This window comes from Streptosporangium sp. NPDC049078 (assembly GCF_040648855.1).
GTDB lineage: Bacteria > Actinomycetota > Actinomycetes > Streptosporangiales > Streptosporangiaceae > Streptosporangium.
Genome location: NZ_JBEZEL010000017.1, coordinates 1 through 57,671, shown reverse-complemented (window position 1 = coordinate 57,671; position 57,671 = coordinate 1). Strand labels below are relative to the sequence as shown.

General features: G+C 70.6%; 38 protein-coding genes. 25 read left to right on the top strand and 13 right to left on the bottom strand.

What is annotated here, in order from left to right:
• Positions 1 to 46: 46 nt before the first annotated feature.
• Positions 47 to 3,721, top strand: a complete 3,675-nt coding sequence (locus tag AB0B90_RS27810) for an amino acid adenylation domain-containing protein (RefSeq protein ID WP_362925619.1) — start codon at positions 47 to 49, stop codon at positions 3,719 to 3,721.
• A 130-nt stretch (positions 3,722 to 3,851) separates the two neighbouring features.
• On the opposite strand, the gene AB0B90_RS27805 is transcribed toward AB0B90_RS27810, so the two are convergent.
• Both AB0B90_RS27805 and entS read right to left on the bottom strand, forming a co-directional pair.
• Positions 3,852 to 4,280: a hypothetical protein gene (locus AB0B90_RS27805; protein ID WP_350947277.1), complete on the bottom strand. Its 429-nt coding sequence runs from the start codon at positions 4,278 to 4,280 to the stop codon at positions 3,852 to 3,854.
• A gap of 181 nt (positions 4,281 to 4,461) precedes the next feature.
• Positions 4,462 to 5,751 carry an enterobactin transporter EntS gene (gene entS, locus AB0B90_RS27800; protein WP_362925617.1) on the bottom strand — a complete coding sequence of 430 codons (1,290 nt, stop codon included), beginning with the start codon at positions 5,749 to 5,751 and terminating at the stop codon, positions 4,462 to 4,464.
• Positions 5,752 to 5,829: 78 nt separating this feature from the next.
• On the opposite strand from entS, the gene panD reads away from it, so the two are divergent.
• The gene (panD, locus tag AB0B90_RS27795; RefSeq protein ID WP_350947279.1) at positions 5,830 to 6,237 is read left to right on the top strand and encodes an aspartate 1-decarboxylase; all 408 of its coding nucleotides are present in this window, start codon (positions 5,830 to 5,832) and stop codon (positions 6,235 to 6,237) included.
• A 3-nt stretch (positions 6,238 to 6,240) separates the two neighbouring features.
• Positions 6,241 to 7,884, top strand: coding sequence for an AMP-binding protein (locus AB0B90_RS27790; RefSeq protein ID WP_350947280.1), 1,644 nt, complete (start codon positions 6,241 to 6,243; stop codon positions 7,882 to 7,884).
• A 13-nt stretch (positions 7,885 to 7,897) separates the two neighbouring features.
• On the opposite strand, the gene AB0B90_RS27785 is transcribed toward AB0B90_RS27790, so the two are convergent.
• Positions 7,898 to 9,301, bottom strand: coding sequence for a salicylate synthase (locus AB0B90_RS27785; protein ID WP_362925614.1), 1,404 nt, complete (start codon positions 9,299 to 9,301; stop codon positions 7,898 to 7,900).
• A gap of 139 nt (positions 9,302 to 9,440) precedes the next feature.
• Here AB0B90_RS27785 and AB0B90_RS27780 point away from each other — a divergent pair, with 139 nt between their 5' ends.
• The 4 genes from AB0B90_RS27780 to AB0B90_RS27765 all read left to right on the top strand — a co-directional run bounded on the left by AB0B90_RS27780 (position 9,441) and on the right by AB0B90_RS27765 (position 24,976).
• Entirely contained in the window at positions 9,441 to 22,073 is a 12,633-nt protein-coding gene (locus AB0B90_RS27780; protein ID WP_362925612.1) for an amino acid adenylation domain-containing protein, read from the top strand.
• A 92-nt stretch (positions 22,074 to 22,165) separates the two neighbouring features.
• The gene (locus AB0B90_RS27775) at positions 22,166 to 23,197 is read left to right on the top strand and encodes an iron-siderophore ABC transporter substrate-binding protein (RefSeq protein WP_350947283.1); all 1,032 of its coding nucleotides are present in this window, start codon (positions 22,166 to 22,168) and stop codon (positions 23,195 to 23,197) included.
• 76 nt (positions 23,198 to 23,273) lie between these two features.
• Positions 23,274 to 24,548 (top strand): lysine N(6)-hydroxylase/L-ornithine N(5)-oxygenase family protein, encoded by a 1,275-nt coding sequence (locus AB0B90_RS27770; protein WP_350947284.1) that lies wholly within the window; start codon positions 23,274 to 23,276, stop codon positions 24,546 to 24,548.
• Between the two features lie 122 nt (positions 24,549 to 24,670).
• Entirely contained in the window at positions 24,671 to 24,976 is a 306-nt protein-coding gene (locus AB0B90_RS27765; protein WP_362925609.1) for a hypothetical protein, read from the top strand.
• A gap of 95 nt (positions 24,977 to 25,071) precedes the next feature.
• Here the strand turns inward: AB0B90_RS27765 and AB0B90_RS27760 are convergent, their stop codons facing one another.
• Positions 25,072 to 25,482 carry a DUF2000 domain-containing protein gene (locus AB0B90_RS27760; RefSeq protein WP_350947286.1) on the bottom strand — a complete coding sequence of 137 codons (411 nt, stop codon included), beginning with the start codon at positions 25,480 to 25,482 and terminating at the stop codon, positions 25,072 to 25,074.
• A 66-nt stretch (positions 25,483 to 25,548) separates the two neighbouring features.
• On the opposite strand from AB0B90_RS27760, the gene AB0B90_RS27755 reads away from it, so the two are divergent.
• The 5 genes from AB0B90_RS27755 to efeB all read left to right on the top strand — a co-directional run bounded on the left by AB0B90_RS27755 (position 25,549) and on the right by efeB (position 30,946).
• Positions 25,549 to 26,379: an AraC family transcriptional regulator gene (locus AB0B90_RS27755; protein WP_362925607.1), complete on the top strand. Its 831-nt coding sequence runs from the start codon at positions 25,549 to 25,551 to the stop codon at positions 26,377 to 26,379.
• Between the two features lie 198 nt (positions 26,380 to 26,577).
• Positions 26,578 to 27,444, top strand: coding sequence for a sulfotransferase (locus tag AB0B90_RS27750; RefSeq protein ID WP_362901465.1), 867 nt, complete (start codon positions 26,578 to 26,580; stop codon positions 27,442 to 27,444).
• Positions 27,445 to 27,644: 200 nt separating this feature from the next.
• Positions 27,645 to 28,496, top strand: coding sequence for an iron uptake transporter permease EfeU (gene efeU, locus AB0B90_RS27745; protein WP_350947289.1), 852 nt, complete (start codon positions 27,645 to 27,647; stop codon positions 28,494 to 28,496).
• 21 nt (positions 28,497 to 28,517) lie between these two features.
• Positions 28,518 to 29,663 (top strand): iron uptake system protein EfeO, encoded by a 1,146-nt coding sequence (gene efeO / locus AB0B90_RS27740; protein WP_350947290.1) that lies wholly within the window; start codon positions 28,518 to 28,520, stop codon positions 29,661 to 29,663.
• Between the two features lie 29 nt (positions 29,664 to 29,692).
• Positions 29,693 to 30,946, top strand: coding sequence for an iron uptake transporter deferrochelatase/peroxidase subunit (efeB, locus tag AB0B90_RS27735; RefSeq protein WP_350947291.1), 1,254 nt, complete (start codon positions 29,693 to 29,695; stop codon positions 30,944 to 30,946).
• 42 nt (positions 30,947 to 30,988) lie between these two features.
• Here the strand turns inward: efeB and AB0B90_RS27730 are convergent, their stop codons facing one another.
• On the bottom strand, positions 30,989 to 31,600 hold the full coding sequence (locus AB0B90_RS27730; RefSeq protein WP_350947292.1) for a helix-turn-helix domain-containing protein: 612 nt from the start codon (positions 31,598 to 31,600) through the stop codon (positions 30,989 to 30,991).
• Positions 31,601 to 33,253: an MFS transporter gene (locus AB0B90_RS27725; protein ID WP_350947293.1), complete on the bottom strand. Its 1,653-nt coding sequence runs from the start codon at positions 33,251 to 33,253 to the stop codon at positions 31,601 to 31,603.
• 110 nt (positions 33,254 to 33,363) lie between these two features.
• Here AB0B90_RS27725 and AB0B90_RS27720 point away from each other — a divergent pair, with 110 nt between their 5' ends.
• The 4 genes from AB0B90_RS27720 to AB0B90_RS27705 all read left to right on the top strand — a co-directional run bounded on the left by AB0B90_RS27720 (position 33,364) and on the right by AB0B90_RS27705 (position 38,546).
• Positions 33,364 to 34,005: a TetR/AcrR family transcriptional regulator gene (locus AB0B90_RS27720; RefSeq protein ID WP_350947294.1), complete on the top strand. Its 642-nt coding sequence runs from the start codon at positions 33,364 to 33,366 to the stop codon at positions 34,003 to 34,005.
• Complete coding sequence (locus AB0B90_RS27715; protein ID WP_362925603.1) at positions 34,002 to 35,159, top strand: acyltransferase; 1,158 nt, start codon at positions 34,002 to 34,004, stop codon at positions 35,157 to 35,159. The genes AB0B90_RS27720 and AB0B90_RS27715 overlap by 4 nt, the downstream gene beginning before the upstream one ends.
• 333 nt (positions 35,160 to 35,492) lie before the next feature.
• Positions 35,493 to 36,797 (top strand): aspartate--tRNA(Asn) ligase, encoded by a 1,305-nt coding sequence (gene aspS / locus AB0B90_RS27710; protein ID WP_362925601.1) that lies wholly within the window; start codon positions 35,493 to 35,495, stop codon positions 36,795 to 36,797.
• Between the two features lie 267 nt (positions 36,798 to 37,064).
• Complete coding sequence (locus AB0B90_RS27705; protein ID WP_362925599.1) at positions 37,065 to 38,546, top strand: family 16 glycosylhydrolase; 1,482 nt, start codon at positions 37,065 to 37,067, stop codon at positions 38,544 to 38,546.
• 216 nt (positions 38,547 to 38,762) lie between these two features.
• Here AB0B90_RS27705 and AB0B90_RS27700 read toward each other — a convergent pair whose 3' ends face one another.
• Complete coding sequence (locus AB0B90_RS27700) at positions 38,763 to 39,524, bottom strand: Mut7-C RNAse domain-containing protein (RefSeq protein WP_362925597.1); 762 nt, start codon at positions 39,522 to 39,524, stop codon at positions 38,763 to 38,765.
• A 362-nt stretch (positions 39,525 to 39,886) separates the two neighbouring features.
• Positions 39,887 to 41,644 carry a ricin-type beta-trefoil lectin domain protein gene (locus AB0B90_RS27695; protein ID WP_350947299.1) on the bottom strand — a complete coding sequence of 586 codons (1,758 nt, stop codon included), beginning with the start codon at positions 41,642 to 41,644 and terminating at the stop codon, positions 39,887 to 39,889.
• Between the two features lie 1,090 nt (positions 41,645 to 42,734).
• Between AB0B90_RS27695 and AB0B90_RS27690 the strand changes: the two genes are divergently transcribed.
• Entirely contained in the window at positions 42,735 to 44,105 is a 1,371-nt protein-coding gene (locus tag AB0B90_RS27690; RefSeq protein WP_362925766.1) for a PHB depolymerase family esterase, read from the top strand.
• A 122-nt stretch (positions 44,106 to 44,227) separates the two neighbouring features.
• Here AB0B90_RS27690 and AB0B90_RS27685 read toward each other — a convergent pair whose 3' ends face one another.
• Positions 44,228 to 44,758: an ATP-binding protein gene (locus AB0B90_RS27685; protein WP_362925594.1), complete on the bottom strand. Its 531-nt coding sequence runs from the start codon at positions 44,756 to 44,758 to the stop codon at positions 44,228 to 44,230.
• A 218-nt stretch (positions 44,759 to 44,976) separates the two neighbouring features.
• Between AB0B90_RS27685 and AB0B90_RS27680 the strand changes: the two genes are divergently transcribed.
• The gene (locus tag AB0B90_RS27680) at positions 44,977 to 45,816 is read left to right on the top strand and encodes a helix-turn-helix transcriptional regulator (protein WP_362925592.1); all 840 of its coding nucleotides are present in this window, start codon (positions 44,977 to 44,979) and stop codon (positions 45,814 to 45,816) included.
• Positions 45,816 to 46,247 (top strand): DUF397 domain-containing protein, encoded by a 432-nt coding sequence (locus AB0B90_RS27675; RefSeq protein ID WP_362925588.1) that lies wholly within the window; start codon positions 45,816 to 45,818, stop codon positions 46,245 to 46,247. Before AB0B90_RS27680 ends, AB0B90_RS27675 begins: the two co-directional genes overlap by 1 nt.
• A gap of 276 nt (positions 46,248 to 46,523) precedes the next feature.
• Here the strand turns inward: AB0B90_RS27675 and AB0B90_RS27670 are convergent, their stop codons facing one another.
• Both AB0B90_RS27670 and AB0B90_RS27665 read right to left on the bottom strand, forming a co-directional pair.
• Positions 46,524 to 47,753 carry a cytochrome P450 gene (locus AB0B90_RS27670; RefSeq protein ID WP_362925586.1) on the bottom strand — a complete coding sequence of 410 codons (1,230 nt, stop codon included), beginning with the start codon at positions 47,751 to 47,753 and terminating at the stop codon, positions 46,524 to 46,526.
• A gap of 154 nt (positions 47,754 to 47,907) precedes the next feature.
• Positions 47,908 to 50,277, bottom strand: a complete 2,370-nt coding sequence (locus AB0B90_RS27665; RefSeq protein ID WP_362925764.1) for an excinuclease ABC subunit UvrA — start codon at positions 50,275 to 50,277, stop codon at positions 47,908 to 47,910.
• A gap of 76 nt (positions 50,278 to 50,353) precedes the next feature.
• Between AB0B90_RS27665 and AB0B90_RS27660 the strand changes: the two genes are divergently transcribed.
• The 3 genes from AB0B90_RS27660 (at position 50,354) to AB0B90_RS27650 (ending at position 52,711) form a co-directional block, all read left to right on the top strand.
• A complete protein-coding gene (locus AB0B90_RS27660) occupies positions 50,354 to 51,145 on the top strand; it encodes a TetR/AcrR family transcriptional regulator (protein WP_362925584.1) in 792 nt (263 codons plus the stop codon).
• 79 nt (positions 51,146 to 51,224) lie between these two features.
• The gene (locus AB0B90_RS27655; protein ID WP_362925582.1) at positions 51,225 to 51,824 is read left to right on the top strand and encodes a redoxin domain-containing protein; all 600 of its coding nucleotides are present in this window, start codon (positions 51,225 to 51,227) and stop codon (positions 51,822 to 51,824) included.
• Positions 51,825 to 51,862: 38 nt separating this feature from the next.
• Positions 51,863 to 52,711, top strand: coding sequence for a cytochrome c biogenesis CcdA family protein (locus tag AB0B90_RS27650; RefSeq protein WP_362925580.1), 849 nt, complete (start codon positions 51,863 to 51,865; stop codon positions 52,709 to 52,711).
• Positions 52,712 to 52,788: 77 nt separating this feature from the next.
• Here AB0B90_RS27650 and AB0B90_RS27645 read toward each other — a convergent pair whose 3' ends face one another.
• Positions 52,789 to 53,142, bottom strand: coding sequence for a metalloregulator ArsR/SmtB family transcription factor (locus AB0B90_RS27645; protein WP_350947308.1), 354 nt, complete (start codon positions 53,140 to 53,142; stop codon positions 52,789 to 52,791).
• Positions 53,143 to 53,212: 70 nt separating this feature from the next.
• On the opposite strand from AB0B90_RS27645, the gene AB0B90_RS27640 reads away from it, so the two are divergent.
• Together AB0B90_RS27640 and AB0B90_RS27635 are read left to right on the top strand one after the other, a co-directional pair.
• Positions 53,213 to 53,977, top strand: a complete 765-nt coding sequence (locus tag AB0B90_RS27640) for an SDR family oxidoreductase (RefSeq protein ID WP_350947309.1) — start codon at positions 53,213 to 53,215, stop codon at positions 53,975 to 53,977.
• Between the two features lie 141 nt (positions 53,978 to 54,118).
• The gene (locus tag AB0B90_RS27635; RefSeq protein WP_350947310.1) at positions 54,119 to 54,304 is read left to right on the top strand and encodes a DUF6203 family protein; all 186 of its coding nucleotides are present in this window, start codon (positions 54,119 to 54,121) and stop codon (positions 54,302 to 54,304) included.
• 296 nt (positions 54,305 to 54,600) lie between these two features.
• Here the strand turns inward: AB0B90_RS27635 and AB0B90_RS27630 are convergent, their stop codons facing one another.
• Positions 54,601 to 55,368 carry a hypothetical protein gene (locus tag AB0B90_RS27630; protein WP_362925576.1) on the bottom strand — a complete coding sequence of 256 codons (768 nt, stop codon included), beginning with the start codon at positions 55,366 to 55,368 and terminating at the stop codon, positions 54,601 to 54,603.
• Between the two features lie 174 nt (positions 55,369 to 55,542).
• Here AB0B90_RS27630 and AB0B90_RS27625 point away from each other — a divergent pair, with 174 nt between their 5' ends.
• Positions 55,543 to 57,480: a cobalamin-dependent protein gene (locus tag AB0B90_RS27625; RefSeq protein WP_362925574.1), complete on the top strand. Its 1,938-nt coding sequence runs from the start codon at positions 55,543 to 55,545 to the stop codon at positions 57,478 to 57,480.
• Positions 57,481 to 57,671: the final 191 nt, after the last annotated feature.

Below are 57,671 nucleotides of genomic sequence, written 5' to 3'. Positions count from 1 at the left end.
AACGCTCCTAAATTAGGTTAGCCTTACCTGACTTAAGGGGAGCTTCGTGCTGACCAGGGAAGAACTGCACCGTTCGCTGACGGACCTGCTCGGAGAGCGGGTGGAGGCACACGACAATCTCATCGAGCTGGGCATGGACTCGATCCAGCTGATGGGATTGACCGGCCGCCTGCGCCGCCTCGGTGTCGAGGTCGGCTTCGCCGAACTCGCGCGGCGGCCCACGCTGGCCGAGTGGTGGGAACTGCTCGCCGAGCGCGGCGCCATCGCGCCGCACCCGCTTCCGTCCCCGAACTCCGCTTCCGAGTCTGTTTCCGGGTCCGCTCCCGGGACCAAGGCCGGTTCCGCTTCGGATTCCGGGATCGAGTCCGGCTCCGGCTCCAGATTCGGTTCCGGTGCCGCCCTCGACGGCGTTCCCGCCCCTGCCGCGGAACGGGGGGACGCGGAACCGGACGGGTCGTTCCCTCTCGCGCTCATGCAGCACGCCTACTGGATCGGCCGGGACTCCGGCCAGTCGCTCGGCTCCGTCGCCGCGCACCTCTACGTGGAACTCGACGGCCGCGAGATCGACCCCGCCCGGTTGGAGGCGGCCGTCGTGGCACTCGCCGAGCGGCATCCGATGCTGAGGGTCGCGATCTCCGACGAGGGAACCCAGCGCATCCTGCCGGAGCGGCCGGGCCCCGCCGTCACGGTGCACGACCTGCGCGCCGTGCCGGACCCCGCCGGGGAGCTGGAACGGCTGCGCGCCGAGATGTCCACCCAGCGGCTCCCCATCGAGACGGGCCGGGTCTTCGACGTGCGGTTGAGCCTGCTGCCTTCCGGCGCGACGCGGCTGCATCTGGACGTCGACATGGTCGCCGCCGACGCGATGAGCTACCGCACGCTGCTGGCCGACCTCGCGGCGCTGTACGAGGGCGAGAACCTGCCGCCGATCGGCTACGGCTACGCGCGCTATCTCGCCGCCGACCCGCGCGCCGAGGCACGCGACCGCGACCGGCGCTGGTGGGGTGAGCGGCTCGGCGAGATGTCGGGGCCACCCGAGCTGCCGGTCGTGCCGCAACCGGGCGACCGCGTCGTCCGCAAGCACCACTGGCTGCCTCCCGAGGACAGGCGGCGGCTCATCGCCCGCGCCCACCGCGAGGGTGTCACCCCCGCGATGGCGCTCGCCGCCGTCTTCGCCGAGGTGATGGGCGCCTGGTCGGCGACCCCGCGCTTCCTGCTGAACCTGCCGCTGTTCCACCGCGAGCCGATCCACCCCGACGTGGACGCCGTGGTCGGCGACTTCACCGGTTCCATCCTGCTTGAGGCCGACCTGTCGAGGGAGTTGCCGTTCACCGAGCGCGCCCGCGAGGTTCAGACGCTGATGCACACGGCCGGTGAGCACAGCGACTACTCCGGCCTGGAGGTGCTGCGGGATCTGTCGAGGTCGCGGGGCGAGCAGGTGCTCGCCCCGATCGTCTACACCAGCGCGCTCAACCTCGGCGAGCTGTTCGGCGACCGGGCGCGGCGCAGCTTCGGAGAACCGGGATGGATCATCTCCCAGGGGCCGCAGGTGCTCCTGGACGCCCAGGTCACCGAGGTCTCCGGCGGACTGCTGCTGAACTGGGACGTGCGCGACCCCGCCTTCCCCGAAGGCGTCGCCGACGCGATGTTCGCCGCCTACACGGGGGCGATCACCCGTCTGGGCGCGCCGGACGCCGACTGGAGCGAGCCGCTGCGGATCGGCGCCTCGCCGGACCGGCTACGCCTGCGGCACGAGCTCAACGCCCAGCCACCGCCGCCCGCGCGGACGCTGCACGAGGAGTTCTTCGCGCGGGCGCGCCGCACCCCCGGCCTCCCCGCGCTGCACTGGGGCGGCGATGGCACGGGCGGCACTCGTGGCGCCGACGACGTCGATGGCGATGGCGATGGCGGCACGCTCACGTACGGTGAGCTGGCCGACCGCGCCCTGCGCGTCGCCGCCCATCTCGTGGAACGGGGGGTGCGGCCGGGTGACCGGGTCTCGGTCGAGCTGCCCAAGGGGCCGGACCAGGCCGTGGCGGTGCTCGGCGTGCTGGCGGCCGGGGCCGCGTACGTGCCCGTCGGAACGGGGCAGCCCGCCGTCCGGCGGGAGAGGATCCTCAGGACGGCCGGGGTCGCGGTCTCGCTCACCTCGGCCGTGACGCACCCCGCGCCGCTGGACGAGCCGGTGCCCGTCCCGCCCGGCCAGGTCGGCTACGTGCTGTACACCTCCGGCTCCACCGGGGAGCCCAAGGGCGTCGAGGTCTCGCACCGGGCCGCGATGAACACGATCGGCGATCTGGTCGAGCGGTTCTCGATCGGCGAGGCGGACGTGTCACTCGCCGTGTCGGCCCTCGACTTCGACCTGTCGGTGTTCGACCTGTTCGCTCTCTGGTCGGCCGGCGGCGCCGTGGCGATCCCGCTGGAGGACGACCGTCGCGACGCCACCCGCTGGGCCGGACTGGTCGAGCGGTGGTCGGTGACCGTGCTGAACTGCGTGCCGTCGGTGCTGGAGATGCTGCTGCGCACCGGCCCCGCGCCCAGCCTGCGCCTGGTCCTGCTCGGCGGCGACCGGGTCGGCACGCACCTGCCCGCGCTGCTGCGGGAACGCTCGCCGGGAGCACGGTTCGTCGCGCTCGGCGGTACGACGGAGACCGCCATCCACTCGACCGTGATCGAGGTCGACGGCGAGGTGCCCGCGGACTGGACGGCGGTCCCGTACGGCGTCCCGTTGCGCGGGGTGGCCTGCCGGGTCGTCGACGAGGCCGGGCGCGACCGCCCCGACTGGGCGCAGGGCGAGCTGTGGATCGGCGGCGCGGGGGTCGCGGACGGCTACAGCGGCGACGCCGAGCGCACCGCCGACCGGTTCGTCGTCCACGAGGGCATCCGCTGGTACCGGACCGGGGACATGGCCCGCTACCGGCCCGACGGCACGCTGGAGTTCCTGGGACGGCGCGACCACCAGGTGAAGGTGCGCGGGTTCCGGATCGAACTCGGCGAGGTCGAGACGGCGCTGGAGAGCCACCCCCGGGTGCGCCGCGCCGTCGCGCTCCTCGCCGACTCGCGCCTGGCCGCCGCGGTCGTGCTCGCCGGGGAGGCTGACCAGGAGGCGGAGCCGCACAAGACGGCGCAGGAGAAGACCGGGACGGAGGAGACGGGACGGGAAAGGGCGGGCCTGGAGAAGACCGGGCGGGGAAAGACGGGGCCCGAGGAGAGCGCGACACGAGAACTGCTCGCCCACGTGCGAAAACTGCTGCCCCCGCACATGGTTCCCGACCTCCTGGTGCCCCTGGCGGCGCTCCCGCTCACCGCGAACAACAAGGTGGACCGCAAGGCGCTCGCCGCCCTCGTCGCAGCGGCGGCAGGGGAGACGGGCACGCCCTACACGGCGCCGGGCACGGCGCTGGAGCGGGTGCTCGCCCGGGTCGTCGGCGAGGTGCTCGGCGTGCCGAGGGTCGGCGCGCACGACGACATCTTCGCGCTCGGCGGTGACTCGGTGCTGGCCACCACCGTCATCGCGCGGCTGCGCGAGGCACTCGACGCCTCCTCGCTCCCGCTGCGGGCGCTGTTCACCGAGCGGACCGTGTCGCGCGTCGCCCGCCGGTTCGTCGAGGTGGAGGAGGTCCCCGGCAGGCTGGAGGCGGTCGCCGAGATCTGGCTCATGGTCGAGGACATGTCGGAGGACGAGCTCACCGAGCGCCTGGGCGCGGGGGAGTCCGGCTGACGCTCCGCGACCACCCCCGGCGGGACGTGACCGCCGGGGGTGGGCGCGGTAACCGGTGCCGGTCGCCCGGGACCGCGCCTCCGGTGCGACCATCCCCTCCGCTCACGAGCGGAGGGAATGGTCGTCGCGGTCAGCGGACGGGGGAGAGCCTCAGCACCGCCTTGCCCCGGGAGAGCGAGACCACCCGTACGCCGATGCCGTTGACCGACCCCGTCGAACGGAGGCCGAGCACCGCCTGCGAGGTGACACCGGGGCCGGTGGCCCGTACCCGCACGAAATCCCGGCCGAAGGAGACGGACAGCCGGGTGACGCCGAATCGAGGGCTGACCCGGAACCGCACCGCCTTCGAGATGGTGAGCTTGCACCTTCCGTCGTAACACGCTCGGAGGTTCGGGCCGGTGGCCTTCCCTCGCGCGACGGCGCCCGTCGCCGGGGCGGCGGCCGAAACCGGTGCGAGGGCGACCGTTGGCGTTTCCGCCGGGGTCAGGCCGGACTGCGCCGGTGCGGTGCCGCCGGTCAGGGCGACGAGCAGCAGGAGGGCGGCGGTCGTCTGAGGCATGTTCTTCCTCTCGTCGTTCCTGCGGTTTCCCCCAGAGGCCGGGCCGTGGTTCGTCGGGTGGGCGTCACCGGCGGTCCTGCGCCGGCACGGGACATGAGGGGTTTGCTGTCGCTTCTCACGATCTGGCAAGAGCGGTCGTTTTTCCAGTCGTTTCTTCGCGGTGCCTTTGCCTAGACGGTTCTCAACCCGGCCGGCGCGGCTCGGCGTCCCCGGACCGGGCCTTTCCCGGTTCGGTGTCCTGCGGGTCGGTCCTCAGGGTCGCGCCGCGCAGGCCGGTGAGCGTGAGGGCGAGGCCGAGGGCGAGGGCGGCGCTGGCCGCGCCGTACACGACGATCGCGGTGCCGGGTGCGAGGTAGCGGCCGAGGACGCCCGCGCCGAGCGCGCCGACGGCCTCGCCGCCGGTCTCCTGGGCGGCCCACAGGGCGTTCACCCGTCCGAGGTAACCGTCGGGGGTGTGCGCCTGGATGAGGCCGTAGCGGAGGATCTCCTCGACGGACGCGACGAGGCCGTACCCGAAGAGGATCGCGACGGCGAGCGCCGGGTGGGTCGCCAGCCCGAGGCAGGCGAGCAGTGCGAAGCCGCAGACCGAGGCGACGAGCAGCGCCTTGCCCGGCGCGCGTGACCGTCCGGTCCAACCGCTGGTGACCGAGCCGAGCACCGCGCCGCAGGCGGGCGCGGCGTAGAGCAGGCCGATCGTGGCCGGGCCGCCGCCCAGCCGCAGGGTGGCGAACGCGGGCATGAGCACCGGGATACCGCCCGCCACCATGAACAGCAGGCCGAGCAGCATGAGCGAGCCGACCACGCGGTGCGAGGCCACGAACCGCAGCCCCGAGCCGATCGCTCTGAGCGGGTTCTCCGTGACCTCGACGGCCGGTCTGAGCGCGGGCAACCTCGTCAGCAGGCCGAGGGTGGCGAGCGTTCCCACGGCCGCTGCCGCGTAGTTCCACCCGACGCCGAACGCCGACACGGTCAGGCCGCCGAGCGCGGGGGAGAGCATCGAACCGAGCCGTACGGTCAGCGCGTTGAGCGCGCCCGCCGCGACCAGCTTGTCGGGAGGAACGAGGGCGGGGGTCGCGGCGAGCAGCGCGGTCACGCTGACGCCGGTCGCGAGCCCGTCCCAGGCGGCGAGCACGTAGATCGCCGCGAGCGAGGGGGAGGGCAGGAAGGCGTTCAGCGTCAGCAGCGCGAAGCCGATACCGGCGGCGGTGCGTGCGACGAGCATCAACCGGCGCCGGTCGTGCCGGTCGGCGAGCACACCGCCCCACAGGAATCCCGCGAGCAGCGCGAAGCCCTCGGCCGAGGAGACCGCGCCGACGTGCACGGTCGATCCGGTCATCGCGTAGACCTGTACGGGCACCCCGACCATCAGCATGCCGATCCCGAAGACCGACACGGTGCGCGCCACGAACACGTCGCGGAAGGCTCTGCTGCTCCGGAGCGGGCTGATGTCCATGGCCAGACGGCGCAGCATCTTCGGGGTTCTCCTCACCGAACACAGTGGATAAGGTGAGGCTAACCTTAGTTGACCTTAGGGAAAGAGGACAGACCAGTGCAGCGGGTCCTTATGAACGGAAAAATCCACCGTGCCACCGTGACCCAGGCGGATTTGCACTACGTGGGTTCCCTGACGATCGACGCCGACCTGATGGCCGCCGCCGACATCGTCGAAGGTGAGCAGGTCCATGTCGTCGACATCGACAACGGCGCCCGCCTGGTCACCTACGCGATCACCGGCGAGGCGGGCAGCGGGGTGATCGGCGTCAACGGCGCGGCGGCCCACCTGGTCCACCCCGGACACCTGGTCATCGTCATCTCGTACGGGAACTTCGACGACGCGGAGGCGCGGGCGCACCGGCCCAAGGTCGTGCACGTGGACGGAGCCAACCGCGTCGTCGCGCTCGGCGGCGACCCGGCCGAGCCGGTCGCGGGCGCGGTGGCCCAGATCGCGGGGAGGTGACCCGTGGAGGGATTCACCCCCTGGCCACAGGAGGTCGCGGCGCGCTACCTGGCGGAGGGCTACTGGAGCGACCGGCCGCTCGGCGACGTGCTGAACGGGGGCGACCCCGAGCGGACCGCGCTCGTGGCCGGGGACGAGCGACTCACCTACGCCGAGCTGGACCGCCGGGCCGAGCGCACCGCCGCGGGTTTCGCGCGGCTGGGCATCCGGCGCGGTGACCGCGTCGTGGTGCAACTGCCCAACACCACCTCATTCGTCGTCGTCTTCCTCGCCCTCGTCCGGATCGGTGCCGCCCCGGTGCTCGCCCTGCCCGCGCACCGCAGCAGCGAGATCGGTTACCTGTGCGAGCTGAGCGAGGCGAGGGCGTACGTCATCCCGGACGCGCACGGCGGATTCGACTACCGCGACCTGGCCCGCTCGCTGGCCGTGGAGCACGTCGTGGTGGACGGGGACGCCCAGGAGTTCCTCGCCCTCGCCGACCTCGACACCGACCTCGACCGTGGCTCCGCCCTTGACTCCGACCGAACTCCCGGTCGCGACACCGCCCCCGATCACGGCCTCGTCTCCGGACCCGTGTCGTACGAGCGGCCGGATCCGGCCGACGTGGGGGTGTTCCTGCTCTCCGGCGGCACCACCGGACTTCCGAAGCTGATCCCGCGCACCCACCGCGACTACGTCTACAACCTGGAGGCGAGCGCCGAGGTCTGCGGCTTCACCCGCGAGACCGTCTACCTCGTGGTGCTCCCGGTCGCGCACAACTTCGCGCTCGCCTGCCCCGGGGTGCTGGGGGTGTTTGCCAAGGGCGGCACCGTCGTCCTCGCCCCCTCCGGGTCACCCGACGAGGCGTTCCCCCTCATCGAGCGGGAGCGGGTGACGGTGTGCGCGGTGGTGCCGCCCATCGCGCTGCTCTGGCTTGAGGCGGCATCCTGGTCGCGGGAGGACCTGTCGTCGCTCCGGCTGCTGCAGGTGGGCGGGGCCAAGTTCGCCGCCGAGCGGGCCGAGCGGGTTCCCGGCGTGCTGGGTTGCGCGGTGCAGCAGGTGTTCGGAATGGCCGAGGGGTTGCTCAACTACACCCGGCTGGACGATCCCCGCGAGCTGGTCGACACCACGCAGGGCAGGCCGCTGTCCCCGGCCGACGAGATCCTCGTGGTCGACTCCGACGGCGCGGAGGTCGCCCCCGGCGAGGTCGGGGAGCTGCTCACCCGCGGTCCGTACACCCTGCGCGGCTACTACCGCGCACCGGAGCACAACGCGCGCTCCTTCACCACCGACGGCTTCTACCGGACCGGAGACCTGGTGCGGGTGCTCCCCTCGGGACACCTCGTCGTGGAGGGCCGCGACAAGGACCAGATCAACCGGGGCGGTGACAAGATCTCGGCAGAGGAACTGGAGAACCACCTGCTCGCCCATCCGGCGGTGCACGACGTCGCGGTGGTCGGCATCCCGGACCCGGTGATGGGGGAGCGGACCTGCGCCTTCCTGATCGTGCGGGACCAGGCGCCGACCCTCAGGGAGATCAAGCGGTTCCTCAGGGAGCGCGGTGTGGCCGGATACAAGTGGCCCGACCGCGTCGAGCCGGTCGAGGCGTTCCCCCGCACTCCGGTCGGCAAGATCAGCAAGAAGGAGCTCGCCGCGAGCCTGCGCTGAGCTCCTCCGCTTCTCAGGTGCGCGGGACCACGTACGGGGCGATGCTGGAGAGCTTCTCGCAGGTCTCCTCGTACTCCCGTTCCGGCGTCGAACCCGACACGATGCCGGCGCCGGCCCGCAGCCAGGCCCGGCCGTTCTCGCTGTAGACGGCGCGCAGCACCAGGGCGGCGTCCATCGCCCCGTCGTGTGAGACAGCGAGGACGGCTCCGGCGTAGAGCCCTCGGGGCTCCTCAAGTCTGGCGATCGCGTCGACGGCCGCCGGCTTGGGGATGCCAGAGGCGGTCACGCCGGGAAACAGCGCGTCGAGCGCGTCCCAGCCGGTGCGGCCGGGCGCCAGCTCACCGCTGACACTTGATCCCAGGTGCTGCACGCTGCCGCGTTCCTTCACCGCCATGAAGCCGGTGACCCGGACCGTGCCGGGCACGCACACCCGGTACAGCTCGTCCTGCGACGCGCGTACGGATACCGCGTGCTCGAAGATCTCCTTGGGGTCGTTCTCCAGCTCGTGGCGGGTCCGCGAGTCCACGTTCTCACCTTGGCCGAAGGCGCGCGTGCCGGCGAGCGGCTGGGTCGTCACCGTGCCGTGCCCGTCGACGCCCGCCAGCACCTCGGGACTGAACCCGGCGGCCTGGAAGCCTTCCAGGTCGAGGAGGAACGAGCGGGCCGGGGTGTTGGCGGCACGGCCGCACGCGTACGTCGCGACGACGTCGACGGGGAACGGGATCGGCAGCCGCCGGGAGACGATGACCTTCTCGTAGAGCCCGGCGTCGATCTCGGAGATCGCCTGGGCGACCCGCGACCTGTAGAGGTCGCCGCCGGTGCGCACGTCGACCGGCGACGGCGACGACGGCGATCCGGGGACGACCTGTCCGGACAGCAGCTCGGCGACCCGCTCGGCCTCCTCGGCGTCCATGCTCACCACCAGCGCGCGCCCCGCCTCGACGCGCACCTCGGTGCGCGGCACGACCAGGTGGGCGAGCCTGCCCGCGGGGGCGAGCGCGGCGAACTCGAACGCGATCCAGCCGTAGGCGTTCCACGCCGGCCACGGGGCGGTCCGCAGCGCCGCCTCCAGCGCCGCGGCCGGTCGGCCCGACCACGGCTCGTCGAACCGGTCCACCGGGTCGAGCGGGTCCAGCGCGTGCAGCGGATCCAGCGGGTCCAGGGGGTCCGGCGCGTGCGCGGGGCCGGCGGAGGCCGGGGAGGGGGCGTCCAGCCAGCGGCTGCGGACGACTCCGGGTTCGAGGATCACCTCACCCGCCACCCCGCCCGCGAAGGTCCACAGGTCCGGCCGCTCGTACACGACGTAGTCGTCGAACAGCCCGGACCGGGCCAGGTGGGTGACCAGGCGCAACGGGTCGGCCGCGCTCTCGACGACTATCTCCGTGCGCGTCTGATCCGTGCGGACACCAGAGGACAAGGAACCCACCCCTTTATGAAAACGGACAACTTCCAGCAATTTAGGTAAGGCTAACCTTGTGTGGATTTAAGAGGCAAGGCTAACCTAAGTCGCGATGCGGGACAGAGCGCCCGACCCCCGGCCACTAAGGACGTTGAGCGTGCGGGAACAGCGGCAGGACGTCGCGCAGCGGCGCGAACTGATGCGGCGGATGATGACCGAGGCGGGGCTCGGACCCGGCAGGGACCGGATCACCCCACGCGCCGGTGACGGCCCCGCCCCGCTGTCGTACGCGCAGCAGAGCATGTGGCTGCACCACCGGACGTTCCCCTCCAGCCCCGCCTACAACGTCTGCCTGCTGGTACGCATGTCGGGCGCGCTCGACCCCGAGGCGCTCCGCGAGGCGCTGCGCGCGCTCCTGCGCAGGCACGCCGTGCTGCGCACCGTCTACGACGAGAACGACGACGGGACGCCGGTGCAGTACGTCCTCGCCGACGATTCCCTCGACCTGCCGGTGCGTGACCATGCCACCGACGCCACCGACGCCACCGACGCCACCGACGCCACCGACGACGCCGAGGCGTACGCCGAGCGGCTCGCGGCGCTCCCCTTCGACCTGCGCGCCGAGCGGCCGATCCGGCTCGAACTGCTCAGGCTCGGCGTCGACAGGTACGCCCTGGTCCTGGTCGTGCACCACATCGCCTGGGACGGCATGACCTGGGGTTCGCTCTCACGGGACCTGTCGGCCCTGTACCGCGCGGCCGTCTCCGGTGAGCCGGACGGCCTGCCCACGCTCACCGTCCACTATCCCGACTACGCCGACTGGGAGCAGAACCGCCCGCACCCGGCCGAGGAGATGGACTACTGGCGGCGGCGCCTCGACCCGCCGCCCGCGCCCCTGGACCTGCCCGCCGACCGCCCGCGCGGCGCGACCGCCTCCGAGCGCGGCGGACGCAGGGCCCGCCGCTTCGACGACACCGTCACCGACGGCATGCGGAAACTGGCCGCAGGGGAGAACCTCACCCCGTACATGGTGATGCTCGCCGCCCACGCCGTGCTCCTGCACCGCTACACCGGCGCGACCGACATCGCGATCGGTTCGGCGGTGATGAACCGCGAGCACACCGAGATCGAGCGGCTGGCCGGGAACTTCGGCAACACCCTCGTGCTGCGCACCGACCTGTCCGGTGCCCCCACCTTCCGCGAGGTCCTGCGCCGGGTCCGCGACACCTGCACCGAGGGGTTCGCGCACCGGACACTGCCCTACGACACGATCGTGCGGGAGCTGCGGCCCGCCCGCAGGCGCGGCGGCTCGCCGTTCTTCGACACCATGCTGCTCTTTCTCGCCCAGGAGATCGGCGACCTGGACCTACCGGGCGTCACCACGGGCTGGACGCACATCCACAACGGCACCACCCACTTCGACCTGTCGCTGGAGGCATTCGTCAGGCCCCGGGGGATGACCGTCGAGGCCACCTTCCGTCGCGAGCTGTTCGACGACGAGCGCATCGACGCGCTCCTCGGCCATCTGGAGACGCTGCTCGGCGACGCGGTGAGCCGCCCGGACCGGCGGATCGCCGACCTGAAGCTGCTCGGTGCGGCCGAGGCGGCCCTGCTGGAGGAGTGGAACGACACCGCGCGGCCCGTCGAGGACACGACGGTGACCTCCCTGTTCGAGGAGCAGGCCGCCCGCACTCCCGGCGCGGTCGCCGTCGAGGGCACTGGCGATGGCACTGGCGGGGCCACGCTCACCTACGCCGAGCTGGACCTGCGGGCCTCGGCCCTCGCCCGGGTGCTGTGCGAGCGCGGCGCGGGACCCGGCCGGGTCGTCGCCCTGGCCCTGCCCCGCACCCCCGACCTGGTGGTCGCGCTGCTCGCCGTGCTGAAGTCCGGCGCCGCCTACCTGCCGCTGGACCTGGACCACCCGGCCGACCGGATCGCCTACATGATCCGGGACGCCGCCCCGCTCTGCGCGATCGCGACCCCGGAGACGGCCGCCCTCATCCCGCGGGGAACCGAGACGCTGACACCCCGGACGCTGACAACCGAGCCCTTGCCCCAGGACGGTGCGCTCCGCTTCGCCCATGTCCCCCCGGTGCTCGCCGCCCCCCGCGCCGAGACGCCGACACCGGACGACACGTTCCCCGACGCGCACCCCGGGCCGACCGCAGGCCAGGAGCCGTATCCGGTCCGAGGCGGCGACCTGGCGTACGTCATCTACACCTCGGGTTCGACCGGCCGGCCCAAGGGCGTGGCCGTCCCGCACACCGCGCTCACCGCGTTCCTGCTCACCATGAGGGAGCGTCTCGCCCTGGACGCCGCCGACCGGCTGGTCGCGGTGACCACGATCGCGTTCGACATCGCCGCGCTGGAGCTGTACGTGCCGCTGATCAGCGGCGCGACCGTCGTGCTCGCCGGGCGCGAGAGCGTACGCGACCCGGCGGCGCTGGGCGCGCTGCTCACCGGGGCGACGATCGTCCAGGGCACCCCGTCACTGCTGGGCTCGCTGGACCCGGCCGCGCTGCGCGGGCTGCGGGTGCTCGTCGGTGGTGAGGCCCTTCCGGCGGCGCTCGCCGGAACCCTCCACGCGGTGGCGGCGTCGGCCGTCAACGTGTACGGGCCGACCGAGGCGACGATCTGGGCGACCTCCGCCGAACTGCCGTCCTCGGGGATCGGCAGGCCGTTCCCCAACACCCGCGCCCACGTCCTGGACGCCGCGCTGCGTCCCGCCCCGATCGGTGTCCCCGGCGAGCTCTACCTCGCCGGGACGCAGCTGGCGCGCGGCTACGCGGGCAGGCCGGGCCTCACCGCGGAACGCTTCGTCGCCGACCCCTTCGGCCCGCCGGGCGAGCGCATGTACCGCACCGGCGACCTGGCACGCCGGTGCCGCGACGGATCGCTGGAATACCTGGGACGCACCGACGACCAGGTGAAGATCCGCGGGTTCCGCATCGAGCCCGCCGAGGTGCAGGCCGTGCTCGCCGCCCACCCCGGCGTCGTCCAGGCCGCCGTCGTGGTCCGCGAGGACGCGCCCGGCGAGAAGCGGCTCGTCGCGTACGTGGTGCCGAGCGGAGACCTCGATGACCTCGACGAGGCGGACCTTCGGGCGACGGCGACCGAGACGCTGCCCGAGTACATGCTTCCCTCGGCGATCGTCCGGCTTGAGGCACTGCCTCGTACCGTCAACGGCAAGCTCGACCGGGCCGCGCTGCCCGCGCCCGAGGCGCGGGTGTCGAGCCGAGGTCCGCACGACGACCGAGAGGCGGCGCTGTGCGCGGTCTTCGCCGAGACCCTCGGCCTGCGCACCGTGGGCATCGACGACGACTTCTTCGCCCTGGGCGGCCACTCCCTGCTGGCCACCCGCCTCGCCGGGCGGGTGCGCGCCGCGCTCGACGCCGAGCTCACCATCGCCGACGTCTTCGAGGCGCCCACGGTCGCCACGCTCGCGCCCAGGCTGGTACGGGGCACCCGGCCGAGGGTCCGCGACGTGAGCAGGCCCGAGATCGTGCCCGCCTCTCCCGCCCAGCGCGGCTTCTGGTTCGAGGAACGCCTGCGCGGCCCCTCGGCCGCCGACGCGCTGCCGCTGGGCCTGCGCCTGTACGGGCCGGTCGACGTCGACGCGCTGCGCGCCGCGTTCGCCGACGTCGTCACCCGGCACGAGGCGCTGCGCACCCTGCTGGAGGAGGGCCCCGACGGGCTGCCGGTCCAGCGCGTCCTCGACACCTTCGAGGTCGCCTTCGACGTGGTGGACGCGCGCGGCCGGCCGGAGGAACGGCTGCGCGCGGCCGAGACGAGGGCCGCCTCGCACGTCTTCGACCTCGGGACCGACCTGCCCATCCGGGCCACCCTGCTGCGGGTCCGTGCCGAGGAGTCCGTGCTGGTGATACTCCAGCACCACGCCGCCGCCGACGAGTGGTCGTTCACCCCGCTGCTCGCCGACCTGTCACGCGCCTACACCGCCCGCAGGACGGGCACCGCGCCCGACTGGGCGCCGCTGCCCGTGCGGTACGCCGACTACGCCGTCTGGCGGAACGAGTCCCCGGCTCCCGCGGACCGGCTCGACTTCTGGGAACGGGCACTGCGCGGGCTGCCCGAGGAGAGCACGCCACCTGCCGACCGGCCCCGCCCCGCCGAGGCGAGCCACCGGGGCGGGCTGGTACCGTTCCGGCTGCCTTCGGCCGGGGCGCGACGGCTCGCCCTGGAGACCGGCACCAGCGTCTTCATGGTCCTGCACGCCGCCGTCGCCGCGCTCCTGCACCGGGCCGGAGCGGGCGACGACCTGGCGCTCGGCTCGCCCGTCGCGGGCCGTACCGACGCGGACCTCGCGGACCTGGTCGGCGTGTTCGTCAACCTCGTCGTGCTGCGCACCGACCTGACCGGCGACCCCACCTTCACCGAACTCCTGGAGCGGGTCCGCCGCACCGACCTGGCCGCGTTCTCCAACGCGGACGTGTCGTTCGAGCAGGTGGTGGAGCGGCTCGCCCCCGAACGCTCACTCGCCCGCAGTCCGCTGTTCCAGGTGATGATCGTCCATCAGCGGCTGGAGGACGTGCGGCTGCGGCTGCCCGGCGTACGCGCGGAACCGTTCCTTCCCGAGACCGGCGGCGTCAAGTTCGACCTGGACGTCTACTTCGCCGAGGGCGAGGAACTGATCGAGGGGTTCGTCGCCTACGCCACGGACCTCTTCGACGCCGAGACCGTCACCGGCATGATCGCCGACCTCGGCGAGCTGCTCGACCAGGTCACCGAGGACCCGGCGCGGCGCCTGTCGTCGCTCCGCGCCCCGCTCGGGCCGCTCGCGGGACCCGGCCCCGTGGACGGGGTCGCCCCGCTCACCGTCGCCCAGCGGATCGAGGCGCAGGTGGCGCGCACCCCGCACGCCACCGCCGTCATCTGCGGTGACGTCCGCGGTGACGTCCGTGGCGACGGCGGGATCACGCTCAGCTACGCCGAGCTCGACGAGCGCGCCGAGGCCCTCGCCGACCGGCTCGCCGCGGCGGGGGCGGGCCCCGAGGAGATCGTCGCGATCGCGCTGCCCCGCTCGGCCGAGTTCGTCGTCGCCCTGCTCGCCGTGCTCAAGACCGGCGCGGCCTACCTGCCGATCGACACGACCTACCCGCGCTCCAGGATCGACCTGATGCTCGACACCGCCGGGCCCCTGCTCGTCCTCGGCGTGGACGAGCCGCCGTCGGACGCCCCGCCTCGCGCGAGGACTCCGATCCTCCCCGACCACCCCGCGTACGTGATCTTCACTTCGGGGTCCACCGGGACCCCGAAGGCCGTCGTCGGCACCCAACGGGCCCTGGCCAACCGGCTCGCCTGGGGTGCGGACCTCGCCACCGTCGGCGTGCGGGTCGCCAAGAGCTCACCGGCCTTCATCGACGGCACTACCGAGCTGCTCGGCGGCCTCGTCGCCGGTGACACCGTCGTCGTCGCGGACGACGACACCGCCACCGACGCGGTCGCCCTCGCCGAGCTGATCCACCGCCACGGTGTGAACCTGGTGACGGTCGTGCCGAGCCTGCTGGCCGCGCTCATGGAGAACGAGGAGAGGGAGAAGACGGGGGAGGCCGCACGCAACGAACGGCTCGGAGAAAACGGTGAGCCCGGGGAGAGCGCGCGCAACGGGGAAGTCGGAGAAGCCAAGGAGCCGCAGGAGCCTCGGGAGTGTCGGGAGCCCGGGAAGAGCGCGCCGAGCGGGAGGCTCGGCTCGGTGACCACCTGGGTGAGCAGCGGTGAGGCGCTGCCCGCCACCCTGGCCCGGCGGGTCCCCGCCCGGCTGGTCAACCTGTACGGCTGCTCGGAGGCGGCCGGGGACAGCCTGATCGCCGAGGGCGGCGGCGGACTGGTCCCGATCGCCAACACCGTGGCGTACGTCCTGGACGCCGGGCTCCGCGAGGTCGCGGTCGGCGAACTCTACCTCGCCGGGGACGGCCTGGCGCGCGGGTATCTCAAGGACCCGGCCCGCACCGCCGAGCGGTTCGTGGCCAGCCCCTTCGGCCCGCCGGGATCGCGGCTCTACCGCACCGGCGACCGGGTGCGCCGCCGCCGCGACGGCGGCCTGGACTTCCTGGGCCGGGCCGACGACCAGGTCAAGATCCGGGGCTTCCGCGTCGAGCCGGGAGAGGTCGAGGCGGTGCTCGCCGCACAGCCCGGTGTGCGCCAGGCGGCCGTGGCGGCCCGCTCGGGGCCGCGCCTCGTCGGCTACGTCGTGGGTGACCCCGGTTCCGAACCCGACCTGGACGCGCTGCGGCTCCGGCTCGAAGAGATCCTGCCGGATCACCTCGTCCCCGCCGTGCTCGTCGGCCTCGACCGGCTGCCGCGCACTCCCAACGGCAAGCTCGACCGCCGCGCGCTGCCCGAGCCCGCCGTCCGCGAGGGCAGGGCACCGCGAACCGGCACCGAGCGCGCCGTCGCCCGGCTCGTCGCCGAGACCCTCGGGCGGGACGGCGTCAACGCCGACGACGACTTCTTCCGCACCGGTGGCGACAGCATCAGCGCGGCCCTGCTGGTGGGACGTGCCCGCCGGGCCGGGTTCCCCTTCGCCGTCCGTGACGTCTTCCGGCTGCGTACCGTCGAGGCCCTGGCCAAGGTCGCGGACCTTTCCCGGCCGCCCGCCGAGGTCGTGGCGGACGGTCCGGTGCGGGCGCGGGCCGAGCTGCCGCTCTCGCCTTTGCAGGAAGGACTGCTCTTCCACCTGATGCTGGCCGGTGGGGACCGGGACATCTACGTCCAGCAGGCCGTGGTGACCCTGGCGGGTCCTGTCGATCCCGACCGGCTGGCCGGAGCCGCGCGCGAGGTGCTGCTGAAGTTCCCCAACCTGCGGGCCGGGTTCCGCACCGACGGCGGCCGCAGCGTGCAGTTCGTCCCCGAACGCTTCGAGGTCGACTGGACCTACGCCGAGACCGGTGACCAGCGGGCGCTGGAGGAGTTCGTCGAGGCACAGCGCGCCCGGCCGTTCGTCCCCGGCGAGCCGCCGCTGATCCGCTTCGCGCTGGCCAGGGTGGGCGAGGACGACTTCCGGCTGGTGCTCACCTCCGAGCTGATCCTGCTGGACGGCTGGTCGGGTGGCCTGCTCGTCACCTCGCTGCTGGAGTTCTACACCGACGCCGGCACCGAGCGCGCCCGGCCCGTGACCCCCTTCCACGCCTACCTCGACTGGGTGAACGGGCAGGACCGGCAGGCCACGATCAAGACGTGGGGCCGTGCCCTCGAAGGGCTCGACGAGCCGACCCTGCTGCGGCCGGACCTGATCGACCGGCCCGCCGACCTCACCACCGCGGGGGAGATCCACCGTGCGCTGCCCGACGGCCTCGCCGCCCGGCTCGACGCCCGCGCCCGCGAGTCCGGCCTCACCCTCGGCGCCCTGTACGAGAGCGCCTGGGGGCTGCTCCTGACCGCTCTCACCGGCCGCGACGACGTGGTCTTCGGCGTCTCGGTGTCCGGCCGCCACCCCGACGTCGACGGCGTCGAGTCCGTCGTCGGCCTGCTGTTCAACACCGTCCCGGTCCGGATGCGCGCCTCGGCGGCCGATCCGCTGCGCACCGTCCTGGAACGGGTGCAGACGTTCACCTCGGAGCTGTTCGACCACTCCTACGTCGCGCTCGCCGACGTGCAGCGGGTGGCGGGCCTCGGGACCCTCTTCGACACCCTCTTCGTGTTCCAGAACTTCCCCGGCATGCCCACCGGACGCGGCTTCGGCCCCGGCGGCGATGTGCGGGTGACCGGCCGTCAGGTGCGCGACGCGACCCACTACCCGCTCACCATGGTCGTCGAGCCCGGCGCCGGCCTGCGGGTCATGTATCGGGGCGACGCCTTCACCGAGACCGAGGCGAGGCGTCTCACCGACCGGTACGTACGCCTCCTGGAGACCGTCGCCGCCGAACCCGACACCCCCTGCCACCGGCTCGACCCGCTCCTGCCCGACGAGCACGACCGGCTGCGCCGCGACTGGGCCGAGGCCGAACGGCCCGTCCCCGACCTCACCATCGCCGAACTCCTCGCCGAGCAGGCCGCGCGCACCCCGGACGAGCTCGCCCTGGTCTCCCAGCCGGACACGCGACTCACCTACGCCGAGCTGGACGCCGCCGCCAACCGCCTCGCCCGGCTGCTGAAGGCGCACGGCGCGGGCCCGGAACGGGTGGTCGCCCTCGCCCTGCCCCGGTCCGCCGAGATGGTCGTCGCGCTGTTCGCGGTGCTCAAGACGGGCGCCGCCTACCTTCCCCTGGAACTGGACTACCCGGCGGAGCGGCTCGACTTCATGCTGGCCGACGCCGCCCCCGTCTGCCTGGTCTCGCACCGCGACATCGCCGCCGGGCTGGCGAACCCCGGCGCCTCGATCCCGCTCGACGACCCCGCCGTGCGGGAGACGCTGGCGGGCCTGCCCGGCACCGGCCTGACGGACGAGGAACTGCCCGGCTTCGGCAGGGACGCGCCGGGACGGCTGGAGCACCCGGCATATGTGATCTACACCTCGGGGTCGACCGGACGTCCCAAGGGGGTGGTCACCCCCTACCGGGGTCTGACCAACATGCAGTTCAACCACCGGGCCAACATCTTCGACCCGGTGGTGGCCTCGGCCGGGCGGCGGCTGCGGATCGCGCACACCGTGTCGTTCTCCTTCGACATGTCGTGGGAGGAACTCCTCTGGCTCATCGAGGGCCACGAGGTGCACGTCTGCGACGAGGAGCTGCGGCGCGACGCCGAGGCGCTCACCGAATACCTGCGGCGTCACCGCGTCGACGTCGTCAACGTGACGCCGACCTACGCCCAGCAGCTCCTGGAGGAGGGGCTGCTGGACGGCGAGCACCGCCCGCCGCTCGTGCTGCTGGGCGGCGAGGCCGTCCCGGCCGCCGTGTGGGACCGGCTCGCGGAGGCCGAGGGGGTGCTGGGCTACAACCTCTACGGCCCGACCGAGTACACCATCAACACGCTGGGCGGAGGCACCGAGGACAGCGCCACCCCCACGGTCGGCAGGCCGATCTGGAACACCCGGGGCTACGTGCTCGACGGCTGGCTGCGCCCGGTACCGCCGGGCACGCCGGGAGAGCTCTACATCGCCGGGGCGGGTCTGGCCAGGGGCTACCTCGACCGGCCGGGCCTGACCGCCGAGCGGTTCGTCGCCGACCCGTTCGGCGGCGGCCGGATGTATCGCACCGGAGACCTCGTACGGGTGCGCCGGGACGGCAACATCGACTTCCTCGGCCGTACCGACGAGCAGGTGAAGATCCGCGGTTACCGGGTCGAGCTGGAGGAGGTCGAGACCGCGCTCGCCGCCGAGCCGGGTGTGGGGCAGGCCGCCGTCGTCGCCGTCGGCACCGAGGTGCCCGGCGTGAAGCGCCTCATCGGCTACGTGGTGCCCGACGGAGCCGCGCGGCCCGACGCCGAGCGCGAGCACCTGGCCGAGTGGCGGCAGATCTACGACGCCGAGTACACCGAGATCGGCACCGCCGTCCACACCGAGGACTTCGCGGGCTGGGACAGCAGCTACGACGGGTCGCCGATCCCGCTGGAGCACATGCGCGAGTGGCGTGACACCACCGTGGCCCGCGTCGAGGCCCTCGGACCCCGGCGGGTGCTGGAGGTCGGCGTGGGCACCGGCCTGCTGCTGTCGCGGCTCGCCCCCGGCTGCGACGAGTACTGGGGCACCGACTTCGCGGCGCCCGTCATCGCCAAGCTCCGGGCCGACCTCGGCCCCGGCTCGCCGGTACGCCTGAGCTGCCAGGCCGCGCACGACACCACCGGCCTGCCCGCGGGCCACTTCGACACGATCGTCGTCAACTCCGTGGTCCAGTACTTCCCGAGCGCCGGATACCTCGCCGACGTGATCGCCGCCGCGATGGACCTGCTCGCCCCCGGTGGCGCGCTGTTCGTGGGCGACGTGCGCGACCTGCGGTCGGTACGCTGCCTGCACGCGGCGATCCGGCTCGGCCGGGGCGACGACGACGGTTCCGGTGTCGGTACGGCGGCGATCGACCGGGCCGTGCGGATGGAGAAGGAGCTCCTGCTCGACCCCGCGTTCTTCACCGCCCTCGGCCTGGCCGCGCGGGTGGAGATCCGCACCAAGCGGGGCGTCCACCACAACGAGCTCAGCAGGCACCGCTACGACGTGACCCTGTGGAAGTCACCCGCCGCGAACCCCACCGCGAACCCTGCCGTGAACCTCGCCGCGCGGACCGGCGCACCGCTCGACCCGCAAACCGACCCGCAAACCGACCCGCGGACCGACCCGCGGACCGATGCGCGTCCGGTCGCGTCGCCCGCGGGGACCACGGTCGTGGACTGGGCGGGAATGGAGGACCTGACGGCCCGCCTCGCCGCCCGCTCCGGGCCGCTGCGGATGCGTGCCATCCCCGACCCCAGGCTCTCGGCCGAACTCGCCGCGCTGCGCGCGCTGGAGGGCGGCGCCTCGTACCGCCAGGCGCGCGAGCTGCTCCAGGACCCCCCGAGAGGGATCGAGCCCGAACTGCTGTACGCGCTCGATGCCGGTGTGGTGACCACCCCGTCGGACGAGATCGGCCACTACGACGCCGTCTTCGGCGGAGGGGCCGCCTTCCTCCCCGCGGACCCGGAGCGCGGGCCCGCGTCCTACGCGAACAACCCGGCGGCGGCCCGCGACCACGGGGCGCTCGCCGCGCGGGTGCGCGAAGGACTCAAGAGGCGGCTGCCCGGCTACATGGTGCCGAGCGCGGTCGTCACGCTGGACGCGCTGCCGCTCACCGTCAACGGCAAGCTGGACCGGCGGGCGCTGCCCGCCCCCGACCGGCAGGGACCGCGCGGGTCGGGCCGCGCGGCCAGGACCGCCGTGGAACACCTGCTGTGCACCCTGTTCGGCGAGGTGCTCGACGTCCCCGGCGTCGGCGTGGACGACGACTTCTTCGACCTGGGCGGGCACTCGCTGCTGGCGACCCGGCTCGTCGGCAGGGTCCGCGCGGTGCTGCGCACCGAGCTCGCGATCCGTGACCTGTTCGAGGCGCCGAACGTCGCCGAGCTGGCCACCCGGCTGCACGACAGGGCCGGTGTCACGCTCAGGCCCCCGCTGGTGGCGGGGAAACGGCCGGCGCGCGTCCCGCTGTCGTACGCGCAGCGCAGGCTCTGGCTGCTCGACCAGATCCTGCGCGAGGACGACGGGCCGCGCGAGGCGTACCACCTGCCGCTGGCCGTGCACCTGAGCGGCGAACTGGACGTGGACGCGCTGCGGGCCGCGATCGGCGACGTGACGGCGCGGCACGAGAGCCTGCGTACCGTCTTCGCCGAGCACGAGGGGGTGCCCTACCAGCGGATCCTGCCGCCGGAGGCCGCGCGTCCCGTCTTGGAGATCACCACCTGCTCGCCCGAGGAGGTGATCGCGCGGCCGTTCGACCTCGCCACCGAGATCCCGTTGCGAGTCGCGCTCATTCCCGCGAGGCCCGCGAGGTCCGCCGAGGCCGTGGAGGCCGTGGAGGCCGCGAGGTCCGCTGAGTTCACGGAAACCGAAGAGCTCACGAGGGCCGAGGTGTTCGGGCGAACCGCGGAATCGGGCGGGGAGGAGGAGCACCTACTGCTCGCCGTCTTCCATCACATCGCGTTCGACGAGTGGTCCTTCGGGCCGTTCGCCAGGGACGTGGCGCGCGCCTACGCCGCGAGGCTGGAGGGAAGGGCACCGGACGAGGGGCCGGACGGCACGCCGGGGTGGAAGCCGCCCGCCGTGCAGTACGCCGACTACACGCTCTGGCAGCGTGAGCTGCTCGGTGACCCCGCCGACCCGGGCAGCCCGCACGCCCGCCAGCTCGCCTACTGGACCGGGGCCCTGGCGGGCATGCCGGAGGAGATCCCGCTGCCGGTGGACCGGCCCAGGCCCGCCACCGTCGGCCAGCGCGGCGGGTCCACGACCAGGCGGCTGCCGCCTCCGCTGGTCGGGCGGCTCCGCGAGCTGGCGCGCGATGCCCAGGTGAGCATGTTCATGGTCTGCCAGAGCGCGGTCGCCGCGCTGTTGCACCGCACGGGAGCGGGGGAGGACATCCCGCTGGGCAGCCCGGTCGCGGGTCGTACCGACGAGGCGGCCGGTGATTTGGTCGGCTTCTTCGTCAACACGCTCGTGCTGCGCGCCGACACCTCGGGGGACCCCTCCTTCGCCGAACTGCTCGCCCGGGTCCGTGACACCGACCTGGCCGGGCTCGCCAACCAGGACCTGCCGTTCGAGGTGCTCGTCGAGGCCCTGCGGCCATCTCGGGTCCCCGGCCGCAACCCGCTGTTCCAGGTGATGGTCGGCTATGAGAACCAGTCGATGGGCGACGTGCGCTTTCCCGGGCTGCGGCAGCGGGAGGCGCTCTTCAGCCCGCCCGCGGCGAAGTTCGACCTCGACTTCATCTTCCGGGAGAGGGGGGAGGGGCTCCATCTGGTCGTCGACTACTCGGCCGACCTGTTCGACCGGGCCACGATCGACACGATGATCGAGGCGCTCGTCGGCGTGCTGGAGACCGTCGCGGCCGACCCCGGGACGCGTCTGAGCGACCTGCCCGTGACGCTCACGGCCCGTACGGTCACCGGCCACGGACACGGCGGCGCCGACGGCGACGGTGGCGCGACTCGGCGCGACGACGACCGCGAGGCGATGCTGTGCAGGGCGTTCGCCGAGGTCCTGGAGGTGGACGCGGTCGGCCCGCACGACAACTTCTTCGACCTGGGCGGGCACTCGCTGCTCGTCATGGGGTTGGTGCGCCGCATCCGGCGGGAGCCGGGATGCGGCGGAGTGAAGGTCGCGACGCTCATGACGGCCCAGACCGTCGCGGAACTCCTGAACCACCTGGAATGAGGCGCTTCCCCCAACCGCCAAAGCTTGTTAACTTAGGCGAGGCTAACCTAACTCTTAGCGCCCTCTCGGGCCTCGGAAGGACACCCATACCCATGCGCGACACGATGCGCCGCCTGGCCGCGACCGGAACGCTGCTGCTCGGCCTCGGCCTGGTGGGCGCGTGCGCCGGTGAGAGCGGCGGAGCCGGACAGCCCGCCGCGAACGCCCCCGCGGCCCAGGCCGCCCCCGGATTCCCGGTCACCATCACGCACAAACTCGGCACCACCACGATCGAATCCGCCCCCCAGCGCATCGTCGCCCTCGGCGAGGCCGACCAGGACACCCTGCTCGCCCTGGGCGTGCAGCCCGTCGCCATGGCGGAGCTCACCGGTATCCAGGACGACGGGCTCACCCCCTGGAGCGCCCCGAAGCTCTCCGGCACCGCGCCGACGCTGCTGAAGGCCGGGGAGGCGGGCTTCTCGCTGGAGCAGATCGCCGCGCTCGAACCCGACCTGATCCTCGCGGGCGGCGACTACTACATCGACAAGGAGTACGCCAACCTCTCCCGGCTCGCACCGACCACCGCCTACGAGACCGGTCCCGCGGAGGACTCCTGGCAGACGGTGGCCCGTCAGGTCGCCAAGGCGGTCGGCAGGACGGACGAGGGGGAGAGGCTCGTCGCCGACGTCGAGGCGAAGATCGCCTCGGTGAAGACCGCCCACCCCGAGCTGGCCGGCAAGAAGTTCGCGCTGACCAGCGTCTTCCCCTCGGGGAACATCGGCGTGCTGAAGTCCGGCACCGACATCAGCGTCAAGCTGCTGGGCCAGTTCGGGCTCGCGCTGCCCGAAGAGATCAAGGCGCTTCCCGGAGAGGGCTTCGCGGCCGAGCTGAGCATGGAGAAGGTGAAGGTCCTCGACGTCGACCTGCTGCTCAGCCACTACAACGACGACGCCGCCACGCAGCGGAAGATCGAGGCCGGCAAGCTGTTCGCCGGCCTCGACGTGGTCAGGCGCGGCTCGTACGTGCCGCTGGACCTCAAGGCGTTCTGGCCGCTGCGCACACCGACGCCGCTCGCGGTCCCCTACGTGATCGACCAGGTCGTGCCCCGGCTCGTCAAGGCGGCCAAGGCCGCGGACGCCGCCTGAAACACCCCCGTTCCACACCGCCCCCGCCGCCGTCCCGGCCGCGGGGGACCACCCCTTCAGCACGTGAGAGGCGAACATGTCGAGCCCGGTCTATGACGTCGTGGGCATCGGTTTCGGCCCTTCCAACCTCGCGCTCGCGGTGGCCCTGGAGGAGGAGTACGGCTCCGGCGTGAACGCGGTCTTCTTCGAGAGGCAGCCGAGGTTCGGCTGGCACCGCGACATGCTCATCGAGGGCGCCACGATGCAGGTCCACTTCCTCAAGGACCTGGTCACCCTGCGCAACCCCGCCAGCCCCCACTCCTTCCTGTCCTATCTCCAGGAGAAGGGGAGACTGGTCGACTTCATCAACCACAAGACCATGTTCCCCACCCGGCTGGAGTTCCACGACTACCTGGAGTGGACCGCGGCCTCCTTCGCCGACCTGGTGCGCTACGACTCCGAGGTCGTCGCGGTGCGTCCGCACGACGACGACACCCTTGAGGTCGTCGTGCAACACGGCGACGAGCTGCACACCTGCCTGGCCCGCAACCTCGTGATCGCGGTCGGACTCGACCCCGTGCTCCCCGAAGGGGTACGGCAGGGCGAGCGGATCTGGCACACCGAGGAACTGCTGACCCGGCTCGAAACCCTCGGCGGGCGCGAGCCCACACGGTTCGTCGTGGTCGGTGCCGGGCAGAGCGCGGCCGAGGCCGTCGAGCACCTGCACCGGACCTACCCGTCGGCGGAGGTCTGCGCGGTCTTCACCCGGTACGGCTACTCGCCGGCCGACGACAGCCCCTTCGCCAACCGTATCTTCGACCCGCAGGCCGTCGACCACTTCTTCGCCGCGCCCGAGGAGGTGAAGCACATGTTGCTCGCCTACTCCCGCAACACCAACTACTCGGTGGTGGACCTCGACCTCATCGACGAGCTCTACCGGCGCTCCTACGCCGAGAAGGTCGCCGGGGTCCAGCGGCTGCGCATGCTGAACGCCTCCCGCCTGCTCGGTGTGCACGACGACGGCGACACCGCCCGCGTCCGGGTGTGCTTCCTGCCCACGGGCGAGGTGAGCGCGATCGAGGCCGACGCGGTCGTCTGCGCCACCGGCTACCGCGAGCGCGACCCGCGAGACCTGCTCGGCGAGGCGGGCGAGCACTGCCTCACGGGGGAGAAGGGCGAACTGAGAGTGGAGCGCGACTACCGGGTCGCCACCGCTCCCGGGCGGACCTGGGGCGTCTACCTCCAGGGGGCGACCGAGGGCACCCACGGGATCGCCTCCTCGCTGCTGTCCATGACCGCCGTCCGCACCGGGGAGATCGTGCGCTCCATCGCCCGGCGCTCGGCGCAGGTCCCCCAGGGAGCCGAGCCGTAACCGCCCGCATGTGGCCTGCGGTCTCAGGGGCCTCCGACACGAGGGTGAGCGGCTACGTGACTCTGTGTATTTACCTGATTACCTTTGGTGGTGTTGTGTTCCATAGGTAACCGGGGAGAGTCATGAATACCTTGATCCGCAGTGCCGGTATCGGCCTGGCAGGGGCGGTTCTGGCCGGCACCGGCCTGTTCGGCCTGCTTCCCATGACCGCCGCCCACGCCGTGTCGCCCCAGGTCGCACCGGCGGTGGTCTGCTCGGACACGGTCGAGGACGGCTGGATCTGCTTCCTGCGGTACTGCGACAACTATTACTGCTACTACGACTGCTATCCGACCCTGACCGCGCGCAACAAGGGGGAGAGGCCTTCCGAGACCGTCCGCATTCCCAAGCCCGAGGGGACACCTCCCGCGCAGATCAACAAGCCCTGACCGGGGAGCCGTGCGGAGGCGGACCGGCCGGGTCCGCGTGGCCGTGCCGTCCGCACCGCGAGGGTTCGCGGTGCGGACGGGGGCTCCACCTCGGCTCAGGGGTGCAGGGCGAGCCCCTTGAGCACCTTGTCGACCCCGTTGCGCGGCCCGTGCACCGCGAGCCCGACCAGGCGAAGCCCGTCGGAGGGCACGGCGCGCACCGCGGCCCGGTTGTCCTCGTCGTTGTCGGTCTTGAACAGCTCCTCCGTGTACAGGGCCACCTCCAGCCCGCGTGCCAGCGCGCGGGTGTGCGCCGCGGCGAGGCCGGGTTCGTCCGCGGCGTAGACCAGGACGGGCTGGCGGAACATCGCCAGATAACGGTTGCCGGACCCGTCGGCGTACGGTTCGCCCATCACCTCGGGCCCGCCGCCCGCCACACCGCTGGCCAGGAACGCGGTGACGTTGAGCTTCTGCCAGACGGCGAGGTCCGCGCGCACCACAATGCCGATCTTCGTGTCGAAACGCATGCCAGGCAGCATCGCCGCAACCGCCTCGCCGGGGCTTGAACGCTCGTGCGGCGCGAGAATAGGTCCATGTCCGGTGACTGGTCGCGCTACTGGCGCTCGCCCCTGCCGGGGCTGGAGGCGATGCACGCCCACTTCGAGCGGCACACCTACCACCGGCACAGCCACGAGACCTACTCCTTCGGGATCACCGACGACGGCAGGCAGGCGTTCACCTGCCGGGGGGCGGGCCACACGAGCACGCCGGGGATGGTGATGGCGTTCAACCCGGACGACCCGCACGACGGCTGGGCGGCCGACGAGCTGGGTTTCACCTACCGGATCGTGCACATCGGTCCCGAGCTCGTCTCCGCCGCGCTGGCCGGGGTCGCGGATCGCGCGGCCGGGCTGCCGCTGTTCGCCGAGCCGGTCGTCCACGATCCGGCGCTCGCGGGAGGGCTGGGCCGCCTGCACACCGCGATCCTCGGCGGAGCCCCGGCCCTGGTCGCGGACGAGCTGCTGGACGCGGTCGTCCCCGCCCTGGTCCGCCGCGCGGCCCTCAGCGGTCCCGTCACGAGGGGCCCGAGGTTCCGGGCGGGAGGCCGGGGCGCGGCGGGCCTCGCGAGGCGCGCGGCGGAACTGCTCCAGGACGACTACCGGACCGACCACACCGCCGACTCCCTCGCCGCCCTGTCCGGATCCAGCAGGTTCACCCTCTATCGGGCCTTTCGTGCGGCGTACGGGATGGCGCCGAGCGAGTACCAGCGGCAGGTCCGCCTGCGCGCGGCTCGCGGGCTGCTGTCTCGGGGCCTGCCGATCGCGGACGTCGCCGCGGAGACCGGCTTCGCCGACCAGAGCCACCTGACGCGCTGGTTCGTCCGCTGCTACGGCATCACCCCGGGCGTCTACCGCCGGGGATGAACCGTCGTCCGGCCTTCACTCCCGCGGGCAATCGCCGGTACCTCTTCTCCCGGCGAGGTGGGACCGCCTACCGCGTGACCGGTCCGTTCCGCACCTGAGGACGGCTGGGTGGTGCGGTGCCGACCGCACCACCCGGCACGGTGAACACACAGGTCACGTTAACTTTCCGGATGCCTGCGGTCACTACGGTGCTCGACCATGGGATGGAAGACCAGGGTCAACACGGCTCTTGAAGGGATGACGGGCTACAGCGTCAGCAGGGTGCGGCGGGAGGTCGCACCGCCGCCTCCAGCGCCACAACCCCCCGCCGACGTCCCCCGGCCGCCGGCCGATCCCAAGCTCGACCGGCTGGTGCGCGAGCCGGTGTTCGTGCTGTCGCCGGTGAGGTCGGGCTCCACCCTGCTGCGGGTCATGCTCAACAGCCATTCCCGGATCCACGCACCGCACGAGCTGCACGTGCGGCGGCTGGCGGTCACGCTGACCACCGATCCGCTGCGGCAGGCGATGGAGACGCTCGGCTTCTCCACCAGCGACATCGAGCACCTGCTGTGGGATCGCATGCTCCACCGTGAGCTGACCGGAAGCGGCAAGCAGATCATCGTCGACAAGACGCCCAGCAACGTCTTCGCCCATCGTCGCCTCGCGACCTGCTGGCCGGACGCGCGCTACATCTTCCTGATGCGCCATCCCGCCTCGATCGCCCTGTCGTGGCACGAGGCCGATCCGCTGGAACGCCCCTGGGAGGAGGCGATCCAGCACACCCTGCGGTACATGCGCTACCTCACCGAGGCGCGACGGCGGCTCGACGGGCTCACCCTGACCTACGAGAGAGTCGTCGCCGCCCCCGAGAAGGAGATGCGCGGAGTCTGCGCCCACCTCGGGATCGACTACGAGCCGGGCATGGTCCGTTACGGCGACCACGAGCACGGAGAGTTCGTGAAGGGCATCGGAGACTGGCGCGACAAGATCAGAACCGGCAGGGTTCAGCCCGGCCGGCCGCTGCCCGCCCGGGACGAGGTCCCGGAGGAGCTCCGGGAGATCTGCGCCGAGTGGGGATATCTCTGACCGGGCCGCCTTCCGGAGGAGAGGGTGGCTCACCCACCGCACCTGGAACGTGCTGAGCCGGTATGAGTGCTTGACCGCACACATACCGCGATATCGCCGCCTCATTCATGTCTTATGGCCCCCGGTGGGAATCACCTCCTTGCGAAGAGTAAGGTTGCCCTGCCCTAATTTAGGTAAGGCTTCCCATCTATGGAGTGACGGTGTTCGCCAGCTACCTCATCGGATTGCGCGAGGGCTTGGAGGCCACGCTCGTCGTCTCCGTGCTCGTCGCGCTCCTCGTCAAGAGCGACCGGCGCGACCGGCTGCCCCTCGTGTGGGCCGGGGTCGGCGCCGCCCTCGTCCTGTCGGTCGCGTTCGGCGCGCTGCTCACCTTCACCGTCGCCCATCTGGAATACCGGCAGCAGGAGTTGTTCGAGGCGGTCACCTCGCTGCTCGCCACCGTGTTCGTCACCTGGATGATCTTCTGGATGCGGGGTGCCGCCCGGACGATCTCCGGCGACCTGCGCGCCAGGCTGAGCGAGGCCCTGGAGGTCGGCGCGGTCGCGGTGGTCGTGATGGCCTTCCTCGCCGTGGCACGTGAGGGCCTGGAGACCGCGCTGCTGTTCTTCGCCTCCGTGCAGGGAGCGACCGCCACCGCCGTTCCGCTGATCGGGATCAGCCTCGGCCTGCTCACCGCGGTCGCGCTGGGCTGGGCCATCTACCGAAGCGCGATGCGGATCAACCTGTCCAAATTCTTCACCTGGACGGGCCTGCTGCTGATCCTGGTCGCCGCCGGCATTCTCAAGTACGGCGTGCACGACCTGCAGGAGGCCGGTGTCCTGCCGGGCCTGTCCACCTACGCCTTCGACATCAGCGCCGCGCTGCCCGCCGACTCCTGGTACGGCGCCCTGCTGTCCGGGATGTTCAACATCACCCCGCAGCCGAGCGTGCTGGAGACGGTGGCCTGGGCCGCCTACGCGGTGCCCACGCTCATCCTCTTCCTGCGGCCGCGGCGCGACCGCCCGACCCCGTCGACCGTCACTCCCTCCACCGACCCGCAGCCCGCGGGCTGAGACTTCCCGAACAGGACGATCATGCGTACTTCCCTTGCCGTCGCCGCGGGTGTCCTCGCCCTCGCCGGTCTCGCGGCCTGCTCCGCCGAACCCACCGCAGCCCCGGGCGCGGGCACCTCCGCCGCACCGGAGAAGGGCGGCCCCATCGCGGTGGCCGCCACCGACACCGAGTGCAAGGTCGCGGTCACCGAGGTGGCCGCGGGCACCTCGACGTTCGCGATCACCAACGGTGGCACCAAGGTGACCGAGTTCTATGTGTACGCCCCCGGCGACCGGGTCATGGGCGAGGTGGAGAACATCGTGCCGGGCCTCACCCGCGAGGTGATCGTCGAGCTGCCGACCGGCAGCTACGAGACCGCCTGCAAGCCGGGCATGGTCGGCAAGGGCGTCCGCGGCCCGCTCAAGGTCACCGGCGAGCACAAGCCGCTCAGCGACGACGCCCAGCTCGCCGGGGCGACCGCGAGCTACAAGCGCTACATCAAGTCGCAGAGCGACACTCTGCTGGTCAAGACGCAGGAGTTCGTCGACGCGGTCAAGGCCGAGGACATCGAGAAGTCCAAGGCGCTCTTCCCGGTCTCCCGCACCTACTGGGAGCGGATCGAACCGGTCGCGGAGATCTTCGGGGATCTCGACCCGGCCATCGACGCCCGGGAGAACGACGTGGCCGAGGGGGAGGAGTGGACCGGCTTCCACCGGATCGAGAAGGACCTGTGGGTCAAGAAGGACGTCAGCGAGGACGGCCCGATCGCCGACAAGCTGATGGCCGACATCAAGACCATCGTGGAGCAGTCCAACTCCGCCGAGCTGTCGCCGGTGCTGCTCGCCAACGGTGCCAAGGGCCTGCTCGACGAGGTGGCCTCCGGGAAGATCACCGGTGAGGAGGACCGCTACTCGCACACCGACCTGTGGGACTTCGACGCCAACCTGCAGGGGTCCAAGGCCGCGGTCCAGGCGCTCCGCCCCGTCCTGGAGGAGCGCGCCCCGGAACTGGTGAAGACGCTGGACGAGAAGTTCGCCGGGGCCGAGGCGGCGCTCGGCGCGCACCGCAAGGGCGACGGCTGGAAGCTGCACACCGAGCTGTCCAAGGACGACCTCAAGAAGCTGTCGGACGCGATCAACGCGCTCGCCGAACCGATCAGCAAGATCGCCGCAGTGGTGGCGAAGTAACGATCGTCCCAGATGAGAGGAGGGGTTCGGTGAGCGAGCGGATCAGCCGCAGGAAACTGTTCGGCATGGGGGCGGCCGGTGTGGCGGCCGCCGGCGCGGGCGTGGTCGCGGTACGCGGGATCGGCGGCGAACCGGCGCCCACCACGGTCGCCGCCGTCTCCGACGCCGTCCCCTTCTACGGTGAGCACCAGGCGGGCATCGTCACCCCGGCACAGGACCGGCTGCACTTCGTCTCCTTCGACGTGACGACCGGCAAGAAGGCGGAACTGGCCGAGCTGCTGCAGGAGTGGACCGCCGCGGCGGCGCGGATGACGCAGGGCCAGGAGGCGGGTACGTTCGGCGCGATCGGCGGCCAGCCCGAGGCGCCGCCCGACGACACCGGCGAGGCGCTCGGTCTGCCCGCCTCCGGGCTGACGCTCACCGTCGGCTTCGGCGGGTCGCTGTTCGACGACAGGTTCGGGCTCGCCTCTCGCAGGCCGGCCGCGCTCGCCGACCTGCCGCACCTGCCCGGTGACGCGTTGCTGCCGGAGATATCCGGCGGTGACCTGTGCGTGCAGGCGTGCGCGCACGACCCGCAGGTGGCGGTGCACGCCATCCGCAACCTGGCGCGGATCGGCTTCGGCCGGGTCTCGGTGCGCTGGTCCCAGCTCGGCTTCGGCCGCACCTCGTCGACCTCGCGCGCGCAGGCGACGCCGCGCAACCTGATGGGGTTCAAGGACGGCACGGCCAATCTCAAGCTGGAGGACGTGCAGTTGCTGAAGGAGCAGCTGTGGGTGGGCCCCGGCGACGGCGCCGACTGGATGACCGGGGGCAGCTACCTGGTGACCCGCAAGATCCGGATGATGATCGAGACCTGGGACCGGGCGCCGCTGGCCGAGCAGGAGCAGATCTTCGGCCGGGACAAGGGCGAGGGCGCCCCACTGGGCGGGAAGAACGAGTTCGACGCGATCGACTTCGAGGCGAAGGGCACCGACGGTAAACCGCTCATCCTCGACGACGCGCACGTGCGGCTCGCGCACCCGTCCCACAACGGCGGTGCTCGCCTCCTGCGCCGCGGATACAACTACGTGGACGGCTCCGACGGGCTGGGCCGGCTGGACGCCGGGCTGTTCTTCATCGCCTACCAGCGCGACCCGCACCGGCAGTTCGTCACCGTGCAGCGCTCCCTGGCGGGCAAGGACTCCCTCAACGAGTACATCAAGCACGTCTCCAGCGGCCTGTTCGCCTGCCCGCCGGGCGTGCGCGACGCGGGCGACTACTGGGGCCGCGCCCTGTTCGCCTGACCACCGGGGCCAGGGCTGGGGCGCACCCGGTGAAGTGGAAGGTCAGCGCAGGGTCCGGCAGAACATGTCGAGGGTGATCTCGACGATCTCGGTCGTGTCCTTCGCGCCGGCCTCGCCGGAGGACTCCGAGGCGAGGCGTCGGGTGCCCGCGCGCAGGACGCCCCAGGCGAGTTCGGCCCGCAGGGCGGGGTGGTCGTATCCCGCCTCACGGAGCACCTCGCAGAGCGGTTCGATGAGCGACGCGTGCAACTCCTCCAGTCGCGTCAGGCACTCGGCCGGCAGTCCGAGCGTCTGCACCGCCGGGACCAGCGCGTAGTCGGTACTGCCGACGAACTCCAGCGCGACCCTGCCGTACGCCAGAAGCCGCTCGTCGAGTGGGGTGGCCGATCCGCCGGGCGAGGGGGCCGCCACGGTGGCGCGCAGCCGGCCGGCCCAGCGGGGGAAGCCCTCCTCGGTGAGCTGGGCGAGGATGTCGGCGGTGGAGGAGAAATAACGGTAGACACTCGATCGGGCCAGGCCGATCCGGGCACCCACCGCCGCCGGGGTGAGCGCGTGCACACCCCGCGTGGCCAGGATCTCGCGTGCCGCCTCCAGCAGGGCGGCGTGCTGATTGGCTCGGTGGTCGGCGACGGTCGCCGCGCTGATCCTTGGCATCTACACCTCCTGTCGGCGCCCTCCGCCGTCCGGCTCGGGCGTCCCCGCTCCGTCACGGTCATTCTCCCCGTCTTCTTCCCCGCCCGCGCCATCACGGCCCCGGGTGGGAGCGGCGGTACGCGGGAGCAGGAACGTGAAGCCGAGCCCGGCCAGCAGGATCAGCCCGGTGATGACCGGCACCCTGCGGGTCGCCTCGGTGGCACCCGCGACCGCCGCCGCGTGGACGGCAGGATCGCTCAGCCCCGGGATGGCCGCGCCACCGCTCTCCCGCACGGCGTTCGCCACGCTCGTGCGGACCTGCTCGGGGTAGGAGGCCATGGTCTTCTCGACCGACGAGCCGAGTCCGGTGACCAGCACGCCGCCCAGGACGGCGACCCCCAGCCCCGCACCGACCTGGCGGATCGCGCTCTGCAGGCCGGAGGCCTGGCCCGCCTGCCGGGCGGGTACGTCGGCCATCAGCACGCTGGTGAGCTGGGCCGTGGCGAAGCCGATGCCGAAGCCGTAGACGACCATCCAGGGCACGATCCGCCACACGCTCATGTCGGCCTCCAGGGAGAGGCCGAGGCCGATGGCGCCCACGACCTCCAGGGCGAGGCCGATCTGCACGACCGTCCGTGAACTCACCTTCCTGGTCAGGGCGGGGACCGCGCCGCCGGCGAGGAAGGTGCCCACGGCGAGGGTGGCGATGACGAGACCGGCGGTGAACGCGCTGTACCCGAGCGCCGCCTGCAGGAACAGCGGCAGCACCAGGATCACGCCGAACTCGCCCAGCGCCACGATCATCGCGGTCATCGAGCCGTAGCGGAAGCCGGGCAGGGTGAACAGCGTCAGGTCGATCAGCACGGGACGCCCGGCCCGCCTGCGTCGCCGCTCCAGCAGGATGAAGACGGCTGTGGCCAGGATGCCGATGCCGAACGCGAAGGGCACGGGGGAGACTTCCTCGAACCGCAGTCCGAAGAGTTCGGCGGCCCGCAGGGGAGTGAGCCAGCCGTACTTCTGCCCCTCGATGAGGCCGAAGACGATGGAGAACATGCCCAGCACGATCAGCACGATGCCCAGTGGGTCGTGGCCTGTGGCCCGATCCTCACGGGAGGCGGGGATTCGCAGTGCGCCGAGCAGGACCAGCGCTCCGATGGGCAGGTTGATCCAGAACGCCGCGCGCCAGCCGTGGTCGGTGACCAGCCAGCCGCCGACCAGCGGTCCGATGGCGGCCATACCGCCGATGATCGAGCCCCAGATCGCGAATCCGATCACTCGCTGCCTGCCGAAGTAGGTGGAGTTGATGATCGCGAGTGTCATGGGCGTGGCCATCGCGGCGCCCACTCCCTGGACTCCCCTGGCCGCGATCAGCATCGCGCCGCTCCCCGCGATCGCCGCCAGCAGGCTCGCCACCAGGAAGACCACGATGCCGGCGGCGAACAGCTGCGGCCTGCCGCGCTGGTCACCGATGCGGCCGAGCGGGATGAGCAGGGACGCGAACACCAGCAGGTAGAGGGAGTTGACCCACTCCACGTCGGTGACCGTGAGCCCTAGATCGTCGATTATCGCCGGAACGGCGACGTTCACGATCGTCGCATCGATGACGATCATCGACACACCGACCGCGAGCACGAAGAGAGGCAGCCAACTTTGACGAGAATTTGGCGACGACATGTCGCGAACTATAGCAACACGATGTGGCTATCTACCCGGACGCGTCCTGTCCCCGAATTTCCGCGACCCGTCGGGTTGCGGCCTCTGGCCGTTCGCACTATTTTTTGACCATGCGGCCAAAAAATAAGTCGGGTGGCCAAAAATCGTTCATCGAGGAGGCCCGTCGCAAGCAGATCGTCGACAGCGCCATCGAGACCTTCACCGAGCTGGGCTACGCCAACACCTCGCTGGCGCGCATCGCCGAGCGCGCCGGGATCAGCAAGGGCGTGATCTCGTACCACTTCGCCGGCAAGACCGAGGTGATGGAGCAGATCGTCGAGCGGGTCTACCACGAGATCGCCGATTTCGTCCTGCCGCGGACGGACAAGGAGGCCACGGTGGCCGGCGAACTGCGGGCGAGCTTCCGCGCCGTCGCCGAGTACATGCGGGGCCACCGCGCCCAACTGCTCGCCCTCGGAGAGATCTTCAACAACCTCCGCACCCCCGACGGCAGGCCGCGCTACGGCATCGCCTTCAACGAGCCGATCTACGAAGCGCGGGAGGCGCTGTTCCGCCGCGGCCAGGAAAGCGGCGAGTTCCGCTCCTTCGATCCCCGCGTGATGTCCGTCACCGTGCAGGCCGCGATCGACGACATGTTCGCCTACTGGGTGGCCCACCCCGACCACGACCTGGAAGCGCACGCGGAAGAACTGGCGGACCTGTTCGAGCACGCCGCTCGGGCCGAACCTCGCGGAGAGACGTCGAATCGATGACACAGTCCGTCAACCGGCCGGCCACGCCGTCCGGCACCCGCCCGCGGCTCCTTTACGTCGACAACCTGCGCACCGCCCTGATGGCACTCGTGGTGGTCCACCACTCCGTGATCGCCTACAGCAACGTGCCGCGCTGGTACTACGTCGAACCTCCGGCCGACTCCTCGGCAACGCTGCTGGACATCCTGCTCGTGCTCAACCAGGCGTTCTTCATGGGCGCCTTCTTCCTCGTCTCGGGGCTCTTCGTGCCGGGCTCCCACGACCGCAGGGGGACCCGGCGATTCCTGAAGGAGCGGCTGCTGCGCCTGGGAGTCCCGCTGCTGCTCTGGCTGCTGGTGCTCCGTCCCCTGGTGACCGTCGGCCGGTACACCGCCGCGAGGGACGCCGCCGTCCAGCGGGGGAGTGAGCTGCCCTACTGGGAGTTCTACCTGAGCTCGTTCACACCCGGGCCGATGTGGTTCGTCGAGGTGCTGCTGGTGTTCAGCGTGCTCTACGTCCTCTGGCGGCACCTCACCGGGGAGGACCGGCGCGCACCCGAACCGGCCCCGGCCATGGGCCAAGCGCCCGGTGCCGTCGCGATCATCGGGTTCACCGTCGGGCTGGCCCTCGTCACCTACCTGTGGCGCATCGTGGTGCCGATGGGGATCTCCGTGCTGGGGTTGCCCTCACCCGCCTACCTGCCGCAGTACGTGGCACTGTTCGTCGTCGGGCTGGTCGCGGCCAGGCGCGGCTGGCTGGAGGGCCTGTCCAGAACGGCCGGCCGGGCCGGGTTCGCCGTCGCGGCCGTCGCCGCGGTCGTGCTCGTCCTCTGCCTGATCTTCGCGGGAGAGGGGATCCTGGGCCACGGCACCCCGGCGTCCCTGACAGCGGCGACCTGCGAGTCGGTGCTCGCCGTCGGCGTCATCCTCGGCCTGCTGGTGCTGTTCCGGGAGCGGCTCGGTCACCAGGGACGCCGCCGCCGGTTCCTGTCGGCGCACGCCTACGCCGTCTACGTGATCCATCCGGTGGTGCTCGTCGCCCTGGGGTACGCCCTCCGCGACGTGCAGGCGCCCGCGGTCGCGAAGGCCGCGTTGCTCACCGCCTTCGCGCTGCCGCTCTGCTGGGCGACGGCGTACCTGGTCCGCGCCCTGCCCGGTGCGCGCAAGGTGCTCTGAACCGGGTAAATGAGCTGGGCAGGTGCGAGGGAGGCCGGATAAGGTGGCGATCAACAGCGATGACGAAGACGAGTAGAGCCTCGATCACCGGAGTCGGAGAGAGCCGCCGGCAGCTGCGAAGGCGGACTCCGGCCGGGGCGCGAAGACCCTTCCGAGCTGCGGGGAAGAACGGCCTCCGGGCCCAGTAGAGCCCCGCCGAATCGCCCACGTCACGGGTTTGCCGAGGCCGCGCCGCACCAACCGGCGGCGTGGCGAAGGTGTGGTGGTACCGCGAGGATCCCGCTCGCCCACGCCTCTCAGGGGACGCGTTGCGAACTCAAGGAGGTCACCACCATGCAACGCATCCTGTCCACCCAGCTGTCCGCGCACGTCGGTGAGACCGTACACGTCGCGGGCTGGATTCACCGCCGCCGACTCCTGAAGTCGGTCGCCTTCCTGATCCTGCGCGACGCCACGGGCCTGACCCAGGTCGTGGTGTCGGAGGAAACCGTCCGTGCCCAGTTGGAGGCCCTGCCGGAGGAGACGACGGTCTCCGTCGTCGGCACGGTCACCGCCGAGCCGTCCGCGCCGGGCGGAGTCGAGATCACCTCGCCGGTGATCGAGGCACTGACCGACCCCGCGCAGCCGCTCCCGTTCGACCTTTACCGGCCCGACCTGCGAGCGGGCCTGCCGACGATGCTCGACCACGCGCCGGTCGCCCTGCGCCACCCGAAGCTCGCCGCCGTCCACCGCATCGGCGCGGCCGCGGTCGGCGGCTTCCGTACGGCGCTCGAAGCCATGTCGTTCGTCGAGATCCACACCCCGAAGATCGTGGGCGCGGCGACCGAGAGCGGCGCCAACGTCTTCCGACTCGACTACTTCGGCCGCCCGGCCTACCTGGCGCAGTCGCCCCAGCTCTACAAGCAGATCATGGTCGGCGTCTTCGAGCGGGTCTACGAGGTCGGACCGGTCTTCCGCGCCGAGCCGAGCGACACCGCCCGCCACCTGGCGTCGTACACGTCCCTCGACGCCGAGATGGGCTTCGTCGAGGACCACCGCGACGTCATCGCCGCGTGCCACGCGACGGTCGCGGGCATGCTGGCCGGTATCCGGGCGGCGGCCGGTCCCTCGCTCGACCTTCTCGACGTCACCATGCCCGTACTGCCGGAGAGCCCCGTGGTGGTGCACTTCTCCGACGTCCTTGAGATGATCGGCAAGGCGATCGGCGAGGACGTCACCGCCGAGCCCGACCTCGCACCGGCGCACGAACGCTGGATCGGGGAGTGGGCTCTGCGCGAGCACGGTTCGGACTTCGTGTTCGTCGAGGGCTACCCGACCGCGCATCGCGCCTTCTACACCCATCCGGACCCGGCGCGCCCCGGCCACTCACGCGCGTTCGACCTGATATTCCGTGGCCTGGAGCTGGTCAGCGGCGGCCAGCGGATGCACCGCCACGACGACTACGTGCGAACGCTGACCGCGCGTGGCGAGAGCGACCTGTCGGCGTACTCGGGATATCTCGACGCGATGCGCTCCGGCATGCCGCCGCACGGTGGCTTCGCCTTCGGGCTGGAGAGGTTCATGGCACGCCTGCTCGACGTGCAGAACATCCGCCAGGTCACGCTGTTCCCCCGGGACCTGCACCGGCTCGCCCCGTAAACGACTCGCTCTCCGTCGTGGCGGAGGTGCGGGTGGCCGGTCTGCCTCCCGCACCTACCGGCGGTTCGTCACTCCTGCGCGGCGAAGGAGAGCTGACCGACAGGGTGAGATTTCCGTCAAAGACGCTGGTGAACGGCAGTATCAGAATGGAACCGTCCAAATTTTCAAAAAACGACAGACCCTGATTTTCGCTGTTATCTTCATCCCGTTCACATGATCATGGACCGCTTGCAGCAGCGGTCCGATGACATTCCATGGGGGAAGAAGATGACAGTTTCGCGCTCGGGAAACTCGCGGCCGAGAGGCCCGCGACTCCCGAGAAGGCACCTCGTCGCGGCGTTCACCGCGACCTGTGCCTTCGTCACGATCTGGGGAGGTGGCGTGGCCTCGGCGGCGGCGCAGAGCGTCACGATCAAGCCGTCGGCCGACACCTCCTACTCGCAGGTTTCCCAGGACGGTAACGGCAGCGCCAAGACGACGCTCGCGACCTGCCCGCAGTCCTGCGAGGGGAACTCCGCCGGAGAGCGGCAGGCGGTCGTCGCCTTCACGGTCGCCGGCCTTCCCACCGGAGCCGGCAACGTGAAGGCCCGCCTGGAGCTGTACTCCTGGAACGCCTTCGCCGCGACCACGACCACCGCCCACAAGGCGAGCGGCGGCGCCTCGGCCGCCGGAACCTGGGAGAGCAGGCCGACGCTCGGCTCCGCGCTGGACTCCTCCAGCGCGGTCACCAAGGGTTACAACGCCTGGGACGTCTCCTCGGCCGTCACGGGCAACGGCGCGGTGACCTTCGCCGTCCGCCAGTCGACCAGGAACACCCGCACCTACTGGGCCTCCGCCGACAACTCCAACGCGGCGATCCGGCCGCGCCTGGTCGTCACCTACACCACGGGCGGCACGGCCACTCCCACGCCGACCGCGAAGCCCACGGCAACGCCGACGGTGAAACCGACCGTCACGCCCACGGCCACGGCCACACCGACCGTGAAGCCGACCGCCACGCCGACGGCGACCTCCACGAACCCGCCCGGGTGGAAGCTCGTCTGGTCCGACGAGTTCGACGGCACCGCGCTCGACACCAAGAAGTGGAACCCCAAGGACAGCTCCGTGGACTACGACCGCGCCTGCATCACCAGCAGGCCGGAGAACCAGTTCGTCCGCGACGGCAACCTGACGGTGCGGGCACTCAAGGAAGACTGGAAGTGCGCCGGCACGACCCGTCACTACACGACCGCCTACCTCGACACGAAGGGCAAGGCGTCGTTCGCCTACGGCCGCTTCGAGGTGCGCGCGAAGTCGCCGAACGGGCCGACCAACTCCACGGGCCTGTGGCCCGCCTTCTGGATGAGGCCGGACGACGGGGGCAACGGCGAGATCGACGTCACCGAGCTTCCCGGCGGTGCCAAGTACTACAAGGCCGCGACCGCCGCGATCTTCCGTGACTACACGCCCACCAAGAGCGACTTCCGCTACACCTTCCCGAGCGGTTACCCGGGCGACGGCTTCCACACCTACACCACCGAGTGGGAGCCCGGGGTGATCCGCTGGTACATCGACGGCAAGGAGATCTGGCGCAGGGAGGGCAACACGCCCGCCTGGCTGAAGGAGACCTTCGGCTCCGACGCGAGCTACAAGCGCAAGTTCCACCTGCGGATCAACTTCCAGGTCGGCGGCTGGCTGGGCGACCCGGACGCCTCGACCACCTTCCCGGCCGACTTCAAGGTCGACTACGTGCGCGTCTGGCAGCGCTAGAAGTGTCGTCCCCGCACCGGTCCGGTGCGGGGCGGCCGTAGTGGGGTGAGGGCCTTCGGGGCCGGCGCGGATCGGCGAGATCCGCAGCGCGGCACCCCGAAGGCCCTCATGCCGCGCCGCGACATCCCGCAGCGTGACCGGAAAGCTCTCATGCTCCGCCGCGACATCCCGCCGACCGGGACCGGCGACAACCGGGCAGGCCGTACCCGGCCCGCCTCAGCGCGACTCCCCGCCGACCTGTGACTCCTGGCGGGTCGTGCGCAGGGCCGACCGTACGATCTCCTCCAGATGCTCGCTGTGCGCGCCACGCCAGTAGATCTGCCCGCACTCCGAGCATCGGCCGTAGACGTCGTAGGAGCGCCTCGTCCCGGTCTCCAGCAGGCGGTCGATCTCGCTCTTGTCGACGGGGGCCAGCTCCCCGTTGCAGGCGGTGCAGCGGGTCCACGGCCGCAGCGGCGGCGCGAACCGTTCCAGCAGGTCGCGAAGCTGGTCGTTCGCCTTGGTGCCTCGTACGTAGGCGCCGAGCCAGAGCGCCCGGCGGCACAGCAGGCCGTGATCCTGGGTGAGCAGCACGCGGCGTTCCCTGTTCGCCTCGGCGACGAGGGAGGGATCGTCCATGTCGTTGTGATAGGTCGCGTCCACGCCCAGCAGCCGGAGCCGTCGCGCGAGAGTGCCCAGGTGGACGTCGAGCAGGAACCGGGGCGCGTCCTGGCCGGGTTCGAGCGGCACCCGCTGAGGGCGGGACATGGCGTGAACATGGACCACGTCACCGGCGACGGGCTGATAGGACGTGCCGACCTCCGCGCCTTCGACGATCAGCGGCCCCACCTCGGGCAGCGGAACGCCGATCGACTCCACGACATGGCCCAGAGTCGACGTCCCGTCCGGCGTCACCCGCTGCCACTCGCGCCGCCGACGCGCGGGCAGGAACAGCAGCAACTCGGGGGCGATACGCAGGTGGAGATCGGATTCGCTCACACCTTCAGCATGCCATCCGCCCCAGGCGCCCCGACACGCATTAAACGACGGCTCGCGGGACCGCTTGCGTCACCGAATTCACGTACGCCCGTCGGGAGATGACCTTCGTGAAGCCGCGCCCAGGCGCAGGCGCTGGAGACGTGTCGCAGGGGGAGACCGGATGAGACTTTTCTCGATATCCGGCCCTGCTCAGAGGAGGCGGCCCGCGATCATGCGCGCTTCCCGGTTCGTCGAAGCGATTCGTGAACAGCGGGCCCGGCGGCGAGAAGAATCTCGCCGCCGGGCCTCTCACCGTCGTCCCCGCCGCGATGGCAGGCGCGGCCAGGTCAGGATGGAGTCCAGGCACTCCACGTGCCGGTGGGTCAGCTCCTGGTCCATTTCTGGCTGCTCGTGCCGGTGCAGGACCACAGCTGCACCTTGGTTCCGTTGCCGGTCCCGAAGTTGCTCGCCTCCAGGCATTTGCCGGACTGCACGCCGGTGATGGTGCCGTCGCCGTTGATGTTCCACTGCTGGTTGGTTCCGCCGTTGCAGTCCCAGATGATCACCTGGGTGCCGTTGGCGGTGCCCTGGCCGGAGGCGTCCAGGCACTTGTTGCCGTACACCTGCAGCTGCTTACCGGAGGTGGAGGTCCAGCGCTGGTTGGTGCCGTTGCCGCAGTCCCACAGCTGGAGCTGGGTGCCGTTGGTGGTGGTCGCGTTCGGGACGTCCAGGCATCGGCCGGCGTTGACGTTGCGCAACACCGACGTCGACCCGGGGTCGGGGCCAGGGCCGGGACCGGGGCCCGGGTCGGAGGGGGGCAGCAGCGTGACGGTGTAGGAGTCGTCGATGGCGGTGTGCGGCAGGTTGACCGTCGTGCCGTTGCCGGACAGGGTCACCACGGAGTTCTGGACGGTGACCGGGGCCGTGACGGCGCCGCCGCCGTTGTAGGGGATGCGCTCGGCGACGACCCTCACCTGGTTGTTCTCCACGATGCCGCTGGTGGCGTCCAGGCGCCGCAGGTTGACGGCGATGTTGCCGGTCGTGGTGCCGCCGCCGACCAGGATCTTGGCCGTCCCCGCCGCCTTGGTGGCGAACGCGTCGTACGAGGCGCTGGGGGTGACGGACACGATCTGGCCGGTCTGCGAGCCGTAGAAACGGTAGGCCCACCATTCGCCCTTCGGCTGGTACTGGCCCGACGAGTTGCGGACGAGCAGGTTGCCGAGGTCGTTGTGCAGGTTTCCTCCGCCCGCCCAGTTGGCGCGCAGGCCGTCGGCGCCGGCCCGCTCCAGGCGCGCGATGTACCAGGCGCCGTCGGCGGGGTTCTGCTCGTTGGACGCCCCGTATTCGTTGATCTGGTAGGGCCGTGGGTGCGGGATGCCACGGGAGTTCAACGTGGTGTCGGCCGCCGCCACGTTGGCGACCGGGTCGCCCGGCAGGGAGTGCCAGCTGATGATGTCGGGGACCACGTTGTTGGCCTTGACGTAGTCGAGGTACTGGTTCCAGAAAGCGTGGCCGGTGGACGGCACGCACGCGCAGCTCGGTCCGACGATGAGCTGCGTCGGGAACGCGGCCCGGACGCGCTGGTAGGTGCGGCGCCACAGTTCGAGGTACTGGGAGATCGGACGGTTCCAGAACAGGGTGATGTTGGGCTCGTTCCACAGGTCCCACTGCACCGGGGCGCCGGTGGCCTGCACGTCGTTGATCAGACGGGTGAGGAAGTTGTCGTAGTCCGTCCAGTTGCCGTTGTCGCCGGGGAAGCGCGAGATCGGGTAGCCGTCGGCGCCCCACAGGTCGTGGACGAGCAGGATGAACTCCCCGCCCAGTGACCGGGTGCGCAGCAACTGGGCACGGGTGGCGTTCCACCGTCGGTCGTACTTGCCCGACACCCAGCCACCCGGGCTGTCGAGCTGTGCCCCACCGGCCCGCATGTACCGGAACTTCACGTCGGTGAAGTACTGGTTGGGCGGGCCCGACGCGTTCTCGGTCATGCCGTAGATCCAGCCGGAGGCACGATAGGTCGGAGTGCCACCGCCGGCGGAGAAGTCGACGGCGATGGACTGGTCCGCGGCCTGGGCCGGCGTGGCGGACGTCACGACGGGGCCCGCGACGAGGGCGCCGACGGCGAGGAAGGCGGCGATCACGCGGCGGCCTCTGTGCCGCCTGCCGGGGGTGGTGTCCGCCTCTGGCGTCTCGGACGCGTGAGGGCGGGGTGGATGGGCTGGGAGCGATGGCGTGAGACGCCACAGTCGGGCTCGGCGGACGATGTCGCCAACGTTCATCTTCGGCTCTCCTCACTCGTGAGTGCTGCGCGCACATGTGAGTGGAATGGCTTCGTGGGGGGTGGGGGCCCGAAAACCGGGATGTTCATACGTCGAATCGATTCGACCGCAGCCTAGATTTCGCTGTCAGTGATGTCAACAACGTGTGTTATAGAAGTAAACGCATGGTTTCGGGCGCTGCTGACCTCTGTCGGGCGTCGGCCGGGTCATGCTTAGCCCCGGATTCGGTGGTTGAGGCGAATCGGTTCGATGATCCGGCCCGGAATCCACGGGGTGACGCAGGTCGTCACGGACCGGCGATGACGGCCCGCCGACGGGTGCACGGGAGAGGAGCCGATCCGACGGCCGTCGGTAGAATGATCACGCCATACGGTGCGGCAGGAAATCGGGGTGCGAGCCGGGCCCGGGACCATGTCGATCTTCGGATGACTGAAAGTTTCATCGCGGAGGCCCTGCCCGGGGTGCGGCCATGGAGGAGAACACTCCACGGCGAAGTGCGCCCGGCCGCTCGAACCCGCACGGTTCGACGCGAGGTTGCCTCAGGGGCCCACGCTGTCCGATGAGTACGACATATATGAACGGTTCATCTGAGGATGGTCGGCGCGGATACCCGTGGTGCTGGGCATCACCGCTGTTGAAGGGGTAGAACGGCTAACCGTGGTCGGACCCTCGGTGTGCGAATGGTGAAATAAGCAGGCTTAAGGTCTTGACGGGCCTCATGACTCCGACCGTAATTAGAGGCGAGGCCCCGGGACGCGCTCCTTCCGGAACCTCTGCGGCCGGATCACACGGGCGCAGTGCGGAGGCGCTTCGCGGCCCTCCGCATCATGGCGGTCCACGTCGACATCCACAACCTCGCTTCGCCATGCGTCCCTTCGTGGTGTCCCGGTGAGGAGCAGCGGGTTCAACCGGCGCGGGTCGACCGGAAACGAAAGGCGAACGAGTGAAACGCATGATCAGAGCGGTGCTGGCAGCCGTCGTCCTGTGCCTGGCCTCCGTCGGAGTCCTCGTCGGTCTACCGTCGGCGTCCGCCGCGGCCCTGACCCGGGTGACGAATTTCGGAACCAACCCGACGAACCTCAACATGTACATCTACGTGCCGGACAGGGTCGCGGCACGGCCCGCGCTGCTGGTGCTGACCCACTACTGCGGCGGGTCGGCCGGCGCGATCTTCAACGGCAACGGGCACGACTACGTGACCGCGGCCGACAGGTACGGATACGTCATCGTGGTTCCGGAGGTCACCCGCAGCGAGAAATGCTTTGATGTGTCCACCCCCGCCGCGCTGCGGCGCGACGGCGGCGGCGACTCCACCGGTGTCATGGCGATGGTCACCTGGGCGCGGCAGCGCTACAACGTGGACCCGGAACGGATCGTGGTCAGCGGGTTCTCCTCGGGGGCGATGATGACCAACGTGCTGGCCGCCCAGTATCCGGACGTGTTCGCCGCCGGTTCGGCGTTCTCCGGAGTTCCCGCCGGGTGTTTCGCGACCACGAACGGATCGCTGTGGAACAGTCAGTGCTCGGGCGGGCAACTCATCAAGACGGCGCAGCAGTGGGGCGACCAGGCCCGGTCGATGTATCCCGGATACACCGGGCGATACCCGCGGATGCAACTGTGGCACGGCAGCACGGACACGACGCTGCACTACAACAACTTCGGTGAAGAGATCAAGCAGTGGACGAACCTGCACGGGCTGAGCCAGACTCCGGCGTTCACCGACCGTCCGCAGTCGAACTGGACCCGGACCAGGTACGGCGTCACCTCGGCCCAGGCCACGGTGGAGGGGATCAGCATCAGCGGGGTCGGCCACCAGCTGCCGATGAGCGGCCAGCTCGCCTATGCCATCACCTTCCTCGGCCTCGACGGCGGCGGCTCTTCCACGCCGTCCCCCTCACCGTCCACCTCCCCGTCCCCTTCGCCGTCGCCTTCGGGGGGCACGGGTGCTCTGCGGGGTGTGGGGTCGGGGCGGTGTCTGGACGTGGTCGGCGCCTCGCAGGCCAACGGTGCCGCGGTGCACATCTGGGACTGCAGCGGGCAGTCCAACCAGCGGTGGACCTCCACCGCCGCCGGTGAGTTGCGGGTCTACGGCGGCAAGTGCCTGGACGTCAACGGCGCCGGGACCGCCGACGGCTCCGCGGTGATCATCTGGGACTGCAACGGGCAGAACAACCAGAAGTGGCGCCTGAACGCCGACGGCACCATCACCGCGGTCGGAGCGAACAAGTGCCTGGACGTCTCCGGGTACGGCACCGCCAACGGCACCAGGGTGCAGATCTGGAGCTGCACCGGCGCCACCAACCAGAAGTGGACGCGGATCTGACCGACGCTGCAGGGATGGGGAGGCCGACGTCCCGGACCAGGGAAAAGCGGGTCCGTGGACGTCGGCCTCCGTTGTGGTCCACGCCTGGGACGGGGAGTGGTGGGCGTGGACCGGCTCCGGGGTCAGGGGATCGGGGGACGATCCCGGCTGCCCCGGAGGTCTGGGGGTTGAGGGTTGGTGGGGAGGTCGAACCAGACGGCGGTGCCGAGTTGGCCGGTGCCGCACAGGCGGGTCCATTGGGTGCCGCAGTGGCCGTGGGTGAGTTCGGTGACGATGCGCAGGCCCCGGCCGCCGGGTTCGAGGTCGTCGAGGTGTTCGGGGACGGCCGGTGGGCGGCGCAGGAGGTGGTCGATGAGGGTGGTGCCCGCTCCGGCGTCGACGACCTCGGCGCGGACGGGCAGGTTGTGGTCGTGCAGGAGGCGTAGTTCGTAGGGGGCGGGGGCGTAGCGGATGGCGTTGGTGACGAGTTCGGAGACGACGATCTCCAGGTCGTCGAGCACGTCAGGGGCCGGGAGTAGTTTGCCCAGCTGGTCGCGGAACAACTCCCGGGCCCGCCGGGCCGCGTTGCCGGGAGGCAGGCACCAGGCGACCATTCGGAAGCGGTTGTGGGCTCTGCCGTACTCGCCGGGGTCCGGAACATGCTCGATGAGCATCGTTGCTCCTAACGGGTGGGAACGAAGGCAGTTCCGCAGTCGAGCCCGCCAGGGCTCAGCGTGACTTTCTCGCTACGGAGCGTGCTGTGTTGGCTATCATTATGCGAGACTTCCTTGATTCGCAACCGCTAATCAATGAGAAATCCCAAGTTTGCGACTGAGGCGTCAAGCAGCATTCACGAGAAGTCATCGCATAAGCGGACATAGAGGTGACGAAAATGCGATACAGCCTGTCGGTCCGAGGGCGCCGACTCCTGCGAGAAATACGCGGCATTCGCGAGAAATCCGGCCTATCACCCGAACAGGTCGCCAAACGACTTGGCTGGTCTCGTTCGAAGATCTATCGCGTCGAAAACGGAGAGAGCCGCCTCATTCTGGAAGACCTCGAACTGCTCCTCGGCGTCTATGGCGTAGCCTCCCCGCAGGCCGAAGCGCTCGGCAAGCTCTGCCGAGAGGCATGGAAGCGCGGTTGGTGGCTGGCCTACAGCGACATGTACAAAGGCGGGTCGTACTTCGTCCTGGAGGACGACGCCTCAGCAATCACCTTCCTTGTTCACAACATTCCGGGACTGTTGCAAACCCCCGAATACGCCCACGCCCTGATCGCGGGGACCCTGTTGGACGGCTCCGAGCAGGAGATCCGCAGACGTGTCGAGGCTCGGGTCACCCGGCGCCGACTTCTTACTCGTGCCGAACCGCCCCAGATAAGCGTCATCCTCAACGAAGCCATCCTGTGGCGAAAGATCGGCGGCACCCAGATCGCCTGCGCCCAACTCGACCATCTGATCGACGTCGCCGCGCACCCGGCAGTCACCCTTCAGGTCGTCCCTCTCGCCGCAGGCAGTTACTCCGGTCTGGACGGCGAATTCACCATTCTGGACTTTCCCGACAAGGAAGACCCTCCTGTGGCCTATCAGGAGGGACTTTTCGGAGATATCTTCGTGGAGGCACCCGGTGACGTCGCCCGATATAACCGGGCCGTCGAGGTCGCGCGTGAGAAAGCCCTCGCCCCCGATGAGTCGGTGACGCTGATCAAGGACGTGAGAAAGGCGATCTGATGACCGATGATCAGAATTGGATCACCAGCAGCTACAGCGGCAGTGGCCAGCAGTGTGTCCAGATGAAGCCGATGCCGTCCGGAGTCGCCATCCGCGATTCCAAGAACCCGGAAGGACCCAGGCTCCTGTGCACCCCCGATGCCTGGAGATCCCTGGTGACCGAGGCGCGGAACGGCTCCTACGATCTGCCATCTCACCTTCCCGAAACACCATCCCACCTGCCCAAACCGGCAGCAGCAGCCCTCGGGTTGGCCGCCGCCGAATGGCTGTCCACTCCCAACCCCGGCGACACCCACCTGTCGATCGCGTTCGTCGACGCCCACATAGCGATGCGTCTCACCCCCACGGAGGAAACGCTCGTGTTCACTCCAGGCGAGTGGAACGCGTGGTTGTCCGGAGCCAGAGACGGCGAATTCGACCATCTCGCCTGAGCTGCTCAGACTCCGCAGGCAAAGACGAGTTTTCATCTGAGATCCGCTGGTTCTGTCCGGTGGCCGTTTGATGTGAGGGTCCCCGCCGCTGTGGGGACCCTCACCCGTCTACGAGTACTCACCGCGAGCATCGCCGCATGGTCGCCTCGGGCTCAGATTCTCACGATGTCATGAGTTCGCATGGATACCGACGTGCAAGTGGTGACGACGAAGGTGGCTCCGGTGCTTCGGGGTCCCTGTTCGGGGTTTCGGAGCAGCTGGTGGTACTCGGCCGTGCTATTCGACGGCGTGCAGGTGTACGGGGAGTTCCTGGTGACCGTTGCTGATGAGGGTGGGTATCGGACGCAATGTGTCGGCCGGTGTCGCGAGTGACATGGCGGGGAAACGCTCGAAGAGCTGACGCAGGGCTTCTGCGACTTCGAGGCGGGCCAGTGGAGCGCCGAGGCAGAAGTGCACGCCGTAGCCGAACGCCAGGTGGTCCTTCGCCTTGCGCGTGACGTCGAAGGTGTCGGCGTCCGGCCCGTGCCAGTCGGGGTGACGGTTGGCGGCCCCGTACGCGGCGAGGATGGGGTCTCCTGCGGCGATGACCTGCCCGTCGGGCAGCTTGATGTCGGTCACGGCGAAGCGCAGCGGCAGATACTTGATGGCGGGCTCGGCGCGAAGGGTTTCCTCCACCACGTCCTCCCAGGTGGCTTCGCCGGTGCGGACGAGGTGGAGCTGGCCGGGGGACGTCAGCATCGCGAGGACGGCTTGGTCGATGACGTTGACGGTCGTTTCGTACCCCGCGTTGATCATCAGAATCATCGTGTCGCGCAGTTCGACATCGGTGAGGCCGGCGCCGTCCGACTCCTCGTCGCGTGCCGCGATGAGGAGGGAGGTCATGTCGTCGCCGGGGTTGTCGCGCTTGGTGGCGATCAACTGGTCGGTGGCCTCGAAAAGACGTGCGGTGTTGGCCTTGGCCTGCTCAGGCGTGAGTGTGCTGTCGAAGACGTTGTCGACGAGCTGCCGGAAATCGTCCCGCTGGTCTTCGGGTACGCCCATCAGGTGGCCGATCACGGCGATGGGCAGCGGGTAGGCCAGCCGCTCACGCAGGTCCACCACCTGGCCGGGGGGCAGCGCGGCCAGGGCGTCGACCAACTCGGTGACCAGGGATCGGATGGTCGGCCTCAGTTCGGCGATGCGGCGTGCGCTGAAGGCGGGGGCGATCATCCGCCGTAACCTGCGATGGTCGGCGCCGTACGCGGTGAGCATGCTCTGCACCTCGATCCACAGGGCGAGCGGCCACGTGCCGATCGTCTGCTGAAAGGCGGAGTGGTGAGCGCGGCCGTTCTTGGAGACGTCGGGGCTGGTGAGCAGGGCCTTGAGAAGGGCAGGGTCGGTGACCGCCCAGGCGCGCAGGCCGAGGATGTCCGCGGGGGTGGCCGGACCACGAGCCCGCAGGGCCTGGTATTCGGCGTGCCGGTCGGCACCGGTGGGATCGATGACGAACGGGAGAGGCTGGGACACGCGTCTTCTCCTTCAGGTCACAGTGGCGAAGCAGAGAGGAGGCGGCCTCACGGGCACCCCGGGTCGCTCTGCCTCGCCATGTCGGTCCGATCACACAGTTGACCGGGTAGCCGAGCTGTATGTGACAGGAAGCCGAGTGCGACGCGTGTCTCGGCTATGCGCCGCCTTTCCCCAGATAGGTCCGCAGGTGCCGGGCGGTGAGGGAGTCTCCCGTCGAGACGAGGTCGGCGGGGGTGCCGGTGAAGACGATCCGGCCGCCGTCGTGTCCGGCTCCGGGGCCGAGGTCGATGATCCAGTCGGCGTGGGCCATCACGGCCTGGTGGTGCTCGATGACGACGACCGTGTTGCCGTCGTCGACGAGCCGGTCCAGCAGGGCGAGGAGTTGGTCCACGTCCGCCAGGTGCAGGCCGGTGGTCGGCTCGTCCAGCACGTACGTGGTGGCCTTCTCCGCCATCCGGATGGCGAGCTTGAGCCGCTGTCGTTCGCCGCCGGACAGGGTGGTGAGCGGCTGGCCCAGGCCGAGGTAGCCCAGGCCCACGTCGGAGAGCCGGTCGAGGACGGCCCGCGCCGCGCCGAAGCTCGCCTTCGAGGCCGCAGGGGAGGAGGCTGCGGCGGAGGAGGCCGTGCCGGGAGCGAAGAAGTCGCGGGCCTCGGCCACCGACATCGCGAGCACCTCGCTGATGTCCTTGCCGCGCAGTTTGTGGGTGAGCACCTCGGGGGTGAACCGCTTGCCCTCGCACTGCTCGCACACCGACGCCACCCCGGCCATCATCGCCAGGTCGGTGTAGACCAGGCCGATGCCCTTGCAGTTGGGGCAGGCGCCCTCGGAGTTCGCGCTGAACAGGGCGGCCTTGACCCCGTTCGCCTTGGCGAAGGCGGTGCGGATCGCGTCGAGCAGCCCGCTGTAGGTGGCCGGGTTGCTGCGGCGCGAGCCCCGGATCGGGGCCTGGTCGACCACCGCGACGTCGTCCCTGCGGGGGAGCGAGCCGTGGATCAGCGAGCTCTTGCCCGAGCCGGCGACGCCGGTGACCACGGTGAGCACGCCGAGCGGGATGTCGACGTTCACGTCCTTGAGGTTGTGCAGGCGGGCGCCGGTGATCGACAGTTGCCCGCTGGGCTGCCGTACCTTCTCGCGCAGGCGGGCCCGGTGGTCCAGGTGGCGGCCGGTGAGGGAGTCCGACGCGCGCAGTCCGGCCACGTCGCCGGTGAAGCAGATCCGCCCGCCGGAGGAGCCGGCGCCGGGGCCGAGGTCGACCACGTGGTCGGCGATCTCGATCGTCTCCGGCTTGTGCTCGACGACCAGGACCGTGTTGCCCTTGTCGCGCAGGCGCAGCAGCAGGTTGTTCATCCGCTCGATGTCGTGTGGGTGCAGCCCGACCGTGGGCTCGTCGAAGACGTAGGTGACGTCGGTCAGGCTGGAGCCGAGGTGGCGGACCATCTTCACCCGCTGGGCCTCGCCCCCGGACAGGGTGGACGACTCGCGGTCCAGGCTCAGGTAGCCCAGGCCGATCTCCACCAGTGACTCCAGCGTGTTGCGCAGGGTGGCGACGAGCGGCCCCACCGAGGTGTCCTCGATGCTCCGGACGAAGTCGGCCAGGTCGCTGATCTGCATCGCCGCGCAGTCGGCGATGTTGCGGCCGTCGATCTTCGAGGCGAGCGCGGCGGGGTTGAGCCTGCTGCCGCCGCACGCGCGGCAGCTCGTGAACGTCACGGCCCGGTCCACGAACGCCCGGATGTGGGGCTGCATCGACTCCCGGTCCTTGGCGAGATAGAGCCGCCGTACCTTGACCAGGAGCCCCTCGTAGGTGGTGTTCATCGTGCCGATTTTGATTTTGGTGGCGGGTTTGTGGAGGAAGTCCTCCCACTGGGTGGGGGTGTAGTCCCTCAGCTTGACGTCGGGGTCGAAGAACCCCGAGTGGGCCAGGCCCTGCCAGTACCACGAGTCCACGGTGAAGTTGGGGGCGGTGATCGCCCCCTCGTTGAGCGAGCGGTCGACGTCGACGAGCTGGGAGACGTCGATGTCGGAGACCCGGCCGAGCCCCTCGCACTCGGGGCACATGCCCTCGGCGCTGTTGAAGCTGAACGCGCTCGAGGTGCCGACGTGAGGGGTGCCGATCCGGCTGAAGACGATCCGCAGCATCGTCTGCGCGTCGGTCGCGGTGCCGACCGTGGAGCGGGAGTTGGCGCCCATCCGCTCCTGGTCGACGACGATCGCCGCGCTCAGGTTGCGCAGGCCGTCGACGTCGGGACGGCCGAGGCTCGGCATGAACGACTGGACGAAGGCCGTGTAGGTCTCGTTGATCAGACGCTGCGACTCCGCCGCGATGGTGCCGAAGACGAGGGAGGACTTCCCGGAGCCGGAGACCCCGGTGAAGACGGTGAGCCGCCGCTTGGGAATGTCGAGCGAGACGTCGGCCAGGTTGTTCTCCCTGGCGCCGCGAACCTCGATCACGTCGTGGCTGTCCGCGGCGGCCGGGCGGCGCCGCGGGCCGCCTGATCCGACCGGTGTGGCGGGTGGGAACACGAACCTTCTCACGCGATATCCTTAGGGTGTAAAGAGTTAGCCCGGCAAAGTTAGTTTATGCCGTAAGGAGTTGCAAGTGGTCGTCTTCGCCGGACAGGGCGACGCGCGCCGTTCGATGGCGCTGCTGTGGCGTACCACCAGGTCGGACCAGGCGCGTCCCGGGCCCAAGCCCGCGCTGAGCGTGGACCTCATCGTGGACACGGCCGTCGCGATCGCCGACTCCGAGGGGATGGCCGCGCTCTCCATGCGCGCGGTGGGCGAGCGGCTCGGCCGCACGGCGATGGCCCTCTACACCTACGTCCCCAGCAAGAGCGAGCTGGTCGACCTGATGTACGACCGGGCCCTCGCCGAACTGTCCACCCGCCACGACCTGGAGGTGGGCTGGCGGGCGGCCGTGACCTCCTGGGCGCGGGAGGCGTGGGAGTTCTACGTACGGCATCCGTGGGTGCTGCAGGTGTCGCAGGCGCGCCCCGTGCTGGGCCCCAACGAGTACGTCATGATCGAGGAGTTGATGCGGATCCTCCGGGAGACCGGGCTGGACGCCGGGACGCTGCGGCGCGTCGCGGGGACGCTCTCCTGCTTCGTGCGCGGGGCGGCGCAGACGGTCGCGGAGGCGCGTCAGGCCCCGGCGGCGACCGGGCTGTCCGACGAGGAGTGGTGGTACGCCCGCTCGGCCCTGCTGACGGAGGTCGCCCCCGATTTCGCCGAGCGGTTCCCCACGCTGACCTGGATGGAGGGGGAGGGCGCCTACCAGGCTCAGGACGAGACCGTCCCCTACCTGGAACAGGAGGGGAGAGACACCTTCGCCGCCGGGCTCGTCATCCTCCTGGACGGGATCGAGGCGGCCATGGGCGAGGCCGGAGCCTGAAAGACCCCGCGAGCCGTTGCGGTGCCGCCGTCACGAGCTCGTAAGAAATCGCGAGGGCGTCCGCACCTACGCTGAACGCATGATCAAAATGCGAGCGGCCGTTGCCCTGGTCTCGGTGGCCTTGCTGGCCTGCGCGTGCGGCACCGAGGGGAGCGTGACCGCCGATCCCGCGCCGCCGGCCGCCGCGTCGTCCGGTCCGGCGTCCACCTCGGCATCCGCGTCACCGGCGCCGTCGGCCTCGCCCGAAACCGAAACCGATGCACCGGCGGCGACGTCGGCCGCGCTCGCCTTCTCCGCCAAGACGCTGGACGGCGAGCCGTTCCAGGGCGTCGACCTGGCCGGCAAGCCGGTGGTCTTCTGGTTCTGGGCGCCGTGGTGCCCCAAGTGCCGTTCCGAGGCACCCGCCGTCAAGGCGGCCGCCGCCGCGTTCGGCGATGTCGAGTTCGTCGGTGTGGCGGGCCTGGACACCGAGGCGGCGATGAAGGAGTTCGTCCAGGGGACCGGCACCGGCGACATCGTGCAGCTCGCGGACACCAAGGGCGCGGTGTGGACCAAACTGGGCGTGAGCCGGCAGTCGACGTTCGTTTTCATGAAACCGGACGGCTCCACCACGAAGGCCTCGGGCCCGCTCGACCGGGACGCGCTGGACGGCCACGTCCGGCGACTGCTCGGCCGGTAGCCGTCCCTCGTGGCCCTCGACAACCTGGAGAGACGAGCGTGAACGTCGCCGAGGTGCCGCTCGCCCTGGCGCTGGCCGCGGGCACGGTGGCCGCCTTCAACCCGTGCGGCTTCGCGATGCTGCCCGCCTACCTCACCCTGCTGATCGCCGACGGCGGGCCGGGCCGCGGCGGGCCGGTCGCCAGGGCGCTGCTGCTGTCGGTCGCGATGACCGCGGGTTTCGTCACGGTCTTCGGCCTGTTCGGGGTGGCCGTCACCGCCCTGGCCGTCTCGGTCGGCCGCTATCTGCCCTGGGTGACGATCGTCATCGGCGTGCTGCTCGCGGGGCTCGGCGTGTGGTTGCTGACGGGCCGCGAGCTGCTGCTCAGGCTTCCCGGGACGGTCACCGGCCGTCCCGCCACCTCGGCGCTCTCGCTGTACGGCTACGGGGTGTCGTACGCGGTGGCCTCGCTGTCGTGCACGGTGGGACCGTTCCTCGCCGTCACCTCGGCCTCGCTGTCCGGCGCCGGCCTGCTCGGCGGCGTGGCGGCGTTCGTGGCCTACGCGCTCGGCATGGGCTTGGTCGTCGCCGTACTGTCCACGGCGGTGGTGCTCGCCCGGGGCGCCGCGGTGACCAGGCTGCGGCGGCTGCTGCCGTACGTGTCCAGGACCGGCGGAGGGCTGCTCCTGTTGGCCGGGCTGTATGTCATGTACTACGGCTGGTACGAGCTGCGGGTCTTCTCAGGCGGGGCTGCCGACGACCCGATCGTGGGCGCCGCGACGGCCCTGCAGGGCGTCCTGGCGGGGTGGCTGGAGTCTCTCGGTGCGGGCTGGATCGCGCTCGCGCTCGCCCTGCTCGTCATTGGTGCGCTCGCGCTGCGCACGGCACGGCGGCGAGACGCTCGCTGAACACGGGAGACGACGGAACCGCGCACAACGGTGTTCGGTGGCGGCGCGCTCGCCGGACATAGGTGGCGGTGGCGGGCTCAGGTGGGTCGCGGGGCGTCCTTCACGCTCACCTGATGGCCGATGTCGTCGTCCTCGGCCGCGTCCAGCACGGCACGTAGCAGTCCGGGGAAGCGGTCCTGCAGGTCGTGCCGGCGCAGGACCACGAAACAGCGGGTGCCCTCCTGGCGGGTGCGGGTCAGCCCGGCGTCACGCAGGACCCGCAGGTGGTGGCTGAGCGTGGATTTGGCCACCGGGGCCTGGAGTTCGCCCCAGCCGCGCTCACGGCCGTCGGCCAGCACCCGCACCAGCCCGACCCGGATCGGATCACTGAGCGCGGCCATCACCCCCGTCAGCGTGATCTCGCCCACCTCGGGGTGATGTGCCTGTCTCATCCGGCCATGCTAGCTTGTTCGATGTTTCACGAACATCGAACATCTCAAACGCCGGACATGAGGAGCGTGGATGAGCGACCAGCCCACCGGACGCCTACGGGATCGCGTCGTGGTCGTGACCGGAGCCGGATCGGGGATCGGCCGCGCCGCCGCGATCGCCTTCGCCGACGCCGGAGCGCACGTCCTCGGCGTCGGGCGCCGCGCGGAGGCCCTGCACCAGACCGCCGCCCACCATCCCGCCATCGCCGTCCTGCCCGCCGACATCACCGGAGACGGCGCGGCGCAGGCCGTGATCGACGCGGCGACCGATCGCTGGGGACGTCTGGACGTGCTGGTCAACAATGCCGGAGCCACCGCCGTCATGCCGCTGGCCGACACCGACGCCGAACGTGTCCGCGACCTGTTCACCCTCAACGTCACCGCGCCCAGCCTGCTCGCCCGCGCGGCCCTGCCGCACCTGCGCGCCGGTCACGGCACGATCGTCAACGTCTCCAGCGTCTACGGCCACCGTCCGCTGCCCGGCGCCGCCCACTACGCCGCCTCCAAAGCCGCCCTGGAACAGCTGACCCGCAGCTGGGCGCTGGAGCTGGCCACCGACGGCGTCCGCGTCAACGCCCTCGCCCCCGGCCCCACGGAAAGCGAGGCGCTGACGGCCGCCGGCCTGCCCGAGTCCGTGGTGGAGCAGATCACGCGAGACGAGATCGCCCGCATCCCGCTCGGCCGCCGGGGTACCGCCGAGGAGGTGGCCGCCTGGATCGTGCACCTCGCCGACCCCGCGGCTCCCTGGATCACCGGCCAGGTCCTCACCGTCGACGGGGGTCTGGAACTCACCTGAGCATGCGTCACCCCGGCGCGGTCCGCGTTCTCAGCACCTTTCGCCAGGGGGCGTTCCCGCACCGGACGTCGGGAAGGCCCCTGCCCGAAGACAGATGCGCCGCGTTCGTCTAATCGGGTCGCTGGGGGGCAGGGGGCCCCTATGAAAAAGTTCTTCAAGGTCGTAGTGGCACGAAGGTTGTCTCGTACACCGATAGGTCTGGCGATCCTGGGGGCGGGCTGGTTCCTGGGACGGCGGCGCAGGCAGCGTGAGCAGGAGCAGGCGGGGCGAGGGCCGGAGTACGCGACGCGGGGAGGCGGGCGCCCGGTCCGCTCCGGCCGCCGCTGAAAACCTCCGGGGTCGACGCCCCGGCCCTCGCGCGCACGGGCACCGGTGTCCCGGCAGGCGCCGGTCGGACGGTGCCCGGCGGGGCGTCGACCGGCTGCCGAGCCTCACCGTCAGGACACCTGCGGGACCGAGCGGACGCTCGATGGGGCGAGCGGCGAGAGGACAGGGGGGCGAGAGGACAGGGGGAACGACGAGAGGGCCCGGTCGATCATCGACCGGGCCCTCTCGTCGTTCCCGTGTTCCCCGTACCGCTTCCGGATCTCCCAGGTGTCCCGGAGCCGCCGGGGCCGGGAGGCTCAGTTGAACATCGCCTCCATGGTCTCGTGCGACTGCTCCTTCTTGGCGTCGGACTCGCTGCCCCAGCAGGTGTTGAGGATGATCCGGGTGCGGTCCTCCGACAGCGGGACCGTGCGGTGCAGCGTCGTGTCGGAGCGCAGGAAGTAGATGTCGCCGGTCTCGTGGGCGTAGGTGCTGATCGGCTGCTTGATGAGGTGGTCGTGGACCCGGGGGTCCTCCTTCACCCAGTTGGTGTGGGGGACGCACTGGAGCATGCCGCCGTACTCGCTGCTCGGCGCCTCCATGATCCAGATGAGGGTGAAGCTGAAGTCGCCCCAGTGCCAGCCGTGGGTGTCGCCCTGCTTCTCCTGGCGGATGATGACGTACTTCTCCTCGTCCCAGGGGCAGGCGACGACCGGCTCGTTGGCCAGCCGGCCGAGGAAGTCCTTGAGGGTGGCGGAGTCGTAGAGCTCCGGGATCAGGGTGCTGTCCTGTGCGATGGACTGCTGGCTGACCGTGCTCATCTTCCTCGGCGAGTTGCTGGTCTCCTTGAGGTTGATGTCGATCCGGCGCGCGTGCAGGTCGAGCAGCCGGTCCACCTCGTTCGAGACGAGGTCCTTGATCTCGCCGGAGACCACGTTCCGCAGCTTCACATAGCCGTTCCTGCGGAAATCATGGGAAAGTCTGCGGATTTCCCAGGGGTCCTGAAAGGTCTTTTCGAGATGCTCCGCGATCCGATCGTCGAGCGAGAGCTTCCGGTGGCCGGTCTCGTAGTTGGGAGTCGTCATGCGTTTTCTCCTCCGTGGTTATCGAGTCCGTGGTCATCGAGGTTTTCAGAACCGTAACACGCGATTGGCGGACGCAAATGGCGTGCGTTGTTCGTCCACTCCCGCTGTGAAACCATAAGCGGATTCCATCCGACCGGCTTCAGCGATTACTCAGACTACGCAGGGACGAGCGTCATGAACACCAAAGTCACATTCGTCGAGCTGTCTGCATTCGAGGCCATCCTGCCCCTCGCCTCCGGTTACATGCAGGCCTACGCACAGCACGACCCCGAGGTGGGGCCGCGATGTGAGTTCGAGATCTTCTCCGCACCCGTGTCCGCGAACCGGGAGGAAGTGATCGACGAACTCCTCGGCAGGCGCAGCGACGTGTACGCCATCAGCTGTTACATCTGGAACATCGGATTCGCGCGTGCCGTGCTTGCCGCGCTGCACGAGCGGCTCCCGAAGGCCCAGTTCATCCTCGGCGGCCCGCAGGTCATGCAGCACGCCCACGAGTACGTCCCCCCGGAGCAGGAGAACGTCGTCGTCTGCAACGGCGAGGGCGAGAAGACGATGGTGCAGTACCTGAGGCAGGTCCTCAGCGAAGAACCCGACTTCGCCGCCGTCCACGGGATCAGCTTCTGGCGGTCGGGGGAGCTCGTCACCACCGAGGCCGCCGAGCGGGTACGCGACCTCATGGAGGTGCCCTCGCCCTTCACCTCCGGCGTCTTCGAGGAGGGCAAGTACACCACCGCCATCCTGGAGACCAACCGCGGATGCCCGTTCAGCTGCGGTTTCTGCTTCTGGGGTGCGGCGACCAACGACAAGGTGCACAAGTTCGAGGACCAGCGGGTCCGCGACGACATCACCTGGATCAGCAAGAACAACTTCGTGTCGATCTTCATCGCCGACGCCAACTGGGGCATGGCCCCGCGCGACGTGGAGCTCACCCGCCACCTGGTGGAGTGCAGCGAGGAGAACGGCTACCCGGTGATGGTCTCGATGGCCGCGGCGAAGAACAAGCCGGACCGCATGGCCGAGATCACCGAGATCCTCGTGCAGGGCGGCCTGCTGACCAGCCAGCCCATCTCGCTGCAGTCGATGAGCTCCAAGACCCTCGAACTGGTCGACCGCTCGAACATCAAGCCCGCGACCTACACCGAGCTGCAGAGGACGCTCAGGGAGAAGCGCATCAGCTCCTACATCGAGCTGATCTGGCCGCTTCCCGGGGAAACCCTCGGCTCCTACAAGGAAGGGGTCGCGGAATTGTGCCGGCTGCGTGCCGACACGCTGATCGTCTATCCGCAGCTCCTTCTTCACAACACCTCCATCCACGCGAAGCGCGACCTTCTCGGAGTGCAGGTCGAGCGCGTTCCCAGTGATGTCACGGAAGCCGATGTCGTGGTCGGCACGAACTGGGTCAGCCGCGAGGAGTGCGAGCGCGGCACGTGGTTCTACTACGCGGTCCACTCGCTCTACAACCTGCGCGGCCTGTATTATCTCGCCAATTATCTGGAGAGGTCGGGCACGAGAAGGTTCGAGGACTTCTTCACCGACGCCGCGACATATTTCGAGAGTCGTACGGACACCGAGGTCGCGACTTTCTTCCGCGATTCCGTGAAGAAACTCTGGAACTACGACTTCCACAATTTCGGGATGGTCGCGCATCTCGTCCTGCATTCGCACCGCGAGGAGTTCGACGCGTTGCTCGTCGACTTCGCCCGGGGCCAGTCCTGGTGGCGGGACGCCGGGGCGCGGGCGGCGTTCGAGCTCGACCTGCTGGCCCGGCCCTACATCTACCTGGCCAAGCCGAAGCCGCCCCGCTACGACTTCACCGAGCTGGGCGTCGAGTCGCGCGCCGGGGCGCGCGGGAAGACGACCTCGGTCGTGGACATGCCCGCCGATCTGGCCGCCCTGCTCATCGACCTCGACGTGACCGGCCTGGAGGCGGGCCAGGAGCTTCTGACCCGCTTCGAGCTCGACCACCCGCGCGGACGCAAGCTGCCGTTCATGCCGGAACGCAGCCTGGAGCACAACGCCTCCTACTGCCAGGGCATGGTGCTGCGGCTGCGGGAGTATCTCCCCACCTGGCGGCCCGAGTCCGAGACCGCCGCGCTTCCCGGCCGGCGCTGAGCACCTCCCGTCGCGCTGCCCGGCAGAGGCGCGGAGCCGTCCGCCGGGCCGCCCGCGAGGGCGCGGGGTCGCCAGGGTCGCCAAGGTCGCCGGGGTCACCGCGGCCGTGCGCGATGAGGGTCGTGGCCGCGGGTGACGAAGGACCGTGGCCGCGCATGACGAGGGCCCGTGAGGATCATCCTCACGGGCCC

Bases quoted from the DNA above. Each gene is read 5' to 3' on its own strand.
- AB0B90_RS27805 (WP_350947277.1), bottom strand. From the start codon at position 4,280: ATGCCTCAGACGACCGCCGCCCTCCTGCTGCTCGTCGCCCTGACCGGC.
- entS (WP_362925617.1), bottom strand. From the start codon at position 5,751: ATGCTGCGCCGTCTGGCCATGGACATCAGCCCGCTCCGGAGCAGCAGA.
- AB0B90_RS27775 (WP_350947283.1), top strand. From the start codon at position 22,166: ATGCGCGACACGATGCGCCGCCTGGCCGCGACCGGAACGCTGCTGCTC.
- AB0B90_RS27770 (WP_350947284.1), top strand. From the start codon at position 23,274: ATGTCGAGCCCGGTCTATGACGTCGTGGGCATCGGTTTCGGCCCTTCC.
- AB0B90_RS27765 (WP_362925609.1), top strand. From the start codon at position 24,671: ATGAATACCTTGATCCGCAGTGCCGGTATCGGCCTGGCAGGGGCGGTT.
- AB0B90_RS27760 (WP_350947286.1), bottom strand. From the start codon at position 25,482: ATGCGTTTCGACACGAAGATCGGCATTGTGGTGCGCGCGGACCTCGCC.
- AB0B90_RS27755 (WP_362925607.1), top strand. From the start codon at position 25,549: ATGTCCGGTGACTGGTCGCGCTACTGGCGCTCGCCCCTGCCGGGGCTG.
- AB0B90_RS27750 (WP_362901465.1), top strand. From the start codon at position 26,578: ATGGGATGGAAGACCAGGGTCAACACGGCTCTTGAAGGGATGACGGGC.
- efeO (WP_350947290.1), top strand. From the start codon at position 28,518: ATGCGTACTTCCCTTGCCGTCGCCGCGGGTGTCCTCGCCCTCGCCGGT.
- AB0B90_RS27730 (WP_350947292.1), bottom strand. From the start codon at position 31,600: ATGCCAAGGATCAGCGCGGCGACCGTCGCCGACCACCGAGCCAATCAG.
- AB0B90_RS27725 (WP_350947293.1), bottom strand. From the start codon at position 33,253: ATGTCGTCGCCAAATTCTCGTCAAAGTTGGCTGCCTCTCTTCGTGCTC.
- AB0B90_RS27720 (WP_350947294.1), top strand. From the start codon at position 33,364: ATGCGGCCAAAAAATAAGTCGGGTGGCCAAAAATCGTTCATCGAGGAG.
- AB0B90_RS27715 (WP_362925603.1), top strand. From the start codon at position 34,002: ATGACACAGTCCGTCAACCGGCCGGCCACGCCGTCCGGCACCCGCCCG.
- aspS (WP_362925601.1), top strand. From the start codon at position 35,493: ATGCAACGCATCCTGTCCACCCAGCTGTCCGCGCACGTCGGTGAGACC.
- AB0B90_RS27705 (WP_362925599.1), top strand. From the start codon at position 37,065: ATGACAGTTTCGCGCTCGGGAAACTCGCGGCCGAGAGGCCCGCGACTC.
- AB0B90_RS27690 (WP_362925766.1), top strand. From the start codon at position 42,735: ATGATCAGAGCGGTGCTGGCAGCCGTCGTCCTGTGCCTGGCCTCCGTC.
- AB0B90_RS27685 (WP_362925594.1), bottom strand. From the start codon at position 44,758: ATGCTCATCGAGCATGTTCCGGACCCCGGCGAGTACGGCAGAGCCCAC.
- AB0B90_RS27680 (WP_362925592.1), top strand. From the start codon at position 44,977: ATGCGATACAGCCTGTCGGTCCGAGGGCGCCGACTCCTGCGAGAAATA.
- AB0B90_RS27675 (WP_362925588.1), top strand. From the start codon at position 45,816: ATGACCGATGATCAGAATTGGATCACCAGCAGCTACAGCGGCAGTGGC.
- AB0B90_RS27655 (WP_362925582.1), top strand. From the start codon at position 51,225: ATGATCAAAATGCGAGCGGCCGTTGCCCTGGTCTCGGTGGCCTTGCTG.
- AB0B90_RS27645 (WP_350947308.1), bottom strand. From the start codon at position 53,142: ATGAGACAGGCACATCACCCCGAGGTGGGCGAGATCACGCTGACGGGG.
- AB0B90_RS27640 (WP_350947309.1), top strand. From the start codon at position 53,213: ATGAGCGACCAGCCCACCGGACGCCTACGGGATCGCGTCGTGGTCGTG.
- AB0B90_RS27635 (WP_350947310.1), top strand. From the start codon at position 54,119: ATGAAAAAGTTCTTCAAGGTCGTAGTGGCACGAAGGTTGTCTCGTACA.
- AB0B90_RS27630 (WP_362925576.1), bottom strand. From the start codon at position 55,368: ATGACGACTCCCAACTACGAGACCGGCCACCGGAAGCTCTCGCTCGAC.
- AB0B90_RS27625 (WP_362925574.1), top strand. From the start codon at position 55,543: ATGAACACCAAAGTCACATTCGTCGAGCTGTCTGCATTCGAGGCCATC.